At 61.2% G+C, this 57,671-nt stretch carries 44 protein-coding genes (1 of these 44 only partly in view); 16 read left to right on the top strand and 28 right to left on the bottom strand.

The genetic code is table 11. The annotated features are described in order from the left end of the window. Positions 1-108 precede the first annotated feature (108 nt). Positions 109-2,163, top strand: a complete 2,055-nt coding sequence (locus CAQU_RS08755; protein WP_075726977.1) for a TPM domain-containing protein — start codon at positions 109-111, stop codon at positions 2,161-2,163. Positions 2,164-2,352: 189 nt separating this feature from the next. On the opposite strand, the gene CAQU_RS08760 is transcribed toward CAQU_RS08755, so the two are convergent. Together CAQU_RS08760 and CAQU_RS08765 are read right to left on the bottom strand one after the other, a co-directional pair. Continuing rightward, positions 2,353-2,910 (bottom strand): hypothetical protein, encoded by a 558-nt coding sequence (locus CAQU_RS08760; protein ID WP_075726979.1) that lies wholly within the window; start codon positions 2,908-2,910, stop codon positions 2,353-2,355. 2 nt (positions 2,911-2,912) lie between these two features. After that, positions 2,913-4,298 (bottom strand): glycine--tRNA ligase, encoded by a 1,386-nt coding sequence (locus tag CAQU_RS08765; RefSeq protein ID WP_075726981.1) that lies wholly within the window; start codon positions 4,296-4,298, stop codon positions 2,913-2,915. Positions 4,299-5,515: 1,217 nt separating this feature from the next. Here CAQU_RS08765 and CAQU_RS08770 point away from each other — a divergent pair. Then, positions 5,516-5,863, top strand: a complete 348-nt coding sequence (locus CAQU_RS08770) for an ArsR/SmtB family transcription factor (RefSeq protein ID WP_084563231.1) — start codon at positions 5,516-5,518, stop codon at positions 5,861-5,863. 1,406 nt (positions 5,864-7,269) lie between these two features. Beyond that, the gene (locus CAQU_RS08775) at positions 7,270-7,692 is read left to right on the top strand and encodes a Fur family transcriptional regulator (RefSeq protein ID WP_075726983.1); all 423 of its coding nucleotides are present in this window, start codon (positions 7,270-7,272) and stop codon (positions 7,690-7,692) included. Between the two features lie 120 nt (positions 7,693-7,812). Here CAQU_RS08775 and CAQU_RS08780 read toward each other — a convergent pair whose 3' ends face one another. The 13 genes from CAQU_RS08780 to CAQU_RS08840 form a co-directional block, all read right to left on the bottom strand. Further along, on the bottom strand, positions 7,813-8,916 hold the full coding sequence (locus tag CAQU_RS08780; RefSeq protein ID WP_075726985.1) for a VIT1/CCC1 transporter family protein: 1,104 nt from the start codon (positions 8,914-8,916) through the stop codon (positions 7,813-7,815). Between the two features lies 1 nt (position 8,917). Next, on the bottom strand, positions 8,918-9,652 hold the full coding sequence (locus CAQU_RS08785) for an isoprenyl transferase (RefSeq protein ID WP_075726987.1): 735 nt from the start codon (positions 9,650-9,652) through the stop codon (positions 8,918-8,920). A 77-nt stretch (positions 9,653-9,729) separates the two neighbouring features. Next, complete coding sequence (recO, locus tag CAQU_RS08790) at positions 9,730-10,470, bottom strand: DNA repair protein RecO (RefSeq protein WP_075726989.1); 741 nt, start codon at positions 10,468-10,470, stop codon at positions 9,730-9,732. A gap of 103 nt (positions 10,471-10,573) precedes the next feature. Continuing rightward, on the bottom strand, positions 10,574-11,485 hold the full coding sequence (gene era, locus CAQU_RS08795) for a GTPase Era (protein ID WP_075726990.1): 912 nt from the start codon (positions 11,483-11,485) through the stop codon (positions 10,574-10,576). 248 nt (positions 11,486-11,733) lie between these two features. Next, a complete protein-coding gene (locus tag CAQU_RS08800) occupies positions 11,734-13,059 on the bottom strand; it encodes a hemolysin family protein (RefSeq protein ID WP_075726992.1) in 1,326 nt (441 codons plus the stop codon). Beyond that, entirely contained in the window at positions 13,059-13,739 is a 681-nt protein-coding gene (ybeY, locus tag CAQU_RS08805; RefSeq protein WP_084562962.1) for an rRNA maturation RNase YbeY, read from the bottom strand. Before ybeY ends, CAQU_RS08800 begins: the two co-directional genes overlap by 1 nt. A 97-nt stretch (positions 13,740-13,836) precedes the next feature. Beyond that, positions 13,837-14,874 carry a PhoH family protein gene (locus CAQU_RS08810; RefSeq protein ID WP_245797240.1) on the bottom strand — a complete coding sequence of 346 codons (1,038 nt, stop codon included), beginning with the start codon at positions 14,872-14,874 and terminating at the stop codon, positions 13,837-13,839. 121 nt (positions 14,875-14,995) lie between these two features. Next, a complete protein-coding gene (locus CAQU_RS08815; RefSeq protein ID WP_075726994.1) occupies positions 14,996-15,742 on the bottom strand; it encodes a 16S rRNA (uracil(1498)-N(3))-methyltransferase in 747 nt (248 codons plus the stop codon). 82 nt (positions 15,743-15,824) lie between these two features. Continuing rightward, positions 15,825-16,955 carry a molecular chaperone DnaJ gene (gene dnaJ, locus CAQU_RS08820; RefSeq protein WP_075726996.1) on the bottom strand — a complete coding sequence of 377 codons (1,131 nt, stop codon included), beginning with the start codon at positions 16,953-16,955 and terminating at the stop codon, positions 15,825-15,827. Between the two features lie 220 nt (positions 16,956-17,175). After that, a complete protein-coding gene (hrcA, locus tag CAQU_RS08825) occupies positions 17,176-18,198 on the bottom strand; it encodes a heat-inducible transcriptional repressor HrcA (protein ID WP_075726998.1) in 1,023 nt (340 codons plus the stop codon). Between the two features lie 122 nt (positions 18,199-18,320). Next, entirely contained in the window at positions 18,321-19,511 is a 1,191-nt protein-coding gene (hemW, locus tag CAQU_RS08830; protein ID WP_075727002.1) for a radical SAM family heme chaperone HemW, read from the bottom strand. An 83-nt stretch (positions 19,512-19,594) separates the two neighbouring features. Further along, entirely contained in the window at positions 19,595-20,290 is a 696-nt protein-coding gene (locus tag CAQU_RS08835) for a hypothetical protein (RefSeq protein ID WP_075727004.1), read from the bottom strand. A gap of 314 nt (positions 20,291-20,604) precedes the next feature. Continuing rightward, the gene (locus CAQU_RS08840; protein ID WP_157109052.1) at positions 20,605-22,377 is read right to left on the bottom strand and encodes an AMP-dependent synthetase/ligase; all 1,773 of its coding nucleotides are present in this window, start codon (positions 22,375-22,377) and stop codon (positions 20,605-20,607) included. A 426-nt stretch (positions 22,378-22,803) separates the two neighbouring features. Here CAQU_RS08840 and malQ point away from each other — a divergent pair, with 426 nt between their 5' ends. Next, positions 22,804-24,900 (top strand): 4-alpha-glucanotransferase, encoded by a 2,097-nt coding sequence (gene malQ / locus CAQU_RS08845; RefSeq protein ID WP_075727006.1) that lies wholly within the window; start codon positions 22,804-22,806, stop codon positions 24,898-24,900. 159 nt (positions 24,901-25,059) lie between these two features. Here malQ and CAQU_RS08850 read toward each other — a convergent pair whose 3' ends face one another. Beyond that, complete coding sequence (locus CAQU_RS08850) at positions 25,060-26,091, bottom strand: GIY-YIG nuclease family protein (protein WP_075727008.1); 1,032 nt, start codon at positions 26,089-26,091, stop codon at positions 25,060-25,062. A gap of 204 nt (positions 26,092-26,295) precedes the next feature. On the opposite strand from CAQU_RS08850, the gene CAQU_RS08855 reads away from it, so the two are divergent. Continuing rightward, on the top strand, positions 26,296-26,619 hold the full coding sequence (locus CAQU_RS08855) for a CoA-transferase (protein ID WP_245797241.1): 324 nt from the start codon (positions 26,296-26,298) through the stop codon (positions 26,617-26,619). Between the two features lie 212 nt (positions 26,620-26,831). On the opposite strand, the gene CAQU_RS08860 is transcribed toward CAQU_RS08855, so the two are convergent. Further along, positions 26,832-27,584: an ATP-binding protein gene (locus CAQU_RS08860; RefSeq protein WP_075727012.1), complete on the bottom strand. Its 753-nt coding sequence runs from the start codon at positions 27,582-27,584 to the stop codon at positions 26,832-26,834. After that, positions 27,577-29,205, bottom strand: coding sequence for an IS21 family transposase (gene istA, locus CAQU_RS08865; protein WP_075727014.1), 1,629 nt, complete (start codon positions 29,203-29,205; stop codon positions 27,577-27,579). Before istA ends, CAQU_RS08860 begins: the two co-directional genes overlap by 8 nt. Positions 29,206-29,814: 609 nt before the next feature. Between istA and CAQU_RS08870 the strand changes: the two genes are divergently transcribed. Both CAQU_RS08870 and CAQU_RS08875 read left to right on the top strand, forming a co-directional pair. Then, the gene (locus tag CAQU_RS08870; RefSeq protein WP_075727016.1) at positions 29,815-32,652 is read left to right on the top strand and encodes a DNA methyltransferase; all 2,838 of its coding nucleotides are present in this window, start codon (positions 29,815-29,817) and stop codon (positions 32,650-32,652) included. A gap of 551 nt (positions 32,653-33,203) precedes the next feature. Continuing rightward, complete coding sequence (locus tag CAQU_RS08875) at positions 33,204-34,802, top strand: MFS transporter (RefSeq protein WP_075727018.1); 1,599 nt, start codon at positions 33,204-33,206, stop codon at positions 34,800-34,802. Between the two features lie 86 nt (positions 34,803-34,888). On the opposite strand, the gene CAQU_RS08880 is transcribed toward CAQU_RS08875, so the two are convergent. From CAQU_RS08880 to CAQU_RS08900, 5 genes are all read right to left on the bottom strand, one after another. Continuing rightward, positions 34,889-35,260: a YccF domain-containing protein gene (locus tag CAQU_RS08880; protein ID WP_075727020.1), complete on the bottom strand. Its 372-nt coding sequence runs from the start codon at positions 35,258-35,260 to the stop codon at positions 34,889-34,891. A 308-nt stretch (positions 35,261-35,568) separates the two neighbouring features. Continuing rightward, positions 35,569-35,877 carry a hypothetical protein gene (locus tag CAQU_RS08885; protein ID WP_075727022.1) on the bottom strand — a complete coding sequence of 103 codons (309 nt, stop codon included), beginning with the start codon at positions 35,875-35,877 and terminating at the stop codon, positions 35,569-35,571. Positions 35,878-35,949: 72 nt separating this feature from the next. Continuing rightward, complete coding sequence (locus tag CAQU_RS08890; protein ID WP_075727024.1) at positions 35,950-36,672, bottom strand: hypothetical protein; 723 nt, start codon at positions 36,670-36,672, stop codon at positions 35,950-35,952. Positions 36,673-36,735: 63 nt separating this feature from the next. After that, the gene (locus CAQU_RS08895; RefSeq protein ID WP_075727026.1) at positions 36,736-37,401 is read right to left on the bottom strand and encodes a hypothetical protein; all 666 of its coding nucleotides are present in this window, start codon (positions 37,399-37,401) and stop codon (positions 36,736-36,738) included. 170 nt (positions 37,402-37,571) lie between these two features. Next, positions 37,572-39,605, bottom strand: coding sequence for a M3 family metallopeptidase (locus CAQU_RS08900; protein ID WP_075727028.1), 2,034 nt, complete (start codon positions 39,603-39,605; stop codon positions 37,572-37,574). A gap of 160 nt (positions 39,606-39,765) precedes the next feature. Here CAQU_RS08900 and CAQU_RS08905 point away from each other — a divergent pair, with 160 nt between their 5' ends. Together CAQU_RS08905 and CAQU_RS08910 are read left to right on the top strand one after the other, a co-directional pair. Beyond that, complete coding sequence (locus CAQU_RS08905; RefSeq protein ID WP_169836037.1) at positions 39,766-41,262, top strand: carboxylesterase family protein; 1,497 nt, start codon at positions 39,766-39,768, stop codon at positions 41,260-41,262. After that, a complete protein-coding gene (locus CAQU_RS08910; protein ID WP_075727032.1) occupies positions 41,262-42,587 on the top strand; it encodes a phosphotransferase in 1,326 nt (441 codons plus the stop codon). Before CAQU_RS08905 ends, CAQU_RS08910 begins: the two co-directional genes overlap by 1 nt. A gap of 263 nt (positions 42,588-42,850) precedes the next feature. On the opposite strand, the gene idi is transcribed toward CAQU_RS08910, so the two are convergent. Beyond that, positions 42,851-43,414, bottom strand: coding sequence for an isopentenyl-diphosphate Delta-isomerase (gene idi, locus CAQU_RS08915; protein ID WP_075728626.1), 564 nt, complete (start codon positions 43,412-43,414; stop codon positions 42,851-42,853). 79 nt (positions 43,415-43,493) lie between these two features. On the opposite strand from idi, the gene CAQU_RS08920 reads away from it, so the two are divergent. From CAQU_RS08920 to crtI, 3 genes are read left to right on the top strand one after another with little or no spacing between them, the layout of a single operon-like run. After that, entirely contained in the window at positions 43,494-44,576 is a 1,083-nt protein-coding gene (locus CAQU_RS08920; protein ID WP_075727034.1) for a polyprenyl synthetase family protein, read from the top strand. Positions 44,577-44,607: 31 nt separating this feature from the next. Next, a complete protein-coding gene (locus tag CAQU_RS08925; protein ID WP_075727036.1) occupies positions 44,608-45,534 on the top strand; it encodes a phytoene/squalene synthase family protein in 927 nt (308 codons plus the stop codon). A 47-nt stretch (positions 45,535-45,581) separates the two neighbouring features. Beyond that, entirely contained in the window at positions 45,582-47,141 is a 1,560-nt protein-coding gene (crtI, locus tag CAQU_RS08930; protein WP_211276115.1) for a phytoene desaturase family protein, read from the top strand. A gap of 70 nt (positions 47,142-47,211) precedes the next feature. Here crtI and CAQU_RS08935 read toward each other — a convergent pair whose 3' ends face one another. Both CAQU_RS08935 and CAQU_RS08940 read right to left on the bottom strand, forming a co-directional pair. Next, positions 47,212-48,732: a hypothetical protein gene (locus CAQU_RS08935; protein ID WP_075727038.1), complete on the bottom strand. Its 1,521-nt coding sequence runs from the start codon at positions 48,730-48,732 to the stop codon at positions 47,212-47,214. Positions 48,733-48,934: 202 nt separating this feature from the next. Continuing rightward, positions 48,935-49,480 (bottom strand): hypothetical protein, encoded by a 546-nt coding sequence (locus CAQU_RS08940; RefSeq protein ID WP_075727040.1) that lies wholly within the window; start codon positions 49,478-49,480, stop codon positions 48,935-48,937. Positions 49,481-49,682: 202 nt separating this feature from the next. Here CAQU_RS08940 and CAQU_RS08945 point away from each other — a divergent pair, with 202 nt between their 5' ends. Beyond that, complete coding sequence (locus tag CAQU_RS08945) at positions 49,683-50,828, top strand: MalY/PatB family protein (RefSeq protein WP_075727042.1); 1,146 nt, start codon at positions 49,683-49,685, stop codon at positions 50,826-50,828. 72 nt (positions 50,829-50,900) lie between these two features. Here the strand turns inward: CAQU_RS08945 and CAQU_RS08950 are convergent, their stop codons facing one another. After that, the gene (locus tag CAQU_RS08950) at positions 50,901-51,809 is read right to left on the bottom strand and encodes a D-isomer specific 2-hydroxyacid dehydrogenase family protein (protein ID WP_245797242.1); all 909 of its coding nucleotides are present in this window, start codon (positions 51,807-51,809) and stop codon (positions 50,901-50,903) included. A 219-nt stretch (positions 51,810-52,028) separates the two neighbouring features. Then, positions 52,029-53,882, bottom strand: coding sequence for a BCCT family transporter (locus CAQU_RS08955; RefSeq protein ID WP_084562974.1), 1,854 nt, complete (start codon positions 53,880-53,882; stop codon positions 52,029-52,031). An 864-nt stretch (positions 53,883-54,746) separates the two neighbouring features. Between CAQU_RS08955 and CAQU_RS08960 the strand changes: the two genes are divergently transcribed. From CAQU_RS08960 to CAQU_RS08970, 3 genes are all read left to right on the top strand, one after another. Further along, positions 54,747-56,366 carry an ABC transporter substrate-binding protein gene (locus CAQU_RS08960; RefSeq protein WP_245797243.1) on the top strand — a complete coding sequence of 540 codons (1,620 nt, stop codon included), beginning with the start codon at positions 54,747-54,749 and terminating at the stop codon, positions 56,364-56,366. Next, on the top strand, positions 56,367-57,311 hold the full coding sequence (locus CAQU_RS08965; RefSeq protein ID WP_075727044.1) for an ABC transporter permease: 945 nt from the start codon (positions 56,367-56,369) through the stop codon (positions 57,309-57,311). It begins immediately after the preceding gene. A 68-nt stretch (positions 57,312-57,379) separates the two neighbouring features. Next, positions 57,380-57,671: the start of an ABC transporter permease gene (locus CAQU_RS08970; RefSeq protein WP_075728636.1), read on the top strand. It continues 518 nt past the right edge of the window; the window shows 292 of its 810 coding nt (coding positions 1-292); it begins with the start codon at positions 57,380-57,382; the stop codon falls past the right edge of the window.

A 57,671-nucleotide genomic window follows, 5' to 3' on the forward strand; every position in this document is an offset into this window, starting at 1 on the left:
GGCGCCACGGGCGGTTGGTGGGTGTTTTGGTGCGGGTGTGGTGTAGGTGGTGGGTGGTGGTGGTTTTTGGCGGGGTAGATGGCTGTTTTTTCAGTATGCTTGGTGGTTATGAATGCAACTTTTGTTGGCCGTAGTTTTCTTCTCTCGGTAGCGTGCGCTGCTGCCCCGGCGCTGGCGTTGGGTATGGGTGTGGGCCCGTTGGCTGCGAGCGCCCAGGCAGCGGATGTCGCGGTGGTAGCTGCCGCGCCGACGTTGTTGACTGATGCGGTCAACGATGAGGCTGGCGTGTTGTCTGCTGATGAAAAGTCCCAGTTGGAGGACGTCATTAAGCAGGTGCAGCTGGAGAAGCATCTGAAGCTGTTTGTGGTGTTTGAGCCGTCGTTTGATGGGATGACGGGCGCGCAGTACGCGGATGCGGTCTTTGCGGCGAATAAGGGCGACAATGTGGCGGTGTTTGCGGTGTCGCCGGAGGAGCGCTTGTATGGCGTGGCAGTTGCCGAAAACGGTAAGACGCAGCCGTATAAGGATGCGATCGATGACGCGGTGTATCCGTATTTGGTGGATCGCCAGTGGTTTGATGCTGCGATGGCTGCGGCGAAAGCGATGGAGGGTTCCGGTTCTTCCGGCTCCGGTTCTGCCTCTACTTCCGGTGGTGGTTCTGATTCGGGCGCAGGCTGGTTAGCTGCTGCTGGTTTGGGTACGGCTGCCGCTATTGGCGGCGGGGTGGCGTATTCGAAGCGCAATAAGAAGAAGAACGAGCAGCGTCAGGTGGTGGCTGCCCGCGAGTTGGATCCGACGGATCCGGAGTCTTTGGATTTGGTGGAACTGCCGGTGTTGGAGCGTGCTGCCCACAATGAGATGGTGTCCACTGATGAGGCGATTCGTGGTGCCGAGGAGGAGTTGAGGCTGGCGCAGGGCGAGTTTGGTGCTGAGCGCACGGCGGCTTTTGCGCGTCGGATTAAGTCGGCTCGTTCTATGCACAACTCGTATTTGACTCAGCTCAATGAGTTGTCGCGCAAGCAGCATGTCACTGAGGTGGAGCAGCGTGCGTTGTATGCCGATATTGTGCAGCACTGTAATGCCACCGATAAGGAGCTTTTGGCGCAGGCGGAGGAGTTTACGCAGATGCGTAACCTGCTGATTAATGCCCCGGAGCGTTTGGATGAGTTGACGCGGTCCTCGGTTGGGTTGTTGAACCGTTTGGATGGCGCGCGCACCACGATGGAGCGCTTGGAGCAGACCTATGATTCCCGCCAGTTGACCTCTATTAAGGACAACACGGATTTGGCGAAGGCTCATTTGGAGCGCGCGGATCAGGCCATTGATCAGGGGCGTGCCTTGGCTGCCCGTCCGGCGGGTCAGCAGGCTGGTTTAGTGCCGGCGATTCGTACTGCGGAGAATGCGTTGAATCAGGCTGATTTGTTGCTCAGCGGTATTGAGCATGCCGATGACAATATTCGGACGGCTCAGGCGCAGTTGGCATCGTTGGCTGCTGAGGTGCGTGCGGAGTTGGATGAGGTTCCGCAGTGGTTGAATACCGGTGGCGAGCATGTGGATGCTTTGCGTGAGGCGCAGCAGGCTGGCCAGTCGGCGATGCAGGTTTTTGATGCCACGGGCGCTAGTGATCCTTTGGGCGCGTATACCGCGTTGATGGAGGCTGATGCCAAGTTGGATGCTGCCTTGGATTCGGTGAAGGCGCGTGCCAGTGAGTTGTCGCGTGAGCGTCAGGTGTGTGAGCGGCTGATGGAGAGCGCGGCGACGTTGCTGCGTTCGGCGGAGGATTTGATTTCGACGCGTGGCAATGTGATTGGTACGCGGGCGCGTACTGCGTTGGCGGCTGGTGATCAGGCGTTGGCGCAGGCGCGTGGTGCGTATAACGAGCAGAATTTCCGCCGTGGTTCGGCGTTTGCGGATCAGGCTCGTCAGCAGGCGGATCAAGCGATTAAGCTCGCGCAGCGCGACATTGATGAGCACAATGATCGGCAGCGTCGCCGTAATAGCGGCGGTAGTGGAGATTTCATCACCGGCATGATTGTGGGTGGTTTGCTCGACGGTGGCCGTGGTGGGTTCTCCGGCGGCTTCGGCGGCGGTGGTTTCGGCGGCGGCTTTGGTGGTGGCGGCGGCTGGACGGGCGGTAGCTCTTCGACCGGCGGCAGCTTCTAACAGCGGCTTCTGTGCTTCTTTCCCAACCCGCTTCGCACCTGTTTGTTGGTGCGGGGCGGGTTTTTGTGTGCGTGGGTTTTCTTCGACGGTCTCCGGGTGGGCTTTGGGTGGGATGCGGGTGGGTTTTGAAATGGTTCAACCCCCAACCGCGGTGGCGGTTGGGGGTTGTATCCGATGGCGGGGTGTTGTTTAGAACACGGGGCCGTAGAGGTAGATCAGGATGATGATCGGGGCGAGCACCAGCAAGGATGCGGTGAGTATCCAGGTGTTGCGCCAGAGTCGGGATTCCAGGGCGATGCGGGCGGCATAGCTGAGGAATGCCTGTTCTTCGCGGTTGAGGTGTTCGGTGGCGTCGTCTTCCCATTCGACCAGGCTGCTGCGGACTCCGCGGTTTCCGCCGCTGAATTGGCCGAGTTTGGTGCCGTCGGTGTCTTCGATGACCCAGTCTTGTTTGGCTTCGTTGATGCAGGCGACTGCGTGCCCGGCGAGGTCGACGTCGAGGCGTTTGGAGCCTCCGATGCGGCCTTTGTCGCCGGTGAGCGCGTAGGTGCGGCCGTCTTGCAGGGTGGCGGTGACGGCCATGTCGTCGCGGGTGACGTGCCAGGGCTGGTCGTAGACCACGGCTTCCACGGTGTGGCCCTTGTCGGTTTCGGTGAAGTGCCCGATGGTGGTTTCGCCTGCGAGCAGGTCGAGTTTTTGGGTGCTTCCTTCGATGGTGCGGGGCGTCCAGGAGGTGGTGGTCGACATGACTAGCAGCCGATCAGGCGCTGGGCGAGGTAGCCTTCGAGCTCGTCGAGGGGGACGCGCTGTTGCTCCATGGTGTCGCGCTCACGGACGGTGACGGCATTGTCTTCGAGGGTGTCGAAGTCGACGGTGACACAGAAGGGGGTGCCGATTTCGTCCTGGCGGCGGTAGCGACGGCCGATGGCGCCGGAGGTGTCGTAGTCGATGTTCCAGTGCTGGCGCAGCTGCTCGGCAACCTTTTCCGCGGTGGGGGTGAGGGTGTCTTTCTTGGACAGCGGCAGCACGGCGACCTTGACGGGAGCGAGGCGACGGTCGAGCTTGAGCACGACGCGCTTGTCGACTCCGCCCTTGGCGTTGGGGGCTTCGTCCTCGTGGTAGGCGTCGACGAGGAAGGCCATCATGGAGCGGCCAAGGCCGGCCGCGGGTTCGATGACGTAGGGCACCCAGCGTTCGCCGGTTTCCTGGTCGAAGTAGGACAGGTCTTCGCCGGAGCCTTTGGCGTGCACGGACAGGTCGTAGTCGGTACGGTTGGCCACGCCTTCGAGCTCACCCCACTTGGAGCCGGCGAAGTGGAAGGCGTATTCCACGTCGACGGTGCGCTTGGAGTAGTGGGAGAGCTTTTCCTGCGGGTGCTCATACAGGCGCAGGTTGTCGGGGTTGATGCCGAGGTCGACGTACCAGTTGTAGCGGTGGTCGATCCAGTACTGGTGCCACTGCTCGTCGGTGCCGGGCTTGACGAAGAATTCCATCTCCATCTGCTCGAACTCGCGGGTGCGGAAGATGAAGTTGCCGGGGGTGATCTCGTTGCGGAAGGACTTGCCGATCTGCGCGATGCCGAACGGGGGCTTCATGCGGGCGGAGGTCATCACGTTTTTGAAGTTGACGAAGATGCCCTGCGCGGTCTCCGGGCGGAGGTAGTGCAGGCCTTCCTCATCATCGACGGGGCCGAGGAAGGTTTTGAGCATGCCGGAGAATTCCTTGGGCTCGGTCCAGTTGCCGGGCTGGCCGGTTTCCGGGTCGGGAATGTCGGCCAGGCCGTTTGCCGGCGGGTGGCCGTGCTTTTCCTCGTAGGCTTCCAGCAGGTGATCTGCACGGTAGCGCTTGTGGGTGTGCAGGGACTCCACCAGCGGGTCGGTGAACACTTCGAGGTGCCCGGAGGACACCCAGGTTTGGCGGGGCAGGATCACGGAGGAGTCCAGGCCGACGATGTCGGGCCGGGAGGTGACCATGGAGCGCCACCACTGCTTCTTGATGTTTTCCTTCAGCTCGACGCCGAGCGGGCCGTAGTCCCATGCGGATCGGGTGCCGCCGTAGATTTCGCCACAGGGGTAGACGAGTCCACGACGTTTACACAGGTTAACGACGGTATCAATGATGGATTGCGGGGCCACTTTGGTGGTCTTCTCCTTGTGATATCAGTGGCGCCCGGCTGGCTGCCGGGCGCACAGAGTGCTTCAAGCCGGTGATTCTACCTGCTTTCACAATCGATGTGCCCTTTGACGGGGGCAGTGCGGCACTGTGGCGCGCCCGCTGTGACGCCTTGGAGGCTTGCCCTCCTTATGTGCTGCGCGGGTGACACGGGGTGCGTTTGGAGGGCGCCTGCGGGAAAGCCCCTCAGGCGCATTGCTGGGTGGGGCGTCGGGCAACCTTTGGCGTCGGTGGGAGAAAGAGCAGGTATGAACAGGTATGAACAGGTATGAAACAGCCCAGCAACCCATGCGGCACGGGTCATACACCGACGTAAGCGCCTTGTCTTGCGTTTGTCCAAAAAAGTTGCACCCGCCCCCATCCCACTTAGCCCTCAATTCACCCGTTCGTGTGAAAATTTGGCCACATTAGCGGCCGGCGAATTGACAACGACACACCGAAGTAAACATAAGATGTTTCTAATTTGGCGCGCTTTGGTCACATGATTGCATACAAACATAAAATGCCCTTTCATATGACCATTAAGGCCGCGTGGCCGGCCGCCCGAAAGCCCTTTTTCATAAGTGGAAAATTATATGTGTGCCTTTTTCGCGCAACCGCCGACCCCACCCATGTTTACTTTCGGCTAAAATCCCATCTTAAGGTAGCAATGCCACGTCTACCTGCAGATACTCCCCGCCCGAGCTGTCGAAAATGTCCCCAGGACACACTCCTGGCCAGAATTGACAAGGAGGAAAAGCGGTCGGGTTTTTGCACGCGACGGGGCCTGCCGAAAACCTTTTTCCACCTTCGGAAAACGGGTTTTTAATATGGGGTTTACCCCCTGGCAGTTTGCTACAGCACCTCCACCGAAGGTGCGAATCATGCGCGCGGAAGCACTCTTTTCGCACTCGCATGTAACTTGTGCAATATGTCATTTTCGCCTTTCGCGGGGCGATTTTAATAAATTTTAAGCAATACCACCCCCTTTAGGGGGTAAAAAAGGCACCTTTTTCAGTAAGCGAGCCGCAAGTCCGTGCGCGGGTTTCGGAACTCAGGTTTACTGAAAGTGCATCCCACGTCCGTTGTTGGGAGCTGGAAAGGAGCCGAACGTTCCAAGTTCGGTTTCGCCACACAGCCCCTCGTTGACATTTTGCTCAACATACAGCCCACGTACGAGCACCCGAAGAAGGGGTCCACAATGGCCACACCAACCAGAAATCGCCGGACGATAACAACGACCGCCCCCGATCGCTCGCGCCTCGATGACAGCGTGTACATCCAGGCCGCAGAGCTCATCCACGCTCTCCACAGCCCCCTGCGGCTGAAGATCGTCCACCTCCTCGCAGAGCAGGACATGTGCGTACACGAGATCGTGGAGATCTTGGGCGCCAACCAGCCTTTGGTGTCGCAACACCTCAAAGTTCTCAAAGACGCCGGTGTTGTCGACGCCGAGCGTCAAGGCCGGGAGCAGCTATATACGCTGACCTGCCCCGCCTCCCTGAAGATCATGCGCACTGCGCTGTCAGCGACGTGCAGTGATCGATAAGTAATTCTTCGGGGCACACGCTCAACGGGCTATTCGCCGGGGCCACCCACTGCTAGGCAGTGCGGTGGCCCCGGCTTTTTCATGCCTCCAGACACCACCCCACTGCCCCACGCCAGGGACCCACCCCAAGGACACCGCACCAACCGCAACCGGCGCCGGCGCACACCATCTTCACCCGGCAGCAGACCCCGGCCAGGTGGCTTAGCCAAGCCTGTCCTCTCCGCGCAAATTCGCCACTGGTGCTTTTAAAGACCACCGACACCTTCCGCCATTGATAACACCTGTGCTTCCACAAAACCGCCCAACACCACCCCAGGCACACCCCACGGCAACCCACGGCAACCCCTATCCCATCCATGCACGCACCCACCACCTTCCACAGCTTTAAAAAATCCCCCGAGAAACAACTGCCGTGGCAAAAGATTCCCACCCACCCCACACCCGATGAAAGGCCTTCTCCCCCGCCGTACCCAACACCCACCAACACTTCCGGATCCACACATTCAACACCGGCAAATGACTGCAGCAAGCCGCCGCAGGCAACATCAACACCCAAGCCCCAGCTAACCTCGCCCAAGCTTCGCCCCAGCCCGGCCCAGCCCTACCCAGCCCTGTGCAATAACTAACGCTCGCCGCGGCAAACCAAAAAAAGACTAAAAAAACATACTTTTGGAACTCTATCGCGCATTACCTGCGCATTACTGCTTGGCACCGCAGCATTAATGGCAGCGATTATAAAATTATGTAGCTCGATAGTTATTGCAGACATATAAGCACCCCCAGAAAATGTTGAGCTTTCGAAAACTAAATTCCACCGCACCACCCCAGCAAAGCCCCCAACTGACACTGCCAAGTTTCAATTACGCACAGCACAAAAACGCCACCCAGATAGGCGACAGGAAATCTGCTAACGAAACCGACCGTCATACAAAGGATTGATAAACGCCTACAACCTGCGCCTTTATCCACATGTTCCCGCATTCCCCACGGCGGTGCCCGCCCGTCCAATTGTCTTCACGGGGGCGAATCGAATAAACTTTTTTGCATGACTTAAATGAAGTATTTTCAACTTCACCAGTCGTGAGACCTAAAATACAGCGACCCCTCCGGAGACGCTCACCACACTATGGCCGGCCATCCAAACGGTCAAAACTCACATTTGAGCCGTGGTGAAAACAAACGAAACACCCCCGTTTCTCCCCCTAGGCGAGCTGTTTTCTTGTAGCGATACACCGTTCGGTTAGCGGTCACACCGCCACAATATTCTGAGATTTTCTCAGCACCTCGGGAAAAGTCTCACCAATAAAATTTGTGGTAACCGACGTTTCAGCTATCGTTATCTCATCAAATTCTTAACTGATTGGGTTTATCCCACTTCAGTGCCCTCTGAATGAAAGGTGCGATCCATGGCAGTCAAAACCGACGCCTCGATCCCGAAGCTAGGTGCACGCAGCACCCGTCAGCGCGCCGCAGTCGTCAACGTCCTGCGCGAACTGACCAACTTCTCCTCCGCGAAAACCATTCACCAGGAGATCACCGCCCGCAACTACAAGGTCGGCCTGACCACCGTCTACCGCACCCTGCAGTCCCTGGCCGACATCAACGCCGTCGACGTACTGCACATGTCCACCGGCGAAACCCTCTACCGCGCCTGCGAGTCCAACGATCACCACCACCACATCGTGTGCTCCAACTGCGGCAAGACCGTCGAAATCGACGGCGGCCCCGTCGAAGAATGGGCAGCCAACATGGCCAAAGCCAACGGCTTCGTCCTCACCGGCCACACCGCCGAAGTCTTCGGCACCTGCAGCTCCTGCCAGCACGCCTAAACGCGCGCCCGCACACAACCGGTCAACGGGCCGGCTCTTTGCTCCCACGAAAAGCAAAGAGCCGGCCCGTTTTCTCATCCCCAAAGCACACACCAATCCCCCACCACCGCAAAAAATCGCCTACAACACAGCCCCAAACGCCGAACCCAACCCATAGGTCACCGCACTCGCCCCCAAACCAATAGCCAACTGACGCAACGCCCGCGTCACCGGGGAGGTTCCCGACAAAATACCAACGATCCCGCCCGTAGCCATCAACGTCAACCCCACCAACACACACGCCACCGTGGCCGCCACCGCAGTCGAAACCCCAAACAAAAACGGAATCAACGGCACAAAAGCACCGGCGGCAAACAAACAAAACGACGCACCAGCAGCACCCAACGCGCTGCCCACCGCTTCCTCACCGGCAGCACTAAAACGCCCCCCAGTAATCGGCGCCTCCACCGAAGGATGATTAGCCCTAATCCCCGCCAACACCGCACGCGCATGCTGATCCGCTTCCTGCTCCCCCATACCGCGCGCACGATACACCAACGACAACTCATTAGCGTTCACATCCAACTGCGGCACCAAATTATCCGCATCCTCATGCGGAGTAGAAGCCGCCAACAACTCCCGCTGCGACGACACCGACACATACTCCCCCGCCGCCATCGACAACGCACCAGCCAACAGGCCCGAAAAACCAGTCAACACAATCGCGCCCTGGCTTGCACCGGACCCCACCACCGCCAACACCAGCGCCAGGTTCGACACCAAACCATCATTAAGACCAAACACCGCCGCGCGGAAAGACCCCGACATCTTCTCCCGCGAACGCGCAGCCAACCCACGCACCACCTCAGCGTGAATGCGCTCATCAGCCAACATCTGCGCCGAAGCATCCTCATCCTTGGCATAGGGCGAGCGGGCCTCCGCCGACTGCATCAACGCCAAGGTAAACACCGAACCAAAACGCTTAGCCAAAAACCCCATCAACAGCGTGGAATAATCCGGACGGCGCGGCATCCCCACATAATCGCCCAGCCGGGAACGCCAATACTCCTCATGGCGGGCCTCCGCGGCAGCAAGAGACAACAAAATCTCCCGCTCCTCACCATCCTTATTGTGAGCCAACTCGCGATACACGGCAGCCTCCGCCCGCTCATTAGCGAGATAACGCTGCCACCGCTTAATCTGGGCGCGCGTCGGCGTCGGCAACGCCCCCGGTGAGGTCGTCACGTTACTTCTTCACCCCACCGAAGCGACGATCGCGGCGCGCATACTCCTCCACCGCATCAAACAGATCCTGCGGGGTGAAATCCGGGAACAACTTATCCTGATACACCATCTCCGCATACACCGACTGCCACGGCAAAAAGTTACTCGTGCGCTTCTCCCCCGAAGGACGCAAGAACAAATCCACATCCGGCATCTCCGGATCGTACAAATAGCTCCCCAACGTCTTCTCCGTGATCGCCCCCGGAGCCAACTTGCCGGACTTAACATCCTCAGCCAGCCTGCGAGTCGCATCCACCAACTCCGCGCGGCCACCATAGTTCACGCACATCACCAACGTCATCGTGGTGTTGTCCTTCGTCAACTCCTCAGCGGCCTCCAACTCGCGAATCACACTGCGCCACAACCGCGGACGACGACCCGCCCACTTCACCCGCACACCCTTCTCGTGCAGCTCCTGACGCTGCCGAGCAAGCACATCGCGGTTAAAGCCCATCAAAAAACGCACCTCATCGGCACTACGACGCCAATTCTCCGTCGAAAAAGCATAAGCCGACAGGTACGGAACCCCCATCGCGATGCAGGCATCCACCACATCCAGCAGCACCGCCTCACCCCGCTTGTGGCCTTCGGTACGCTTCAGCCCACGCTCCTGGGCCCAACGCCCATTGCCATCCATCACGAGGGCAATATGCTTAGGAATGAACTCGGGGTCAATGTTTGGGGGGTTCAGCTTCACGAGAGGCTATTGTGCCATGATTTTGCGCTCCCGGGAAGACACAACATAGCCCCGCCTCACCCCGACTTTTCCCACCCCTACTGCCCCAACTGCAAAGCACGCAGCGGGCTACCCACCTGCACCGAAACACACTGGGACACCATCCGGTGCATCATCGCCGCCAACTGCTGCCCATTCGACCCCTCCAGCAGCTGCTGCGCCGCCTCACGATGCCCATGGGCTAACAACCACATCAACCGCAAAGCCTGCTCATCCACATTCACCATCCCCGGCGGACGACAATTGCCACACACCGCACCACCCAGCGCCGCCACAAAAGCATGATGCGGGCCGGGTTTGCCGCAGTTGGCGCAATCAAACAAACTCGGCGCCAACCCCTCATGCATCATCACCTGCAATAAAAACTCATCCACATCCACCAAGGGATCAGCACTATCCCGCATCCGGCGCAACGCCGCCAGCGTGCTATCGAACAAGAAGGGGTCATGATCATCGGCAACCGCATAGCGCCGAGCCGCCTGCAAAATCGCCGCCGCCGCGGTATAGCGCTCAAAGTCCTCAATCAGCCCGTGCGCTAAATACTCCACGGTGTCCGCCCCCGTTAAAGAACACAAATTCGTGCCCTCATACAACTGCACATCCAACAGCACAAAAGGCTGCAGCCGCGAACCAAAACGGCTATTGCTGCGGCGCACCCCCTTCGCCACCGCCCGCACCACTGACCGGGTGCGGGTCAGCAGCACAACAATCCGATCGGCCTCCCGAAAATCATGGGAGCCGACCACCAATGCCCGTTCACGAAAACTTGGTCGTGCCACAGCGAAAAAAGTCCACCACCTTCACACACCCTCACATCCCGTGGGATGTGAAGGCTGGTTTTCCAGCCACCACGAAAGCATCAAGCAGCAATGGTGGGGGCTTCTAGAACCCCAAACGCCCCAAAGCCTTGGGGTCAGACTGCCAATTCTTCAGCACCTTGATGCGCAAATCGAGATACACATTCGTGCCCAGCAGCTCCATAATCTCCAAGCGGGAACGGTGCACGATGCGCGAGAGTCGGCGACCATCCTTACCGATGATGATGGACTTCTGTCCGGGGCGCTCCACGTAGAGCACCGCGTGCACATCGGTCACCCCTTCACGCTCGGGGTTGGGCAGCACCTCATCGATTTCCACCGCCACGGAGTGCGGCAGCTCCTCTTTCAGCCCAGACAGTGCGGCTTCGCGGATAAGCTCCGACATCCGGGTATTGAGATCTTCGTCGGTGACGTGATCGTCGGGATAAAACTTCGGCCCCTCCGGCAGCAGGCCCGTGATGACGTCAATAAGGACATCGGTCTGCTCCCCCTTGGTGGCGGACACCGGAACGACCTCGCACTCGCCTCCAAGGAACTCGTGCACCGCCATTAGCTGGTGGGCGACCTGGTCGCGGGAAACCTTATCGACCTTGGTGACAATACCCACGATGGGGGTTTTCGGCGCGACGGTGCGAACCGCATCCAAAATCCACCGGTCACCGGGGCCGATCTTCTCATCGGCGGGAATCGTCAACCCAATGACGTCGACATCGGAATAGGTGTCTTTCACGATGTCGTTGAGGCGCTCACCCAGCAGGGTGCGCGGCCGGTGCAAACCCGGGGTGTCCACCAGGATGATCTGAGCGTTATCGCGGTGCACGATGCCGCGAATGGGGCGGCGGGTGGTTTCCGGCTGGTCTGCGGTGATCGCGATCTTCTGGCCAACGAGAGCGTTGATCAGGGTGGACTTGCCGGTGTTGGGTCGACCAACGAAGCTCAAAAATCCGGAGCGAAAGCCCTCGGGCGCATTCATCATGTAGGTGTACTTCCCTGCTGTTGTGTGAGGTGGTGGGTGTCAAACCTTAGCCCACTAGCAGCCGATAGCTGCGTTCGGGTTGCTAAGGCGTGAGTTTTTCTCCAGCCTAAAGCCTAGCCCAGAATCGCCCACAAGCTGCTTTTCTGCCACTGTGGATACCGCCAGGCATCGCAATGCACGAGCACACCACAGCCCACTTAAAGGCGCGTTATCCCCCGCAGGCCAGTAGCGCTGCGAAGGCAGTCGAACTACTCCTCGTCGTCCTCAGGCAGCTGCTCTGGCACATCCACGATGACGCTGGCTACCCGCAGCCGGCCCCGCCGATCGCGCCCGCCCTCACTGGTGAAGGTGATGCCGCGGGCTGTGACTTGCGCCCCCGGTAGAGGCACCTTGCCCAATTGCACCGCCATGAGACCACCGACGGTATCGACCTGGTCGGTGATGTCCTCCGGGAACTCGACATCCACATCGAGATCCTCGGCGATCAATTCCTGGAGATCCTCCAGCGTCAGGCGGGAAACCACCCGATAGCGGCGCTCCTCAAGCTTCTCGATCGGCGCGGTTTCCGCCTGGTCATACTCGTCGGCGATTTCACCGACGATCTCCTCCAGGATGTCCTCAATTGAGATCAAACCCGCGATGCCGCCATACTCATCCACCAGCATGGCGATGTGGTTGCGGTTGAGCTGCATTTCCTGCAGCAGGTCATCAAGCGGTTTAGAGTCCGGCACAAAAATGGGGGTGCGCATGATGTCGTCGACGGTGCGACTGCGGCCACCATCGGTGTCGTAATAAGACTTTTGCACCAGGTCTTTGAGGTAGACCACGCCGAGAATATCGTCGACATTGTCGCCAACGACGGGGATGCGGGAGTGACCGCTGCGCACGCACAGGGCGGTAGCTTGTCCCGCGGTTTTGCCCGATTCGATCCAGATCATTTCGGGTCGGGGCACCATCACCGAGCGGGCCGTGGTGGTCGCCAGGTCGAACACGTTTTGGATCATGCGCCGCTCTTCGACCTCCACGATGCCGCGCTCCTGGGCGATATCGACCATTTCGCGCAGTTCGATTTCGGTGGCGAAGGGGCCTTCCTTAAAGCCGGGGCCTGGGGCCAGGAAATTACCGAAGCGGATCAACAACGTGGAAATCGGCCCCAGCACGTAGGCGAGGGTGGACAGCACCATCGCCGTTTTCAGCGACACGCTGTAGGGGTTTTGCTTGCCCACCGTGCGGGAGAACACGCCGACGACGACGTAGGTGACGAAGGTGAGCACCGCGATGGCCACCACCATGGCGGTGGTGGTCTTGCTCAGCAGCGAAAAGCACAGGGCGGTGGTAAATACTGCGGCGGCGGAATCCAAAAAGGTGCGCAGCAGCACCAGCAGGTTGATGTGCTCGGCGCGGCGGCCGAGCACCCGCAATAGCGCCGGGGCGCCGGGTTTTTCATCCTTGACGAACTCTTCGACGCGGGCGCGGGAAATACTGCGGACAGCGGTCTCGATGGTTCCCAGCCCACCGGAAGCAACCAGGGTGGCGACGGCACCGAGACCGAGGAGTATGTCCGTGGTGGACACTAGGACTGCTCCCCCTGTGCGTTATGGCTGCCGTGTTCGCCGGTGATAGCCGGATCCCCTAGCGCGGGAATCGTAAACCCGTCGTTGCTGTCTGCCGTCATGCTGGCCGGGTCGCCAAAGGTTTCGGCGACGTCCTTGTCGAGTTGGATGCGGTCGGCGGCGGAAGGAAACGCCCCCGGGTTGGAGGGTTTGGGTTCGAACTCAATACCGCGGGCGTCGAGAGAGTCGTACCAGTCGGCCAGGATCTCATTTTGGGTGGCGAACATGACCTGTTCGTCATGCGGAGTGAGGTGGTCATAGCCCAGCAGGTGCAGGCAACCGTGGACGGTCAAAAGGGCCAGTTCGTGGGCCAGGGAATGCCCGGCGGTGGTGGCTTGTTTTTCGTCAAACTCGGGGCACAGCACAATATCGCCGAGCATGCTCGGGCCGAAGGGATCCTGGTCGGGTCGGCCGCCACCGGGGGTGAGCTCATCCATGGGGAAACTCATCACGTCGGTCGGTCCGGGGATGCCGAACCAGCGCACGTGCAAGTCGGAGGCGGTGTCCATGTCGACGAGTTGGATGGTCGCCTCGGCGTCGGGGTGCACATCCATGCGGCTCAGGGCGAACGACAGCACGTCGATCAGGGCTTCCTCATTGACGTCGCCGTAGCCGGACTCGTTGAAGACTTCGATGCTCACGGGGATCTCTTCGCGTCGGGAACTGGTATTTGGTGGTGATAGTAGTGCGCGACCGGGGCAAAACCTAGGCGTGGCCTAGATGTGGCCTAGGTGTGTCCTAGGTGTGGTCTGCACGTTCGTGGTGGGCCATCTCGGCGCGGGCCTTTTTCGCGGCGGCGAGGGATTCTTGGGCGTCGTCCCAGGCGTCGTAGGCGTTGACGATGGCGCCAACCAGTTGGTGGCGGACCACGTCTTCGCTGGTTAATTCCTGGAAGCTGATGCCGCGCACCCCTTTAAGAATGTCGCGAACGACCCGCAGCCCGGATTTTTGGCCGCCGGGAAGATCCACCTGGGTGATGTCACCGGTGACGACCATCTTGGAGCCAAATCCCAGGCGGGTGAGGAACATTTTCATCTGCGCCGGGGTGGTGTTTTGTGCCTCATCAAGGATGACGAAGGCATCGTTGAGGGTGCGGCCACGCATGTATGCCAAGGGGGCGACTTCCACGATGCCGGCCTCCATGAGCTTCGGAATCATTTCCGGCTCCACCATGTCGCGCAGCGCGTCGTGGAGGGGGCGCAGGTAGGGGTCGATTTTTTCGTTCAGGGTGCCGGGCAGAAAGCCGAGTTTTTCGCCGGCTTCCACCGCTGGGCGGGTCAGGATGATGCGGTTGACGTCTTTGGCGTGCAGCGCCTGCACGGCTTTTGCCATGGCGAGGTAGGTTTTACCGGATCCTGCCGGACCCAGCCCGAAGACGATGGTGTTGTCGTCGATGGCGTCGACGTATTCTTTTTGGCCGCGCGTTTTGGGGCGAACGACTTTGCCTTTGCGGGAGATGATTTCCTGGGAGAGCATCCCGGCGACCGATTCGCGTTTGGTCTCGGTGACCATGTTCAGGGTGTGTTTGACGGTGTCGCGGGTGACGACGTGCCCGCGGCGGGCCATGGCTTGCAGTTCGTCGAGGGTGCGCTTGACGCGGGTGAGTTCGTATTCCTCGCCGATGAGGGTGAGCTCGTCGCCGCGGGCGAAGATTTCAACGCCGGTCAGGGTGGTGAGCACCTTGGTGTTGTCGTCGTTGATGCCGAGCACCGTTTGGGCGTGGTCGGGGTTGATCCGGTAGAGGTGGGTCACCGAGCGGGACGCTGGGCGGTCCACGGTGTCGGTGGTGGGGGTCTCTGGGGTGCGGTGCTTAGGAATCTTTATCTCCGGGTCAGCGAAAGGATAAAAGGTTTTAGGTGGGCTTGTCCGCGGGTGCGGGGCCTTGTGGGGTGCGATTTTACCACCGTGTGGTGGTGGCGCCGATGGCTGCCAGGGCTACTAGCCCCGCGGTTGCGGTGCGCAGCACTTCCGGGCCGAGCAGCACGGCTTGGCCGCCGTGGGCGGAAAATTGGGCGACTTCCGCCTCCGTCAGCCCGCCTTCGGGCCCGATGACTAATCCGACGCGTTGGGCGTGGGAAAGGTCGATGTCGCGGAAGGGTTTGGCGGCGTCTTCGTCGAGGACCAGCAGGGCGTCGAGTTGGCCGGCGGCGACGAGTGCTTCGTCGATGCTGGTGGCGAGCTCCGCGATGGGCGGGATCGTGGTGCGGCGGGATTGTTTCGCCGCGGCGTGGGCTGCGGCTTGCCATTTGGCGCGGCCCTTGGTGGCTTTGTTGCCGACCCATTTGGCAATGCAGCGTTCGGCGGCCCAGGGCACGATGGCGTCGACTCCGCCTTGGGTGGCCAGGTCGATGGTCAGCTCGGAGCGTTCTGATTTGGGCAGTGCTTGGATGAGGACGACTTCTGGGGTGGGTCGGGTTACGGGTTGGGCGCTGTCGATGGTGGCTTGGAGGGTGTCTTTGCCGGCGGTGGCGGTGATGGTGGCTTCGTAGACGACTGCGCAGTCGGTGATGAGTTGGAGTCTTTCGCCGACGGTGAGTCGTTTGACGGTGACGGCGTGGCGGCCTTCGGCCCCGGATAGGGTGATGGTCTCGCCTGGCTTGTAGTCGGGCCGGGCGTTGTCGAGGATGAAGGCGGGCAGGCTCATGGGTGGGGTTTTCTTAAGGGGTTGGGGTGTGGGGTGGGTGTGTCAAAGGCCCACAGGGTGTTGCTGTGGGCCTTGGGGGCGACTAGCGGCGCTTGCGGTTTTTGAAGCGCCCGAAGAAGCCGCGGTGTTCTTCGTCGTGGGTTTCTACGCTTGCTTGGTCGCCGCGGTGGTGGCGGACTTTTTCGAGCAGTTTGCGGGATTGTCCGTCGAGTTCGGTGGGCACGTCGACTTGGAAGTGGACGATCATGTCGCCGTGGCCTTCGCGGCGCAGGCGGGGCATGCCGGCGGCTTCCAGGTGTGCGGTGCCGCCGGGTTGTGCGCCGGCGGGGATGGTGACGGTGTGGGTTTTTTCGTCGAGTCCGGTGATGTCGATGCTGGAGCCGAGGGCGGCTTCGACCATGGGGACGCGGACGGTGACGTGGAGGTCGTCGTGGTCGCGGGTGAAGATGTGGTGGCCGGTGACGGTGACTTCGACGTAGAGGTCGCCGGCGGGGCCGCCGCCGGGGCCGACTTCGCCTTGTCCGGCCATGCGGATGCGCATGCCGGTGTCGATGCCGGCGGGGATGTTGACGGTGAGGTCGCGGCGGGCTTTTTTGCGGCCGTCGCCGTGGCAGGTGGTGCAGGGGTCGGTGATGATTTCGCCGGTGCCTTGGCATTGGTGGCAGGCGCGGGTGGTCATGACGTTGCCGAGGAAGCTGCGTTGGACTTCTTGGATTTCACCCATGCCGTTGCAGGTGCCGCAGGTCACGGGCTTGGCGCCGGTTTCGGAGCCGGATCCTTGGCAGGTGTCGCACAGTACGGCGGTGTCGACGGTGACGGTGTGTTGGGCGCCGCGGTAGGCCTCTTCCAGGGTGATGGAGGTGCGCAGGAGGGCGTCGCTGCCGGGTTGGACGCGGGAGCGTGGGCCGCGGGATCCGCCGCCGCCGAAGAAGGCGTCGAAGATGTCGCCGAAGCCGCCCCCGAAGCCGCCGGCGCCGCCGGGCATGCCACCGCCTTGTTCCATGGGGTCGCCGCCCATGTCGACGATGCGTCGCTTTTGGGGGTCGGTGAGGACTTCTTGGGCGATGGATATTTCGCGGAACATTTCGGCGGCTTCCTCGGTGTCGTTGACATCGGGGTGGTATTTGCGCGCCAGCTTGCGGTAGGCCTTCTTGATCTCGTTGTCGGTTGCGTCCTTGTCTAGACCCAAGATGCCGTAGTAATCGCGTGCCACGTTGTTTCGCTGCCTCCTGCTGCGTTTCCCCAGTCCTGCGTGGGCTGCGGGAGGGGTTGGTGAGAAGTTGTGTAAAACTGTTGCTGCAGTTTAGTTGATGGGGTTCTCGCGCTTGGCGCGCGGGGTGCCCCAAAGTTGATTGCACCCGACTCAACGCGCGTGGGGGTCGTGTTGTTCCCCGCCGGTGGTGCGCCCTGGTGGGGCTGGGGTTTTGGGGTGGTTATTCCCCGGCGAGCACGCGGCTGACGTAGGTGGCGACGGCGTGGACTTTGCTCATGGTGCCGACGTAGTCCATGGCGGTGGGCCCGACGACGGCCATGGCCCCGAGCGAGGTGTCTTCTTGGGCTGGGCCGTAGCCGGTGGCGATGACGGAGGCTTTTTTGAAGTGTTCGTCGGCGTTTTCTTGGCCGATGCTGACGTGTACTTGTCCGGGCGCGGTGGCGGCGGAGAGCAGTTTGAGTAGGACGACTTGTTCTTCGAGGGCTGCCAGTACTTGTTGGTCGATCTGGAGGGTGTTGGCGGCGCCGGCGACAATGAGTTTGTCGGCGGGGTTTTCGACCAGGGTGGCGCGGAGCACGGTGACGCAGCGGGCGACGCTGTCACGGTGGGCGTGGTCCCATCCGCTGGCGGCGTTGATGACGGCGTCGAGGTTGTGGGCGGCGTTGGGAAGGGTGCGGCCGACGAGGGCTTTGTTCAGTTCGTCGCGGATGCGGCTGACGGTGTGCGCGGTGACGTCGTGGCTGAGTTCGATGTTGCGTTGGTCGACGCGCCCGGTGTCGGTGATGACGACCAGCAGGAGGCGGTTGGGGGTGAGTTGGACGACTTCGACGTGCCGAACGTGGCTGGTGGCCAGGGTGGGCATTTGGACAACAGCGGCGGTGCCGGTGAGTCCGGACAGTAGTTGCACGCTGCGGCGCAGGACGTCTTCGAGGTCGACGCCGTCTTCGAGGAAGCGCAGGATGGCTTGTTTTTCGGCGGCGCTGAGTGGTTTGACGGTGTGGACTTGGTCGACGAAGGCGCGGTAGGCCTTGGTGGTGGGGATGCGCCCGGAGGAGGCGTGTTGTTGTTTGATGTAGCCGTCGGCTTCTAGGGCGGCCATGTCGTTGCGGATGGTGGCTGGGGACACGCCGAGTTGGTGGCGTTGGACCAGTGCTTTGGAGCCGACGGGTTGGTTGGTGGAGATGTAGTCGGCGACGATGGCGGTGAGTACGGCTTGTCGTCGTTGCTGTGTTGCGTTGGTCATGACGTTGGCACCCACCTTTCGACGCCGCGTTGCTGTTGGTTGTTGCTGTTTTTCGCGCCTGGTGTGTGGCGCGGTGTGGCTGTGAAAAGAGTGTAGTACAGCGTTTGCTGGTGGTGTGGGGGCTAGTCTTCGGCGGCGAGGATGTCGGTGATGATGCCGTCGGCCAGCAGTCGTCCTTTGTCGGTCAGGGCGAGTCGGGTGGTGCCGTGATCTTGGGTGCGGTGGATGAGTCCGCCGGAGATGTGGCGGTCGATGATGGGGGCTGCTTGGGGTTTGATGTGGTGTTCTTCGATGCCTTCGCGCAGTCGCAGGCGCAGCATGATGTCTTCGGTGTGGCGGGCGGCTGTGTCGAGGGTTTCGTGCTCTTGGATGGGCAGGTGTCCTTGGGTGAGCATGTCGGTGTAGCGGCCGGGGTGTTTGACGTTGTAGAAGCGGCGGCCATCAAGGTGGGAGTGGGCGCCGGGGCCGATGCCCCACCAGTTGCCGCCGCGCCAGTAGCCGAGGTTGTGGCGGCATTCGCCGCCGGGGTGTGCCCAGTTGGAGACTTCGTACCACTCCATTCCTGCGCCGCGTAGTGCGTGGTCGATGAGGGTGTAGCGGTGGGCGAGGATGTCTTCGTCGGGGGCGGGTAGTTGGCCTTTGGCGACTTTTCGGGCCATGGCGGTGCCGTCTTCGACGATGAGGGAGTAGGCGCTGACGTGGTCGACGGGGGTGTTCAAGATGGTGTCGAGGGTCAGCTCTAAGTCGGCGTCGTCTTCGCCGGGGGTGCCGTAGATGATGTCGAGGTTGATGTGGTTAAAGCCGGCGGTGTGTGCTTCTTGGGCGGCGGCTGCGGCGCGGCCGGGGGTGTGGCGGCGTTCGAGGACTTTGAGCACGTGTGCGGCGGCGGATTGCATGCCAAGGGAGATGCGGCTAAAGCCCGCGTCGAGCAGGTGTGAGAAGAATTCCGGGCTGGTGGATTCGGGGTTGGATTCGGTGGTGATTTCTGCGCCGGGGGCGAGTTCGAAGTGCTCGCGCACACTATCGATGAGGGTGCTAAGACCTTGGGCACCGATCATGGACGGGGTGCCGCCGCCGATGAAGATGGTGTCGACTGTCGGCAGGTGGCCGAGCACACGGGTGGTTTCTTGGGCGGCGAGGGCGATTTCTCTGCGAGCTGCTGTGAGGTAGCTGTCGGGCCCGAGCCTGGAGCCGAGTTCGCCGGGGGTGTAGGTGTTGAAGTCGCAGTACCCGCACCGGGAGGCACAAAATGGCACGTGGAGGTACAGGCCGAAGGGAGTGTGGGTCTGCGGGTGCTGGTGTGTGGGGCTCATGGTGTTGTCATGGTGTCACAGGTGCCCGCGTGGCTGCTAATGGTGTGCGTAGGTGGGGCGCGGTGGTGGGGCGTGGTGGTGGGTTAGTCGCGGTGGTGGGCGGCGAGTTTGGCTTTGACGCGGGCGACGACTTGGTCGGTTTGGGCGCGTTCGAACAAGAAGCGCGGGGGGTTGCTGCCGCGTTTGGCGCGCGCGTAGGAGCGGTCGCGGGCGGCGACGGAGTGGAGCCAGGCGTTGGTGGCGTCGACGACTAGGCGTTGGGTTTTGCTCAGGCACAGGGGCAGGTTTTCGCTGTCGGTGTCGACGGCGACGGCCCCGGCGGTGGCGATGACCCATTCGGCGATGTGGTCGAGGAAGTCTAGGACTTTGTCGGTGCGCGCATCCAGGGCGTCTTGCAGGATTTCGACGGCGACGGTGCGCCCGAGGGGAAACTCGTTGACGAGGCTGACGGCGGTGACTGGCGGTGGGGGTGCGGGGATGGCTTCGGGGGCTTGGGGGCCAACAGACAGGGCCCCGGAGTGCAGCCCGCTGGTCAGTGCTTTGCGCACCCCGAATAGTTCCGCAATAACGGTGCGGGCGTCCGTGCGGGCTTCCTCGACGATGTCTTCGAATTCTTCGAGGCAGTCTTCGACGAGTTCGACATCCCAGTCGCCGGCTGCTTGGGCGAGGTGTTCGATGTATTCGGCGACTTCGTCGCCGATGTCGTAGACGGCTTGGGTCAGTTCGCGGTGGCGGGCTTTCGCCCCGGTGAGGTGCAGGCTGGCGTGAGGATGACTCATGGGCCTGCTCCTTTGCGGGGTGTGGGAAAACGACATGCTCATCGCGTGGCACCTCAATACACCACCCAAGCAACCCCTGCGACCGGCGCATTCGCGGTGGATGCGGCGGTGGGCTATCGGCGGGGTGGCCGGTGGTGTCTGTGCCAGACGCTTGCAAAGCTTAAAGCACTACTCCAACGTGGTGCGCGTGCCCCGCCGAGCGGCGAAGCAATTGCTTCGCCACGCACTGCCCCGCCCACACAAGGCGAACACCCCGCCGCCTGGCCGGCATAAGCCGGTGAGGCGTCGGGGTGTGGAAAACACCACGCGGGTGGTTACTTGCGCTTGTACAGGAAGCGGATTTCCTCGGCAAAGCGGGCCACCACGACGTTGCGTTTGATCTTCATCGTCGGGGTCAGCTCGTTTTCTTCTTCCTTCAAATCGCGGTCGAGAATGTAGAACTTCTTGATCGCCTCCGCATGCGACACAGTCGAGTTCGCGTCGTTGATCGCGTCCTGGATCTCCGCGCGCAACACCGGATCGACCGCCAAATCGGACACTGTTTTGTTCTCCGGGATGCCGCGGCCGGACTTCCAGCGCTCAAACGCCTCCTCATCCAGGGCAATCAACACGCCCACAAACGGCTTACCGTCGCCGACCACCAGCGCCTGAGAGATCAACGGGTGGGAGCGCAAACGGTCTTCCAGCGGGCCGGGGGACACATTCTTGCCGCCGGCGGTGACGATGAGGTCCTTCTTGCGGCCGGTGATCACCAGGTGACCCGACTCGCGGATCTCCCCCAAATCACCAGTGTTGAACCAGCCCTCATCATCGAAGGACTCCGCGGTGGCCTCCTCGTTGTTCCAATAACCCTCGAAAACAATGTCGCCCTTGAGGAGGATCTCCCCTTCCTCGTTGATGCGGGCGGCCACCCCACCCACCGGGCGGCCGACCGTGCCGATGATGTTGTCATCAAAATTCACCGCGGCCGCCGCGGTGGTCTCCGTCAGGCCATAGCCCTCATACACCGTCACCCCCAGGCCCCGGAAGAAGTGCAACAAATCCTGGCTCATCGCCGAACCACCAGAAATGCAGTACTGCACCTGGCCGCCCATCGCCGCCCGGATCTTGGAATAAATCAGCTTCTCAAAAGTGGAGTGCTTCAGCTTCAACGCGCGGCTGGGACCCTCCGGGGTGTCCAAGGCGCGGGAATACTCGCGCGCCACCTTCTCCGCCGCATCAAACATCGCACCCGCAACACCGGACTTTTCGTGCGCATTCGCAGCCGCCCCATTGCGGACCTTCTCAAACACGCGCGGCACACCCAGAATCAAATCCGGCTTCGCGCGCTGGAACTCCACCACCAGGGAGGAAAAATCCGACCAGTGCGACTGGGTCGCACCACCAATACACACCGCCAGCGACACCGCATGGCTAAACACGTGCGCCAACGGCAAAAACGTCAACACCCGGGTACCCGGAATCGCAATCGCACCAATCGGGTGGGTCAACAGGGCACGAACCTCAGCCACCCAATTGTGGTGAGTCAAACGACACCCCTTCGGCCGGCCCGTGGTGCCGGAGGTGTAAATCAAGGTGGCCAAATCCTTGGAAGACGTCGCAGCGATACGCTCCTGCACCTCACTGGTCGGCACCTCCCGGCCCTCAAACTTCAAGGTCGGAATCGCGGAAGCATTGATCTCCAGGATGCGGCGCAGCTGCGACGGGGAACCCGACAACGCCGGTTTGCCATCGGCACCAATTTCCAGGTGCTTCATCAAATCCGTGTGATCGCGGGTCTCCGTCACGGCGAACACCGCCCCGGAATCCTCAATGATCCACTGCACCTGCGACAGCGAGGAGGAGCCATAGATCGGCACCACCACAGCACCAGCAGCCCAAATCGCGAAATCCAAAAGCGTCCACTCATAACGAGTCTCCGACAGCAAAGCCACCCGATCGCCCTGCTGCACCCCGTTAGCAATCAGACCCTTAGCGACCTCAAAGACCTCATCCACGAACTCCTTAGCGGTGACATTGACCCACTCAAAGTTCGCAGGCCGGGTAAACATCACGCCATAGGGACGCGCCTGCGCCAGCGCCAGCATGGCGGTCAGACAGGTTTCCTTTTCACCCACCTCATAGGCGGCAGGGGTGGCATATTCCTGAATAGTTTCCGACACGAGGTTTTTACCTATTCCTTATCTTGCTCACACCCCCACCACGCAACACGCGCACACCACACACGCCAAAGCGCGCCGGCACCGGGGGCGAAAACCCTTTTGCAGGTTTATCTTTTCCTCATACACCCTAGCGCCCCCACCCACACGCGCGCCCACACCCCACACCTCTACCCCACACGCGCACCCCGCACACCTACCCCACCCATCTCCCCCACGCATCTACCTGAAGCACCCCACACACCCAACCCACACACCGCAGCCAAGCACACCAACACCACAACCCCATAGGTGGGCAAAAATGGGGGTAAAAAAATCGCACTTCACCGACCCCACGTGGCACACTATTGACTCGTGAGCCACAACAGTCAGCTACATGCCCTCGCCGACGCATACGGCGTCGCCACCTCCTACACCTCCGCCACCGGCGAACACATGGAGGTCTCCGACGACACGATCCGCTACGCGCTCGCCGCACTCGGCATCAACGTCGACGACAACGAGGAAGCGGCCGCCCAGGCCATCAAGGCAAAACACGACGCTGACTTCTCCCGACCACTGCCGCCCTGCGTGGTCGCCACCCACGGCTACCCCTACGTCGTCCACATCCACGTCCACGACGGCGAACCCGCCGAACTTCTCATCGCGCTAGAAGAAGGCGGCGAAGTCACCCCCACCCAGGTCGACAACTGGACACCGCCGCGCACCATCGCCGGCATCACCTGGGGCGAGGCCTCCTTCGAACTGCCCGCCGACCTGCCCATGGGCTGGCACCGCCTCTACCTGCACTCCACCGGCATCGACGAAGTGTGCGACCTCATCGTCACCCCCCGGGCACTGGACAAACCCACCAAGAAACGCACCGGAGTCATGGCGCAGCTGTACTCCACCCGCTCGCAGACCTCCTGGGGCATGGGCGACTTCCACGATCTGGCCACCCTCGGCACCATCTTCGGCCAGCACAAGCAGGACTTCATCCTGATCAACCCCCTGCACGCCGCCGAACCCTTCCCCCCGTGCGAAGACTCCCCCTACCTGCCCACCACCCGGCGCTTCATCAACCCCATCTATCTGCACATCGAAGACATCCCCGAGCTCACCCAGCTCGAGAAGAACCTGCAGGAAGACGTCAAGGAACTCGCCCAAGAATTCACCGCCCTCAACCACTCGGCCGACTACATCGAACGCGACCCCATCTACGAGGCAAAACTCCAAGTCCTGCGCGAACTGCACACCCTGCCGCGCACCGACGCCCGCGAGGCCGCCTACCAGGCATACCTGGTCGCCGAAGGTGAAGGCCTGCAAGAATTCGCCACCTGGTGCGCCCAACGCGACCTCGAACACCACGCCTCCTCCCACTCCCAAGACCCGGAGATGGAAGAACTCGTCGACTTCTACTGCTGGCTGCAATTCCTCTGCGACGAACAACTCCAAGCCGCCCAAAAAGCCGCCACCGATGCCGGCATGGACATCGGCATCATGGCCGACCTGGCCGTCGGCGTCCACCCCGGCGGCGCCGACGCGTTCACCATGGCCGAATACCTCGCCCCCGACGCCTCCGTCGGCGCCCCACCAGACGGCTACAACCAGCACGGCCAAGACTGGTCCCAGCCCCCATGGCACCCCATCAAACTCGCCGAAGCCGGCTACCGCCCCTGGCGCGACCTGCTGCGCACCGTCTTGCGCCACTCCGGCGGCATCCGCGTCGACCACGTGCTCGGCCTGTTCCGCCTGTGGTGGATCCCCCGCGGCGGTAAACCCACCGACGGCACCTACGTGCGCTACAACCACGACGCCATGGTCGGCATCCTCTGCCTGGAAGCCCACCGCGCCGGCGCCGTCGTCATCGGCGAAGACCTCGGCACCTTCGAACCCTGGATCCAGGACTACCTCGCCGACCGCGGCCTGATGGGCACCTCCATCATCTGGTTCGAAGGCGACCCCGAAATCCGCGGCCCCCGCCGCCAGGAAAAATACCGCGAACTGGCACTGACCTCCGTAACCACCCACGACCTGCCGCCCACCGCCGGCTATCTCGACGGCGAACACATCCGCCTGCGCGACCGGCTAGGCCTATTCACCACCAAAGTCGAAGACGAAGACGAAGTCGACCTGGTGTGGCAAAACGAAGTCCTCGACCGGGTACGCGAAGCCGGCTACTTCGGGGAGCACGAATCCTTCATCGGCAAGCCCCGCGACCAGCGTGGCAGCATCCACGAACTACTCACCGCGCTGCACCGCTTCATGGCGGGCACCAGCAGCCTGCTGGCCTGCACCGCACTGGTAGACCTCGTCGGTGATACCCGCGCCCAAAACCAGCCCGGCACCACCAAGGACCTCTACCCCAACTGGTGCGTGCCCCTGGCTGACGCCAACCAGTCCCCCATCCTCATTGAGGACATCACCTCCCTGCCGCTCGCGCAGGCGCTGCTCAAGGCGAGCCAGCGCTAATAGGTTCTGCCCCAGGACGATTTCCAGACCGGAAGATAGTTTTCGGAAAAGCTGGTTTCCACTAGTGAAGGGAACCAGCTTTTGCCATGTTTCGAAACAAAGCTTCCCTGTTCATACCGCCTTGAGAAGTCAACAGCGCAAGCTTTTTCGCATGGGTGCTTAATCTCGATCGAGGTATCCCTTTTCCATAGCCCTCTTAAAAGCTCTCGAAGCAAGTGGCTCACTGTGGTAGCGAGCGAAGAAACTGCGGGTGCTACTCCTCATTAGTTGCATGATGAGACTCCGGACGCCATAAGCAATTCCAGGAAGCTCTTCAAAGACGTCCTCCAAGATTCCTGCAGGTAGATAAACCTGCTCAACCTGATGGCCCCCGTAGTCCACCAATCCTCCGAACTGCAACGGTAAACGAATCTCAAGCCCTTCCAGAAGATCCATAGTTCCTTGCGCCATATTCAAGACACACAGCTGCTGAGTCTCAACATTTCCGTCTTCCGCTTCAAGTTCGACGACCCAACCACGCGGGGCGAAATACACCTCTAGGTGCCCCACATTGAGAGTGCACATGCGACCCCCAGCTGTGGACGGCAGATCAGTAAGGGTCCAGCGCATTTTCTCTTGCGTGACAGGCCTCGGAATAAAGAAGGCGACAAACAATGCGAGGTCGTCTAAGACCTTCGCCGCAAAATCCTTTTCTGCCCCGCTGAGCTTCAACATTTGTGGAAGACGCGTGCGCTTCGATGCTCGAGCCAGCGAGAGTTCTTTTTCGGTCCAGTCATTTCCAAGCTGAACATTTAGGTCACCTGCAGCCCAATGATCGAGGTCTTCCAAGCTAAGCACCTCATCCAATGCACATGGTTGGCGATGCGCGGGGTTGCCCACTCGATTGCGAAGAATGAATCCTTCATCCAAGAGTTTCTTGATATAGAACGTCTCAGCCTTACGCAGGGCCAGGCCATCAACATTCGGCATCGCCGCAAACGACAGCTTCACTGCATCGGCCCAAGGAGCGTGCTGCCCGCTTCTCTTAACGTGAGTAGCGAAGCGAGTGAGTATGTTTCGAGTCTGCCCAACATAGATCTCACCGTTTGCAAACTCAATAATGTAAATCCCCTGTCGACACGGCAAATCAGCTAACAAGGCGGGTACTGGATCGGCAGGGGCGACTTCCCACCGTACAAACTGGAGTTCCACCCCAGAAATTCTATTCCCCACCGCAATAAGCAGGATTGCCTCGCCCAGTGCCCTGTATGAAGGCCTGAATCATACAGACCGGCTCATTTTTGTTCAGACGCACAAAATTACGTCTGCAAATTTGTCATCAGGTTGATTGATTGCTCAAAAGTACAAATGTAACGTAGGTTACATGACCTCAGTCACATAATGAGGAGGATATTTTTGAGCACTCTCATCTCCCCAGCAGGGAAATACAACGACACGGAGACCGCAAACGCTCTCCGCAAAACACTTCGCGACGGAATGACAATTGCCATCGGAGGTTTTGGAACCTGCGGGGTCCCCCAAGATCTGGTCGAAATCGTCAAGGATTCCGGAGTCAAAGACCTCACAATCGTTTCTAACAACCTCGCGATCGACGGGCACAGCACAGCCGGATTACTGGAGAGCCATCAAATTTCCAAGATTCAAGCGAGCTATATCGGTGAAAACAAGCTCTTCATGGATCAGTATCTCAATGGCGACAGCGGGTGGTGCAGACTATAGCGACCTGCCAGTGTTCATGTAGGACACCCGCATGAATGACGCTGAAGACTGTTTCAGCTTATTGACCTGGGTCAGGTAAACGACGGTGCAGAGGCGCATGCCGGAGTAACGCGATTCGCACTATCTGGTAACACCGCATACGGACATGCATCACCCCCGCACCCGGTGAACTTTCACCGGTGGATGCGGGGGTGATGCATGGGGGTGGTGGGTTATTGCCTGCGTCGGTCCGTGCCGTTGATCGCGACAACGATCGGGGGCTTAAGCAACCTGCTGAGGATTGCTTCAGAAAAACCCGGGTTGTCGAACGCGCGGTACCAGTCCTGTGGCTGCAGTTGGCTGGCCAGCACGGTGGCGGAGCTTTCACGACGGTCGAGCACGTCAGCGATCGCGCGGGTGTGGGCATCGGCGTAGCTGCCCAACGCGAAGTCATCGATGATGAGGACATCAACGGTGCTGAGGTCGTCGATGAGCTGGTAGTAGGCGCCGGTGTCGTCGGTGACTTCTTCGATCGCCCTGATCAGCCCGTGGTGGGTGTAGTAGCGCACGTCGTAGCCGTTTTCGCAGGCAGCCAGGCCGAGAGCTTTGACGATGTAGGTTTTGCCCACACCGCAGGGGGCTTGGACAATGACGTTGGTGCCGTGGCGGACCCAGTCCAGTTGTGCCAGCCCATCGATGGTGGCTTTGTCCAGGTCACGATTCGAGTCGTAGTGAATGTTTTCCACGCATGCGGTCGAGGTGTCCAGGTGTGCGGCTTTGCGGCGTTTTGCCAGCCGGACGTTGTCGCGGTGGTGTTTGAGACTGTGCAGGCCGTAGCGGATGATTTGGGATCCGGTCAGACCTGCGGTGGCTGGGTCTTCCAGAAGGGTGCGGATCGCTTCGCCCATGGCGGTGATGCGGAACTGTTTAAACAGCTCGTAGTCGTCATCGCTCATGGCCGGGAACGCGGTGTTCGGGCTAGTCATCGTGGTTGTCCTTGGCTTGGTCGGCGGCGGGGTTGGTGTTTGCCGTCGGCTGTGTGGTGGGCAGTGTGAAGGCGTCGGCACCGCGCAGGCCATGGTGGAGGGTGCCGTGGCGGTTGGCTTTGCCAGCCTGGGGGCGTGGGCGCGCAGCCGGTGGTGGGGTGGTGCGTCGCATAAGTGCGTCGATGCGGGTAAACGACGCTGGGGTGTTGGTGGCGATGAGGTCTGCGCAGACGTCTTCAAGCCTGTGCAGCTTTTTGTTGCGGCCAAGCTTTAGGATGTTGTCGCAGGCGTGATACGCCTGTGCTTCGTGGTCGACACCATTGAGAAGTTGTGTGATCACAGCTTCGGTGTGGGGCCCGAAACGTCGTGCACGTCCGATAAGGCTTTTCCTAGACCAGTGGGAGCGAGTCTGTTGGTGAGCATCCGGCATGTGTGCGATGTCGGTGGTGAAGCTGCCTTGCCGGCCGGTGCAACGGCTGTGCCGGGCAACTTCACTGCCTTCGCAGTAGATGGTGATGGTGGTGTCGGTGGCTTGGATTTTCACCGTTTTGCCCACCAGTGCGTAGGGCACCGAGTAGTTCTGCTTGTCGTAGCGGATGTGATAGTTGTGTCCGACGATGGCTTTCGCCCAGGTGCAGTTGGTCCAGGCGATATCGGGTAGCCGGCCAAGGCTTTCGCGTTCGAAGTCGTCGAATAGTTCAGCCCTGCTGATGTTGTTGGTCATGGGCGTGGTGTTAAGGTCGTCGACTAGAATCCGCAGCCGGGTGTTGAGGTCGTCGAGGGTGGTAAACCACTGTTGTTGCAGGACGGCGATGATGCGTGTGGTGACGATTTTGACGGCGTTTTCCACGTGCCCTTTGTCGGTGGGGCGATGCGGCCTGGCGGGGGTAATGCCGAAGCCGTAGTGGGCGGCGAACGCTTGGTAGTTGGGGTTGATCACCCGTAGGCGTTTGTCCGCGGCCCACATCAAGGTGGCGGTGCTGGTGTTGTCTGGGGTGACGGTGGCAGGTACCCCGCCGATGTATTCCAGTGCTTGCCGGTGGCAGTCTAGCCAGGCGGGCAGTTTTTCGTCTTTCGTGGCGGTGGCGAAGATCAGGCCGGAGTGTGGGAGGCTGGCGACGAAGATGCTGGCTTTTGCAGGATCGTCGAGGTGTCCGTAGAGGATTTTCGTGCCGGCCCAGTCGACTTGGAGTTCAAACCCTGGTGCGTGGGTGAGGGTTTGGGTCAGTTTGTTGACGTCGACGAATGCGGTGACTTTGCGGCAGAACTGCGCGTAGCTATATGCCTTGCATCCTGCTTTTTCGGCTTGGTGGAGGTAGGTTTCCCACTCGTAGCGCAGGGTGAAGGTTTTGTCGTGCTTGGCCGCTTTGCGGTGGATGGCTTCGACGTCTGGGGGCAGGTAGCTGTCGTTGGTGCGGGTGCGGCGTTTGTCTGGCAGCAGCGCTGTGATTTCGGCGTCGCTGAGGGCGGCAATCTTGTCGGCGGTCAGGTTGTGATCGTCGATGAGTTGCTTGCAGTTTTGGATGGTGCGCGGCGAGCACTGGAATGCTTGTTGCATTTGCCTGTGGCTCATTGAGCCGTCGTAGACGGCGGTCAGTAGCCGCTTGATGTTGGATGCCATGATGAGCGTCCTTTGCGGTGTGCAAACGTGTCACCGGTGGCACAAGCCGCGCCACCGGCCGCTTGTCATTCAACCGGGTGCCGGACGTTTTGGCAGGGGGCTTGGCCTTTGATTCGGGCGTGATCCCACATCGCGGTGGATGCATTACCCCCGTTGTTGAGCGTTACCAGATAGTGCGAATCGCGTTATCCGATGATGCGATTTTGCAGACGGCATCATGTCGACGGACTGGGATTTAAATATTTCTCGGCCAGCACCCGGAGTGTCTGCTTATCGAGTTCGGTAACGATCTGCTCGGGTGTGCTTGTTGAATTTCTTGATGGCCCTTGATTGTTCCTTTTCTGTCCTGTCAGGAGGTATCAGGTGGCACTCAGGTTAACTGGACCGAAAATTCCGGGGCGCACCAATTAACATATGGGCACCCGTAGAACATTTGAAGGGTATTGTCTGGCCAGCAGTTTCCCAGAACGAGATTTGGCGGCGATCGAAACCCCTGGCTGAATTTGGTGGCTGATGCATACTCAAGTAAGCGGGACGCACTGGGGTGTTAGCCGGTACATTAATACGAGTAAATCCTCCCGTTGAAACAAAAGATCGTTGAAGGTCCCCATGGCTGAGAAACACGCAGCACATAAAAAGCGCCAAGCTGAACGCTTCGTCGAAAAATGGCACGGGCGAGGCTATGAGAAAGGTGAGGCTCAAGCCTTCTGGATGGATCTCTTAACCGATGTCGTCGGTATGGAAGATGTCTCCACTCGCTGCCTGTTTGAGCAGCGCACTGCCGCGGGTGGCTTTATCGACGCCAACATCCCCGATTCGAAGACCATCGTTGAGCAAAAGTCTTCCGGCGTCGACCTCGATAAGAAAGAAACCCGCCAAGGCCTCCTCGTCACCCCCTATGAGCAGGCAAAGCGGTATGCGGATACCCTGCCGAATACCCACAGGCCCGACTACATCATTGTCTGTAACTTCCACGAGTTTCGGATCCATGACCTCAACAAGGTCAACCCCGCTGAGGATTACGTTTCTTTCGTTCTCGATGAGTTGCCGAAACAGGCGTATCTGCTGGATTTCCTCATCGATCCGAAGCTGTCCCGCCAAGCCCGTGAGCTCGAGATTTCTTGGCAGGCCGGCCAGCTCATTGGTGAGCTCTACGACTTGCTCCGGAAGCAATACGTCGACCCGGATCTCCTGGTCAACCAGCACGCGCTCAACGTCCTGTGTGTCCGCCTCGTGTTCTGTCTCTTCGCGGAAGACGGTGGTGTGTTCAGGTCCAACGCATTCAGTGACTACCTGGCCGGGGTCCCGGCTAACCTCTGGAGGCGTACCCTGCAGGACCTCTTCGATGCGCTAGACACTCCCGAAAACGAGCGCGACCCGTACCTTGAAGAAGGGATTGCGCGGTTCCCCTATGTCAACGGTGGTCTGTTCCGGGAACGTACTGAGATCCCCCAATTCACCGAAGAGATCAAAGAACTCCTGATCAACAAGGTCGCACGCACGGACTGGTCGGAGATTTCTCCAACCATCTTCGGTGGCGTCTTCGAGTCCACCCTGAATCCGGAAACTCGCGCCAGTGGTGGGATGCACTACACCAGCCCGGAAAACATCCACAGGGTCATTGATCCACTGTTCCTGGACAACCTCACCGCAGAGCTCGACGACATCCTAACCCGTTACAAGAGCCAAGCCGCTCTCCGTCGCGAACTACGAAACTTCCATGACCGACTGTCCAAGCTCACCTTCTTCGACCCCGCCTGCGGTTCCGGCAACTTCCTCACCGAGACCTACCTTTCTTTGCGCCGACTGGAGAACAAAATCCTCTCCGTCCTTCTCGCAGATCAGGGTGCTTTCGACTTCGCGGACTTAGGCGAGGAAGCTTCCTTCCTCAAAATTCGCCTCGACCAGTTTGTCGGTATCGAGATCAACGAATTCGCCACCAATGTCGCCAACACCGCACTCTGGATCGCCCAGCTGCAATCCAACTTGGAGGCGGAAACCATCATCCAACGCACCGTCAAGGACCTCCCGCTTCGCGACAGCGCGCACATCATCCAGGGCAACGCACTCACCACTGATTGGAACCGCGCAGTAGAAGCCAGCGACTGCAACTACATCATCGGCAACCCGCCCTTCCTCGGGGCGCGGAACCAAAACGCGGACCAAAAAGCTGAAATCAAGGCCGTCTTCAACGGCGCCAAAAACTCCGGCAACATCGACTACGTCGCTGGCTGGTTCGCAAAAGCCTCTGACTACATCCAAGATTTCCCCATCGAGTGCGCTTTCGTTGCCACCAACTCCATTTGCCAAGGCGAACAGGTCGCCAACGTCTGGTACCCGCTGTACCAAAAAGGTGTCCGGATCGATTTCGCGCACGACACCTTCCGCTGGGCCAACGAATCCAACAACCAGGCTCACGTTTTCTGCGTCATTGTGGGGTTCTCTAAGCAGGGCGGCATGAAGTACTGGGATACGGAGCAGCGCAAGTTTGTGCGTGCGAAGGTCCTGTTCCACCACGATGGGCCCGATGGCCCCGTGGAGCGTCAACAGCTTGATAACCTGAACGCCTACCTAGTGGACGCGGCGGATGGCTTCGTCTGGAATCAAAGCAAGCCTCTTTCGCACGTCCCTCCCATTGGAATTGGCAACAAACCGATTGACGGTGGGAACTACTTGTTCACCCCAGAGGAAAAGGCAGAGTTTCTAGCAAAGGAACCCGGCGCTGAGTCCTATTTCCACCCGTGGCTTGGAGCCAAGGAGTTCCTGCAGGGCAAGAAGCGCGAGGTGCTCTGGCTCGGCGACGCCACCCCGGCGGAACTGAAGAAGCTGCCCTTGTGCAAGGAACGGATCAAGGCTGTTCAGCAATACCGCCAGGATAGCAAGAGTGCTGGGACTCGGAAGATTGCTGACAGGCCGACCCGGTTCCACGTGGAAAACATGCCGGAGGGGACCTCCATCGTGGTACCCAAGACTTCATCAGAGCGAAGAAAACTCGTACCTTTGGGTTTTGTCGACTCCGACACTCTCTGTGGAGATGCTGTTTTCCTCATTCCAGGTGCTGAATTGTGGCATTTCGGTGTTCTTCACTCTCGAGTCCATAACGCGTGGATGCGGACAGTGGCGGGGCGACTCAAGAGTGACTACCGATACTCAGGTGGTATGGTCTACAACACTTTCATCTGGCCCAACCTCACCGAGGCTCAAAAGGTTGAAATCGGCAACGCTGCGCAAGCGGTCCTCGATGCACGCAAGGTTTATACAGACTGTACCTTGGCGGACCTCTACGACCCTGACGATTCCTACCTGTACCCCGCTCTCTTGAAAGCCCACAACGCTCTCGACGTGGCAGTGGAAAAGGCCTACGGTTTCGCCCCTGGCATCGAGGAAAAAGACATCGTGGCAGCTCTGATGGAGCGCTACCTCGCCGCTACAGCGCAGCAGCAGTGATACGTCGAAGCCCCTAAAACACATTGCGACTGGTCGGCGGATCCGCCCAAGGGCGTATCCACGCCGCACTGTAACGCTCGCATCGCAGGTATGAGTAAATTGCCTGCAGCCGCCTTTACGACCGTATCACTGAACCCAGGGCTCGCTTCGAAGTGCCAGCAATCTACTGGAGCGCTCGGGGTGTTGGTGATGGATGGTTATTTTGACAGTACTGGAGCAATTATTTGGTTGTCTGCATTTTTTGCGGGGTTGTGGGTGTTTTTGTCGGTTTTTGGGGCCGCTGTGCGGGGTAGCAGATGTGAGGTGTTTTGGGAGTGTGTGGGGTTTGGGGTTGTGGTGGTTTTGGTCTGGGATTCTTTTTGCCTTTTGCTGCCCCCTAGTGCTGGTGGGTGGCGGTGTTGTTGGTAGTGTCAGCGGGGCTTTTGATAGCTGCTTTTGCGGCCGGAAAATCGTTGTGGTTTTTGGTTGCACGTAGTTGATTTTCCGCGCCCCACCCTTAGGTGCGGAAGGTTTTTCCTTGACCCCTACCCCTAGGCCAAGTTGTACTTCTTATGAGCACACCCACTCACTCCACGCCATTTGGCGAGTCAGATTCTGCTGCCCGTTTGTCTGCTCTTGAGCAGTTGAAGACGAAGCGTCGCCCGAAGATTTTTGCGGCGACTTTTGTGTCCGAGATTTCTGTTGGCGCCCATGTTGGTGGTGTTGGCGCGCTGATTGTGTTGTTGGCGCAGTCTTTTGGCACCAGCATTAATACGTTTACGATTCTGAGTTCTTTCCTCGGGATCGGCATGATTGTTTATTCGTTGATTTCGCCGTGGATTATGCGGGCGACGGCGGGTTTGGTGTTGAAGACCTCCTCGACGATGGTGATTCTTGGTGCGCTGGGTTTGGCTTTTGCCCCGTGGATTTGGTTGGTGATTGTTTCTGGCCTGTTGGTGGGCAGTGGTGCGTCGTTGGTGATTTTGATTGTGCCGGCGGTGTTGGCGGGTCCGCGGCGTGCGCGTGATATTGCTTTGGCTAATGGGGCGTCGTCGGCGGCGAGTATTGCGGCCCCGTTGTTGTATGGGTTTTTTGATTCGCTTCCTCATGTTCAGGGCCGGTGGGCGGCTTTGATGTTGGCTCTGCCTGCGGTGTATGTGTTGGCGACGATTCGTTCGATTGATTTTGTGGATACGCCGAGTGCTTTTGCGGAGCGTTTGCATAACAAGGTGGGGCGAAAGCGTGCGAAGGATTTAGCGGATGCTTTTGGCACGGTGTCGTCGGTGCGGGCTTTTGGTGGCGCGGAGAATGTCGCTGATGATGAGTTGGCGCGTGCTGCGGTGGCGCAAGCTGGTTCGCCGGTGCACGTGCCGGATTTGTATGCCAAGCATGAGGATCCGTCGTTTAATGAGCAGTCGACCCGGGCGGTGCGTGCGCGGTTTGGGTTGAAGTCTTCCAAGCGCAAGGCGCGTGGTGTGGCGGGCGATGCGCCGAAGAATCGGAAGGGTTTTAAGCCGCGTTTGTCGACTCCTGCGGTGGTGACGCGGACGAAGGAGCGGATTCAGTACCGCACGAAGCGGGAGCTGTTTTATATGGCTAGTTGCCTTGTGCGGGTGGCTTTGTCGTTGGTGACTGAGTTTGCGTTGTACACCTGGGGTGTGGCGCGGTTGATGGAGATTGGTGTGCAGACTTCGACGGCGGCGACGTTGGGGGCGGTGTTCCCGTTGGGTATGGCTGCCGGTCGTTTGAGCGCTGGTGTGCTTATTAAGTGGCGCTATATTTTCCCGGCGAGCGTCCTGGCGTCTTTGTCGGGTGGTTTGATTGTGGGGCTTGGGGTGAGCTTGCCGCAGTTGATTTTTGGCTTGTTGATTGCTGGTTTTGGTACGGCGTTGCTGTATCCGATCACGGTGGATGACATGGTGGCGTTGCCGAAGTTGTCGCCGAACCGGGCGGCGGCGTTGTGTTCTTTGGGCGGTGGCACGACGGTGTTTTTGCTGCCGCTGTTGCTGCCGTTGGTGCAGGACGTGTTGACGTTGGGTGAGTCGCTGTTGTTGTTGGCGCCGGTGACGATTGTGTTGTGGTTGTTGCCGACAGGCCGTAAGGCTTTTGCCAATAGTGATCAGGCGTGTGTGCCGGTCGCTGCGGACAAAGATGCTGACGTCGTGTCTTAGACCGCTAGAATCCGCCGCGTTTGTGGCGGATGTGAAAAACCCAGCACCAAAGCGGTGGTGCTGGGTTTTTCGTTGTTTTTGGTTTTTTAAGCGTCGATAATTTTCTTGCCGAAGGGGAAGCAGGAGACGGGGATCATCTTCAGGTTGGCTACGGCTAGCGGTAGGCCGATGATGGTTACTGCTTGGGCGGCTGCGGTGGTGATGTGGCCGATGGCGAGCCAGAGGCCTGCGACGAGGAACCAGATGATGTTGGCCAGCCCGCTCATGGTGCCGGCTTTGTTGGTTTCGACGACTTCGCGTCCGAAGGGCCACAGGGCGTAGGAGGCCATGCGGAAGCTGGCGACTCCGGCGGGGATGGTGATGATGAAGATGCAGGCCACCACCCCGGCGAGCAGGTACCCGGCGGCGAGCCAAATGCCACCGGTGATCAGCCACAGCAGGTTTAGAAGAGTTTTCATGTATCCCAAGATACCTGGGTTAATGGCTGTTGGTGGGGGCTTTGTGGCGCCGGGTCTGGCTGGTTGGCTGGTGGGTTTTAGCCGGTGGTGAAGGTGCGAATGAGCCACACGATGATCACCAGTGCGAGCAGCGCGTACAGGGCGAGCTTCACACGGGACTGTGGGTACTTGTTGCGTTTGGGTTGCTCACTCACGGTGGGTTTGGTTTCTCCTACGACTGCACGGAATGTGCACACATTGTTCCACCCGCCACGGGCGTGGCGGGAAATGACAGTGAGACTACTTTATCGCTTGCAGGTTGCGCACACCTATTGGGTGGGTTCTTCCGGCCCGACCGGCGGGGTGTTGATGACAACGCGGGTTTCTGCGGCTGGTTTGTGCCCCTTGGTGACTTTGCGGGCGGGGATGAGGCGGACGCGTTCGGCGGTGGTGTGTCCGGGGTTAAACCATTTATAAGTCAGGGCGCCGGCAACATCGATGGCTCTGAGGAGGACGATGGCGAGGATTGCGCACATGGGGATGGCGGTGAGGACTACGACGATGGTCTGCCACACCAGGGGCAGGCCGGTGAGCCATTGGGCGATGCCGTCGAGGATGGCGATGAATTGGTCTCTCACGGGGTTTTAGCCTACTTCACGCAAGTGTTCGGGCGTGACGGGGTGGGATTTTGACGGTGCGGGGTTGGGTGCTTAGTGCTCGTCGAAGGTGACGGTGTCCGGGCCGATGGTCATGCCGCCTGTGTGGTCGTGGATGCTGATTCCGGCGGGGGTGCTGGTGATGGTGAAGGTGTCTTCAGGCAGGTTGAGGCTTTTGCCGACGGGAAGCTTTTTTACTTGCTCGGGGTGCTCGTAGCCTTCGGCAGCCCAGGCGGTGATCCCCTGGCGCAGCGAGCCGCAAAACTTTCCCGTTTTTGGGTCTTGCCCGATTTGGGTGACGGCACTTTCGTCCTCGTAGTAGCCGCAGGTGTGGGCGTTGTCGATGGTGGTCCAGGCTGTGGCATCGGCGCGGTGGCAGGTGAGAAATTGTGCGCCTGGCTTGGCGCCGATGCGGCAAATCACCTGCCCTGTGGAATCGGCGACAACATAGACGTCATCGCCTGCCGCGTAGCCCAGCAGGGAGATATCGCCGTCGTATCCTAGGTCTGCGGTGGTGGGTATCCGCGGGCTTGAGGTGGTGGTCGCTACAGCATCTTCTGTTTTCGCACTGGTGGTGCTGGCTGGTGGTTGGGTTGTGGGCGCCAGCGACACAGTCGGGTCTTGTGGCGGCGTGCTGTGTGGTGGTGGGCTGTGGGTTACTGTCACCACGGTGGTGGTCGTGCTGTGTTCGGTGTGCGCTGGTGCAGCTTCCTGCTGCTGGCAGGCAGCAGTGAGCAGGGCTGCTGCCGCAACGATTGCCACGCTTGGCTGTTTCACCCAGATCTCCTTAAGCAGCCGAGAAACCACGCACTTTTTCACCGTGTTGTCTTGTCTTTGGGTTTACCCGCTGTAGTCGATGATGTCGACTTTTTCTGGCCCCACGGTCATGCCGATGGCTGCGGCATCAAAGACCAGTCCTTGCTCTGTGCTGGTCACAGTGAAAAAACTTTGGCCAAGGTCGAGTTTTTCACCGATGGGCAGTTTTACTTGCTCGGCCGAGGTGAACTCGGTGTCAAAGAGGGCCCCGTTGCCCTGCATTGAGGTGGCACAGAAGCGGTTTTCTCCCAGCATGAGCTTGGTTGTGTGGGTGGCTTCATCCGGGTAGATGCCGCACAGGTTTTTGGCGGGGATGTTTGTCCACGGGGAAAAGTCCGGGTGGTGGCAAAACAGGAAGTCGCCGGCGCCGGGCACGGTGCCACCCCGGCACACCACCGTGCCGGTGTGGTCGGCAAACACGAAGGTGCCATTGCCCACCTGGTAATCCACCGGCCCGGAGCTGTCGGGGGTTTCCTGCGGCGTGCTTGGCGTGGGGGCGGTCGCGTTGGGGGCCGGTGGTGGGGCGTCGTTGGGGGTGGGGTTATCCGGCTGCGGGGTGGGGTTTTCCCCTGCCGGGCGGGTCACGGTGACAACAGTGGTCGATTTCTCCCCGTTGCCGCCAACTCCGCCGGAGCACGCCACCAGGGGCATACAGCCTAGTAGTGCCAGTGCGATGAGTTCTCGTTTCATGGTGGGATTCCTGTCGACGGCGGGGTGCTGCAGTTCTACGGTATCCGTCTTAGGGCTTGCGGCTTTCAGGGTGCTACCCCCAGGTGGGTGATTGCCACCCCGGCATGCGAAAAGCTCCGCGATGAGAGGGTGGTCGCGGAGCTTTTGCGTTGCGGTTTTTTGGTGGGGCTTTAGACGGCGCCGCCGAGGCCGCGGCGGGCTAGCAGCGGGGCGACGTCTTTTTCGCGACCGCGCAGGGTGGTAAACGCCTCGTCGAAGTCGCGGGATCCGCCGGCGGAGAGCACCAGGTCGCGGAAGCGCTGGCCGGCCGCGCGGGCTGCTTCGTCGTTTTCTTGTTCACCCGCAGCGTGTTCTTGGGTGAACCAGTCGAATCCGTCGGCGTCGAGGGCTTCTGCCCACAGGTAGGAGTAGTAGCCGGCGGAGTAGCCACCGCTGAAGACGTGGTTGAAGAAGCGGGACTTGTAGCGGGCGTGGAGGTGTTCAACATCCAGGCCGGCGTCAAGCAGGGCTGCGCGTTCGAACTCGTCGATGTCGGTGACCGCGCGGGCTTGTTGTTCGCTGAGCTTGTGCCAGGCCATGTCGATGATTGCCGCCGCGAGGTATTCGCTGGTGGCAAAGCCCTGGCCGAAAAGTTGCGCCTTTTCGATGGCGTCGAGCATGTCCTGGCCGATGATCTCCCCGGTATCGACGTGGCGGGCGTAGTTGCGCACCACCACCGGGTCTAGGGCCCAGTTTTCGTTGATTTGGGAGGGGAATTCCACATAGTCGCGGGGCACGTTGGTGCCGGCAAAGGTGGGATAGCGCACCTTGGACAGCAGGCCGTGCAGGGCGTGGCCGAACTCGTGGAAGACGGTGGTAACCTGGCTGTAGCTGAGCAGCGGCTGGCTGCCGTCGGCCGGTTTGGTGAGGTTCATGACGTTGACGATGACCGGCTTGGTGCCCACCAGGTCGGACTGGTCGACGAAGCTGGACATCCACGCGCCGCCACGTTTGGTGGGGCGGGCGTAGTAGTCGGTGAGAAACAGCCCGATGGTGCTCCCATCGGCCTCTTTGACCTCGTAGACCCGCACATCCTCGTGGTAGCCCTCAAGATCCTCGCGGGGCACCACCTCAATGCCGTAGAGGCGTTTGGCGGCAAAAAAGACACCGTCTTCGACGACCTGGTTGAGCGGGAAGTAGTTTTTCAGCTCCGCCTCATCCAGGGCGAAGTCGCGCTTTTTCACCTTGGCTTCCCAATAGGGCCAGTCCGCGTCGGTGACTTTTTGGTGGGCGGACTCGGCTTCCTCAGCCAGCAGCTTGTACTCGCCGGCGGCGTTCGCACTGGCGGCGGGGGCAAGATCGCGCAGCAGCCGGTCGACAGCATCCACGGTGCGGGCGGTTTCCTCCGCGATGACATAGTCGGCATGAGAGTCATAGCCCAACAGCTTCGCCCGGCGCGCCCGCAGGGCGACGATGTTGAGGACGACGTCGGTGTTGGCTTCGCCGCGGGCGAGGGAGGCGTCCATGAGGGCGCGGCGGGTGGCGGGGTTGTTCAGGGTTGTTTGGTCCGGTTGGATGGCGGGCAGGCCCAGGGGGATGAGCAGCCCGTCGCGGTTGTAGGAGCGGGCGGCGTCTGCGGCGGCGTCGATGCGGGCTGGGGTCCATCCGTCGACGTCGTCGGCGGTGACGCTGAGGGCGTGGGCGGCGGTGGATTCGCGGAGGTTTTTGCCGAATTGTTCGCTCAAAGATGCCAGTTGGGCGTTGAGTTCGGACAGGGTTTTTTTGTCTTCGTCGTTGAGGCCGGCGCCTTTGCGGATGAAGGTGCGGATGAGTTTGTCTTTGAGGCGGGCGCCTTCTTCGTCACCGGCGGGTGCTTCGACGGCTTTGATGCGTTCGAAAAGTGCGGTGTTTTGGTAGATGCTATCGGCGTGTGCGGATAGTTTCGGCAGGATTTCTTCGGCGATGGTGTCGAAGTCGTCGGTGCCGTCGGTGAGGTGGAGGTTGAAGAAGACGTTTTCGACGCGGGTGAGGGCTGCGCCGGATTTTTCTAAGGCCTCGACGGTGTTTTCCCAGGTGGGTTCGGCGGGGTTGGTGGTGATGGCGTTGATTTCTGCGTCGTGGTCATCGAGTGCGACGTAGAAGGCTGGGAGGTAGTGTTCGGCGCGGATGTCGGCGAACGGGGGTAGCTGGTAGGGCAGTTCACTGGGTGCAATCAGGGGGTTCACACCACTACTATAACCCTTTATGACACAGGTCACGTGCAGTGCAGGTTTGGTGAGGGGCGTGGACAACCCGCCCAGTTTCATGGCGTCCGCGCCCGCCGCGGGGGTAGCGGCCAGAACACCACACACCCCGGCACCACACACCCCGGCACCACAGGCCCCTGTGTGCCCGCAGCCGGCGCAAGCAGTCGATGGGACGGCGGTGGGCCAGGCGATCGCAGCGGAGTTTGACCGCCAGCAGCGCACCCCGGCCACTACCGCACACCAGGCGCGCGACAACCGGGGTGGGGCACCGGTCGGTGGGGCACATTTCGCCGAGACGGTGTCGTTTTTCTCCATTCCTTTCCTGCAGGCAACCGATTTTGGTCCCTCCAGCCTGATTACCCGGTTTGCAGACCCGGTGGTCGATTGCACGGCGCCCAAGGCCCGCGCGGTCGCATTAACGGTGACCTGCCCAAAGCGCACCCTACCCAGCGGGCATACTCCCCCGGCGGATCTGCCGGTGGTGGTGTTTATTCATGGTGGCCGCTATGAGGAAGGCAGCCACGACGGTGGCTGGTATCAGGGAGTGCGCTTCGCGGAGTCCGGGTGCGTGTATGTGTCCGTGGGCTATCGCACGGGATTGGAGGGCTTTGCCACCTTCCACGATGACACCCCCGGCCAGTACCGGGGCATCGGTGATTGCCAGCTGGCGTTGGAGTGGGTGCAGAAAAACATTGAGGCCTTCGGTGGGGACCCCACCAATGTCACCTTGATGGGGCAGTCCGCCGGCGCAGGCATCGCACTGTGGCTGGCCAGAAAAGACCACTTCCGGGGCGGATTCCGCCGCATCGTGGCCGCCTCCCCGGGGTTTCCCCGCCAATCCTTCACCCAGCGCCTGCCCTGGCTGCGATTCTTCCTCGGCTCCCCGATCACCCGCCGCCACCTGATCAGCCTGGCCCGCAACAAACCACACAAGCTGGCCAAAGGCTACCGGGCGTTTCGCACCCGCTTCATCACCGATGCCGCCCTCGGCCCCTACCCCTGGCGCAACCAGGAACTCAGCCCGGTGGACATTTTGCTCACCCACACCCGCGACGAGTTTTATCTGGAGCCGGTCGCCGCGGCCGCCGACCGGCGCGGCATCGGCCGCGCCCTAGCACGCCTGATGGGCCGCAGCCTCGGGGTGCGTGGCAACGTCCGCGACTACCTGCGCCGCGCCGCCGCCATCGACCCCAACCGCATCGCCGGCCGCATGGTGGGTGATTCCACCATCCGGCGGTGGGTCGCCGACGTGGCAGAAGGCGCGCCGGGGCGGGTGTGGATGGCGGAGTTTGTGGGCTCGGCTTCCCGCCCGGCGGTGCATTGCGCGGATATTCCGCTGGTGTTTGGGTGCTTTGATCGGCATCCGCGCCGGGTGGAGAATTTTTTGTGCGGCCCTGTTGATGAGCATGTGGTGGCGTCGGCGGCGCTGATCCATGATGCGGTGGTGCGTTTTGCGCACGGGGAGGATCCGGCCTGGCGGCCGTATAAACAGGGGCGCAGCCAGGTGCAGGTCGATATTTTTTCCGCCCAGGTCTCCCGCACGCAGGACTCGTTGAAGGCGGTGCGCATGGCGTGGCCACCCTCGGAGCCGGCTGATGTGGAGGATCTGCCGGATATCTCGCCGGACGCTTCGTGATGGGCGATTTTTGCTGCCCAGATTCTGTGCTGGCAGGGTTGGCCGACACCTTGGGCGCTGCGCGTTTTGTCCCCGGTGATGCCGAACAGGTGGGGTCGGTTGAGGTGCTCGCCTGCCAGTGTTTTCTTTCTGAGGCTCAGGCGCACGATTTTGGGGGCAGTTCTTCGGTGTGGTGGGTGGTGGCGGGCTGTGCGGCCGGCCGGTTTCAGCTGTTTGTGGATGCCAGCGGCAAGGAGGTGTCGACCACGCCGGCGGTGGTGGCGGCTTTGGCCCGCGGCGTGGTGCCGGGCAGCTGGCGGGTTGTCGACCACGCCCACAAGCCGTGTAGTGCCGATGTGTTGTGGGGTGGGCGTGAGGTGTCGGGCCGGGCGTTGAGCGCGGAGCAGAGTAATACCACGCTGGTATTTGTCGATGCTGTTGCAAGCCGGCAGGTGGCGGTGAAGCTGCAGCGTGGTCTGTGGGCGGCCGCAGATCATGTGGCCGTGGAGATCACGGCGCTGACAGTGTTAAGCGCGGCGGGTAATGCACCGGTGGCCCCGCTGGTGGGCTTTGCCACCGCGGAGATTTCTGATGGGGCTGGTGGTTGTGAGGAGGTGGTGGTGGCAGTTGCCACGGGTTTTGTTGCCGGGGCGGTGGATGCGTTTGCGGTGGTCAGCGGCCAGCTGGATGTCGGTGCGGATGTGGCCACGGTGGCTTTTCGCCTAGGGGAGGCAACCGCCACCATGCATGCCGAGCTGCTGGCCGGCTGCGGGGGAAGTGTGGTTAAGGGCGCGCAGTGGGCAGCCCAATTGGCGGCGCGGCGGCAGGCGCTGGGCGATGGGGAGGGGATGCTGGGTGGGTTTGTCACGGTGGCCGCACGCCACTCGGAGCGGGTGTGTGCGCACAAGGTGGTTGGCCGGAAGGTTCCGGTGCAAAAGGTGCATGGGGATTTTCACTTGGGCCAGGTGTTGCTCAGTGACTGTGCCGGCGCTGATCCGCGGGTGACGATCCTTGATTTTGAGGGCGAGCCTGCCCGCGAGATGGCCCAGCGGCTGCTGCCGCTGCCGCGGGAGGCGGATGTGGCGGGGATGCTGCGCAGCTTTGATTATGCGGCGGCGGTGGCCACGGGGATGGACGCCACAGCAGCGGGTGAGCTTTCTGGGAGGTGGGGGCGGCAGTTTCTGCGGGGCTATGAGCAGCTGTTGCCGGTGGATCCGGTGGTGTTGTCGTTGTTGGTGGTCGACAAGGCGCTGTATGAGTTGCGCTATGAGTTGGCGCATCGCCCACAGTGGGTGGATATTCCGCGGGCCAAGCTCGTGGAGATCCTAGGGCAGCCGGAGAATTAGGCCGAGAAAAAATTGCATTGCTTAAAATGCATTAAAGGCTTGTGGTGAGGTTTTTCGCACGGGCGAAAAATGTCAGGAATTAATCCGGGTGGGTGAAAATGCGGCGGCATTTTTTCTTTTTTGTTTTCTATCCGTGGCTTATGGGCCATTAGTGCCTCACCCCCGCCTACTCCCCCGGGGTGGGGGGGTAGAAAAACCCAGGCCAGGATGGATTTTTGCGCCAAAACCCTTCCGCAGGGGCCGGGGCAGCTAAAGGGAAAATCCTAGGCGCCGATGGCGTGCTGGAGTTCCGGGTGGGCGAGTTGTTCCACCATCCACGGACTAAAGGCGAATGGTGTGCTCTTTACGGCGGCCACCAAATCGACCGGATCGACCCATGCGAAACTGTCGACTTCTTCCGGCAGGGGTGCGACGTCACCTGTGTTAAGGGTGGCGACATAGACGGGGCAGATCTCCCATTCGACGATCCCGCTGGAGTCGACCGCGCGGTAGGAGAAGTCCGGAAGAACACATTTGATATCACCAATGCGTTGTGGGGGTACACCCAGTTCCTCCGCCCCGCGTCGCACCAACGCCGCCGCCGGATCCTCCCCCACCCCGGGGTGCCCACACATCGAATTCGTCCACACCCCCGGCCAGGTCTTCTTCGACAACGCCCGCCGCGTCACCAATACTTTCCCCTGCTCATCGCGCACATAACAGGAAAAAGCGAAGTGCAACGGAGTGTTGTCATCGTGCACGGTTGCCTTCGGCGCAGTGCCGCAGGCACGCCCATTAGCGTCCGCCAACACAACCAACTCGACGGGGGTGGAAGAAAGCTCAGTCATGCCCCCACAGTACAAGAAAAGAAAACACCCAATGTGGGCGCGGAAGCACATTTTTCCTATTCATGGAAAAATAGGGCGCATGCAGTTGCCGGATTCCCCTTTCCATGCGCGTGTGGAACAATCCTGTGATTTTCTCCGCACCACATTTGACGACACCGCGCGCCAGCTCGCCGAGCTTAGCCCCGACGCCGCCGCGGCCTGCCAACACGTCAAAGACCTCGCCCTGGGCGGCAAACACATCCGCTCCCTGCTCACCCACGTCGCCGCCGACCGGCCAGCCGACCAACCCACCCCAGGCGCCGACATCAGCGTCGCCGCAGCCTTCGACCTGCTCCACAGCGCCTTCCTCCTCGTCGACGACATCATCGACGACGACGACATCCGCCGCGGGCGCACCACCCTGCACGCCTACTCCCGCAAGCGCGCCCTCGAGCACCACGGCATCAACCCCGCCAACGGCAGCGCCGCCACCCACTACGGCCGCAGCGTCGCCGTACTCGCGGGCATGGCCGCCCAAAACGTCACCATGCGCGTCGTCCTAGAATCCGGCGCCCCCACCGAAGTCACCGCGCACCTGCTCAAACTGTTTAGCCACGCCACCGGCTCCAGCATCGCCGGGGAATTCATGGACATCCACCACTCCCTGCCCGACGTCCACCCCACCGCACACGACATCGCCACCACCAACCGGCTCAAAACCTCCATCTACAGCTTCGAAGCCCCCCTGATCGCCGGGCGCCTACTGGCCGGTGGAGGCATGGACGACGTCGCACACGCCACCACCCTCGGACGCGACCTGGGGGCCGCCTACCAACTCGCCGACGACATCCGCGACGTCTACGCCTCCGGCGAAGAAACCGGCAAAGCCACCGGCGGCAGCGACCTAAGCCAAAAACGCGCCACCGCACTGATCAGCTTCGCCACCACCACCGACGCCTGGCCAACAATCGAAAAAGCACTCGACCAACACCCCGTCGACACCACCACCATCGCCACCATGCTGCGCGACTGCGGCGCCCTACACAGCGCCCAACAGGCCATCGACCAACACCTCCACGACGCCCACACCACCATCGAAAAGCTCCAACTCTCAACCGCCGCCACCGACCTTTTGCACCACCTCGCCGACAACGTTGGCCGCTCCCACACCACCGTCGTCTAAACCCCCACCACCCCACCGACGCACACAGCCGATGAACACACCCCGCCCCGCCACCAGCCACCCCGAACAGCCCCTGATCACCTACGGCCGCATGAGCCGCAAATCCGCCCGACCCGTCATCGGCGAATACTCCACCAGCTTCTCACTGGCCACCCGGCTGCTCGACAAACGCACCCGCAGCGACATCGCCAACCTCTACGCCATGGTGCGCATCGCCGACGAAATCGTCGACGGCACCGCCGCCGCCGCAGGCCTCGACAACAACGCCATCCTCGACTGCCTCAACACCTTCGAACACGACACCTTCACCGCCATCAACACCGGGTTCTCCCCCAACCCCGTCCTGCACGCCTTCGGCACCACCGCCCGACGCTGCAACATCGACCCCGCACACATCACCGCCTTTTTCACCTCCATGCGGCGCGACGTCCATGAAACCACCCACACCAAAGACACCCTCGAGGAATACATCTACGGCTCCGCGGAAGTCATCGGACTGATGTGCCTAGCCATCTTCACCGCCAACAACCCCCTCGACCCCGCAGCCCACGCCCGCGCCACCACCGGCGCCAAACACCTCGGCGCAGCCTTCCAAAAAATCAACTTCCTCCGCGACCTCGCCGAAGACAGCCAAGAACTCGGCCGCGCCTACCTGCCCGGCGCCTCCAACACCACCGAACACACCTTCAGCGAAACCAATAAACGCGACATCATCGCAGACATCGACCACGACCTCAACGAGGCATACGCCACCATCGGATACCTCCCCTACCCCTGCCGCGTCGGCGTGCTCACCGCCTACAAACTCTTCGAAGCACTCACCCGCGCCATCGACAACACCCCCGCCGCCACCCTGGCACACACCCGCATCAGCGTATCCAACCTGCACAAAACCACCCTCGCCGCCCAAGCCGCCATCGAAGCCCGCCGACTAACACCCGAAAAACGCCCCCACTAACCCACCCCGCCCGCACCCACTAACCCACAAGAAGAAAGACGAAATCCTTGGTCACCGCACACACCCACCACCGCATCACCGTCATCGGCGGCGGCATCGCCGGACTTGCCACCGCAGGCCTGCTCGCCAAAAACGGCCACCACGTCACCCTGATCGAAAAAAACGACACCGTCGGCGGACGCGCCGGCTCCTTCAGCGCCGACGGCTTCCGCTGGGACGCCGGCCCCTCCTGGTACCTCATGCCCGAAGCCTTCGACCACTTCTTCGCCATGATGGGCACCAGCACCGCCGCAGAACTCAACCTCACCCGCCTCGACCCCGCCTACCGGGTCTTCTCCGGCACCCACCACCCCATCGACGTCGAAACCGGCCCCGACAACGTCGCCCGCCTCTTCGAATCAATCGAACCCGGCGCCGGTAAAAAAGTACGCGACTACCTCGCCACCGCCACCCACACCTACCACGTCGCCTGCCAATACTTCCTCTACACCACCTTCGCCTCCCTACTGCCCTGGCTCAACAAGGAAGTCCTCGGCAACCTCACCCTGCTCGTCAAACTGCTGACCACCAGCCTGCAAGACTGGGTGAGCAAAGACTTCCAGGACGAAAGGCTGCGCCAAATCCTGGAATACCCCGCCGTGTTCCTCTCCTCCGAACCGGCCCACACCCCCGCGATGTACCACCTGCTCTCCCACACCGACCTCGTCGAAGGCGTGTGCTACCCGCAAGGCGGCTTCATCACGATTACCCAAGCCCTTGAGCGGCTCGCGCTTGCCCACGGCGTCACCATCCGCACCGGGGTGCTGGCCACCGACATCCTGGTCGACAACAAAAACCACGCCACCGGCGTCCGGGTGAAAAACGAACAAGGTGTTTTCGAAACCATCAGCGCCGACATCGTCGTCGGCGCCGGCGACATGCACCACACCCAAACCCACCTGCTGCCCAAGCGGCTGCAAACCCTGCCGGAATCCAAGTGGAAAAAGAAAGACCCCGGCATTGGTGCTGTGCTGGCTTTTGTGGGCGTGGATGGAGAACTTCCCGAACTGCTGCACCACCAGCTGCTGCTCTCCGAAGACTGGGATCCGGACTTCCAGGCCATCTTCCACTCCGACAAACCCACCCGCTCCCGCTCTATCTATGTGTGTAAGCCCTCTGCCACCGACCCCACCGTCGCCCCGGACGGCGCCGAAAACCTCTTCGTGTTGATCCCGGTCCCCGCCACCGAAACCATCGGCGGTGGCAGCGCCTACGGGGAAGAATCACCCCACGTCGCCCGCATCGTGGACGACGCACTTGAGCAGATCTCCCAGCAGGCTGGGATCCCGGATCTCAACGAACGCATCGTGGCGCGCTACACGGTCGGGCCGAAAGACTTCGCCGAGAGGTACTTCTCCTGGCGCGGTAATGCCATCGGCCTGGCGCACACGCTGACCCAGTCCGCTTTCTTGCGGGGCACGAACTCTTCGACCAAGGTGCACAACCTCCTGTTCGCCGGCGGTACCACTGTGCCGGGCGTCGGTGTGCCGATGTGCTTGATTAGTGCGGAAAATGTGCTCAAGCGCATCAATGGGGATACCTCCGTGACCCCCACCCCGGTGCAATAGTCACCCACCCACGCACCACTAAAGCGCTACCGCGCTGGGACTCTCATAGCCCCAGCCGCGGTAGCGCTTTCTAATTGTCATTGTGCTGAGTGTTGTGGCGTGCCTTTCCGATCCAGCCCAAGGAAGTCGCCATCGGCGGCGTCATAGCTACACCAGTGGCGGTGACTTCCGCCTGCCCGGTGCCAACTGCAGTACTCGAGGAGGCGGACACCACGCGGGCTTGTCCCAGCACGCTGCCCGGCGCACTGGTGTGCTCTCGATCAAGGCCCGATACTGCCTGTTGACCTTGGGAAGAACGAAAGACCTCCAGCACACGAGTCAGCGTCGATTGTTTCCGGCTGGGCTTGTCGCGCCGCTTGTCGGCTCTGGCGTGGAGAGCATAGGGCGCCATGGTGGCGTGTTTCGCCGAAAGCCGGGAGGTGTCAGTCAGCATGGCGGTAACGCGGTGGGGGCTGCTTGAGCGTGGTGTTGCAGCTGGTGGGGTGTTGTGGGTCGCGCGGTGGGCAGCTGGTCGGGTGGCGGGTTGGCGGGTTGTACTCATCGGCGGTGCGGCCGCAGCTGTGGAAGCTGAGGCTGGTGCCGTGGGGGTGACAGTTGGCGCTGTGGTGGCTTGTGCTGTTGGCGCATAGGTGGTGGCGCTTGCAGCATGGGTGCTCATCCCGGCTAGCCCTGCGGCTTCAGGCGGGGTGGATACTCCCCCGCTGTGGCTGATGGCGATGCGGGCGGCGTCCGCCGCGGCGGGATCCATGGGGGTGTACAGGCTGGAAAGTGTGGGCACTGCGTGTTCGATGGCATCGGCCCATGGCCCCACCAACCAGTCGTTGATGAGTTGTTGTTCCATTTCTGCGCGCGCCGCGGGGTCTTTGATCTCGGCTGTTTGCGCGGAGATCGCCGCGATCGCTTGGGCGCCTTCCTTGTGCAGTACGGGCAGCAGGTCGAGGTAGTCGGCCATCACGGCCGCATTGTCGGCGAGTATTTCCACTTCCGTAGCACACGTTGTGATGGTGGCGCGCGCCCGCGAAAACACTTCCCCTTCGCATCCGGCAAGCACCCCGGCCTGGGTGAGGTCTCGTTGTGCGGTGCGAAGCAGGCGGGCGATGTTGCGCCAGGCAGCTGCGGCGGCTTGTGGCTGGGTGCTGTCGGTTAAGGCAAATCCGAGGGACAGGCTGACCATGCTGTCGCCACCGCTTAAGGCTGGCGTCGTGAGGCTAAGCGTTCGGGTGGGGGTGGCGGGGCGGGCCGGAAAAATCACCGCGTCGCTGGGTACAAATCCCCCGTCATCGGCGATGTCGATGCCGCGGGCGCTTAAGCGTTCCTGCCCGGTCAGGGCTTGTCCGGTTGCTCGCAGCCCCGCCCGGATCCACTGCATTTTGGCCACCACATCGCCTAGCACCTGGTGTGCGGATCCGGCATCGCCGACAAGTAGGCCTTGGTGCATGCCGGCAAGTTCGGCCAGCCCGGGGACGGTGGAATAGCTGCCGTTGATGGGGGCGCTGTGCGCGCAGGCCTGGGCTTGTTCGCAGGCGGTGACAGCGTTTTCGGCGGCAGTTATCGCCTCGGCGATTGCTGCTGGGTCACAGGTAAAGGTCATGGAATGCTCCTCGCGGTTTGTTCGCCGACCCGCCCCACGGTGGGTGGGGCAAAGGCCAACGAAGGCAGTGTTCACGCCAGTTGGACGCAAAAACTGCCGCGCGTGGTTCCGCAACCACCAATCACGACCCTATGCAGCACAAACGCCCGGCTGCCTCGCGGGGGCGAGGGCCGGGCGTAAAAGAGTCTTTAGGCGCTGTGGGCTACACGTTCAGGTTGCCCTTGAAGATGACGTTTCCGACGTGCAATTCGGCTTGATAGAGGTTGCCGATGGTGGTGTTGAAGGCGTAGTCCACCGTGGTGGTCGCGCCGGCACCCAGCGGGAGGTCCAGCCCGGATTTCACTCCGGAGTTGTCTTCGTCGAGGGGGTCGATTTCGGTGAGGTTTCCTACCCCGTTGACGCTGTAGAGTTTGGCCTGTCCGAGGGCATCCGGCGGGATGGGGATCTCGCCGAGGTTTTTGAGGTTCAGGTGGATGACCACGCCGCCGTAGGGGGCCGGTTCGGAGCCCATGACCTCCCAGGAGACATCGAGGCCGGGGTCGACGGTGGGTTCTTTGAAGGTTTCGGCCACGACCGGTTCGACTTGCTTGGGTTGGAACACCGGGGTTGGGGTGGGGGTGGCGGACAGGTCGGCTGCGCCTTGGGGCTCATCGGGGTTTTCCTCGAAGAGGGATTTCACGTGTCCGCAACCAGTGGTGGTCAGCAGCGTGGCGCACAGCGCGGTCGCGAGGAAAGCTCGAGCCTTCATGCCTGGGGTTCCTTTGATCAAGGGCCTAAAAACAACGGCTTCCAGTCTAGCGTGTGGAGGCTGCGACGGTGATACCCAGGGGGATTGCCGGCCCGCCTGGCAGGGGTAGTTCGTGCGGGTGAGGGCGGGCGGGTCAGCCGCCGGCTCACAATAGGTGTCGCGTTTCACACATTTCGGGGGTTGGCGTACTTATAGTGGTGTCATGCGTTTTCCTGATCTGAGCACCCTGAAACAACGCGGCACGGAGAAATGGTCGTGTGACAATCCGGACACTGTGCCCATGTTCGTGGCGGAAAGCGACTTCGCCACCAATGATGAGGTGATGGCGGCGATTAGAGACGCCGTGGATCGGGAGCAGTTGGGGTATCCCTGCCAGGGCGATACTCGTTTGGCTGAGGCGTTGTCGGATTTTTGTGCGTCGCGCTATGGGTGGCGCCCGCGCGCGGAGTGGGTGTTTCCCATTGCTGATGTGGTGCGTGGGTTGTGGATGGCGATTGAGACCTTTACCCGCCCGGGCAGCGCGATTGTGTTCGCTACTCCCGCCTACCCGCCGTTTTTCGAGTTGGGTACATTGGCCGGCCGGGAGAGCGTCACGGTTGGTGTCACGGTGGATGGGGGGATGGATTTAGCTGCGGTGGAGCGCGCTTTTCAGCAGGGGGCGGGCTGTTTTGTGTTGTGCAATCCGCATAATCCTTTGGGACTTGCTTTCGATCGGGAGACGTTGGTGCGGTTGGCTGATCTGGCGGCGGCCTATGATGCGCGCATTATTAGCGATGAGATTCATGCCCCGCTGGTGTTTGGCAGGCGGCATATTCCGGCGGCCAGTGTCAGTGAGGCTGCAGCCTCGGTGACGGTGACGTTGATGGCGGCGTCGAAGGCGTGGAATGTGGCTGGGTTGAAGTGTGCGCAGCTGATTGTGTCCAATGAGCGGGATGCGCAAGTGTGGGCCGAGCGCCCGCCGTTGTATTGGCAGGGTTTTTCGATTCTGGGTTATGAGGCCTCAGTGGCGTGTTACCGGGCGGATCAGTCTTTTGTGGATGAGCAGTTGGAGTATGTGGGCCGCAATATTGAGTATGCGGTTTCTCGTTTGCGGCAGGTGGTTCCGGGCATTGGGGTGTATGCCCCGGAGGCGACGTATTTGTTGTGGCTGGATTTCCGGAACACGGTGCTGGGCGAGGCAGCCTGGGAGGTGTTGGCCACTGAGGCGTCGGTGGTGTGCTCTGATGGGCGGGCGTTTGCCGGCGAGTCAGAGGGCGCGGGTTGGGTGCGGATGAATCTGGCCTGCCAGGATTCCACCTTGCGTTTGGCACTTGATCGGATTGAGCAGGTGGTTGCTGCCCGCTCTTAAACAACTGCTAGTGGATTGCACAAAGGCTGGCCACCGGGTGGGTGGCCAGCCTCTTTCGTATTGGGGTGGGCTTTAGTAGCCGCGGTCGGGGTCGACTTCGGTGAGCATTTTTTCGCCGTTGATCAGCCGGGTGTAGTTTTCTGCAACCACGGGAGCTAGGAGCGCGTCCATGGAGGCGTAGGTGTTGGCGGTGTGGGGGGTGATGATGACGTTGTTGCGTCCCCACAGAGCGTGTCCGTCGGGTAGGGGTTCGGGATCGGTGACGTCGATGCCTGCGCCGGCGATTTCGCCGTTGTCGAGGGCATTAACCAGGGCGTCGGTGTCGACGACTTCGCCGCGGGCGACGTTGATGAGCAGGGCGTCGTTTTTCATGGCGGCGAATTCTTCTGCGCCCATGAGTTTGTTGGTTTTTTCGGTCAGCGGGCAGGCAAGTACCACGATGTCGGCGGCGGCGAGGGCGTCGTGGAGGGTGTCGTATCCGCCGTCGATGCCTTGGGAGCGCATGCGGATGAGGTTGACGTTGAAGGGTTCGAGGTAGCGTTCCAGGTCGCGTCCGATGCCGCCATATCCGATGATGAACACGGTGCGTCCGCGCAGCCAGCGGGTGTTGGTGTCGAGTTCGGGGCGAACTGACCAGCTATCGGCGCGGGTGACGGTGGGGTGCTGGTGGTAGAGCCCGAGGATCATGGCTAGGGCTGCTTCGGCGACTTGTTCGCCGTACACCCCGGAGGCGTTGGAGTAGCGGCGGCCGGGGGTGATAATTCCTTGGTCGAGGAAGCTGTTGATGCCGGCCATGGGGAACTGCACCCAGGTGATGTTGTCGGTGAGTTCCGGGAAGGGGTCGGTGGGAGTTTGGGTGAACAGGAAGCCTTCGGCTTGTTCCATGGTGTCCACGATGTCGGCGCCGGCCTCACGCAAGGCGGTGGCGCACTGGGGGTATTCTCCGGGTCCGATGTAGATACGCATGTGTCCATTATGCATAAACCCCGCCTTTTATGTGGCGGGAGACACATTCTTGGTGGGTGTGCTGGGCTGCAGGTTTTCGGCGAGGGCTATGCCGAGGCCTGGGTGCGTGGGTGCATGGGTGTGTGGGGCGTGGATGCGTGGGTGTGTGGTGTGGTGGGTGTAAAAAAGCGCTCAGCGCCCGCTGTTGTGCGGGCGCTGAGCGCGTGATGGGTTTTTGGTTTGTCGCGGGGCGGGTTACTTGGGGTCCTGCTCTGCGACGACGTTGACGGTGGGTTGTCCGTCTTCGTCCAGGGTGGCATCCTCATCGACTTCGCCGACGACGCCGAGGTCACCGTCGACGATGACGTTGCCGGGGATGATGATGTTTCCGTCGTCGTCGGTGTCGAAGGTGAGCACCGGCAGCGGGTTGCCTTCGTCGTCGTAGCCGGGGGCGGGACGGTTTTCGTGCTCTTCGAGCTTTTCGGCGGAGTCCGTCTTGTCCCACTGGCGGGTTTGGATGGCCGGGGCCGCGGCGGCGTCATCGTGCATGCCCTTGATCAGCGAGTACATCATGATGAACTGCATGAGGAAGAAGGGGAATGCGACGATGATGACGACTTGCTGCAGGGTGGAAATACCGGTCTCCGGGGAGATGATCAGCAGGGACGCGGCCACGGCGCCAATCATGACGGCCCACAGGATGCGGTAGGAGGTCGGGGACTGGTTTTCTTCACCGGTGGCGATCATGTCGTTGATCATGGCGGCGGAGTCGATGGAGGTCACGAAGAAGATGATGACCACGAGCAGCGCGATGAAGCTGACAATACCGGTGGCGGGGTAGGCCTCCAGGAACTTGAACAGGGCGGCAGAGACGTCGCCTTCTTCCACCACGGGCACGGTGAGGTAGCCGGGGTTTTTGAATTCCAGGTCAATGCCGGCGTGGCCGAACACGGCGAACCAGATGACGGAGAAACCTGCGGGCAGGGCCAGCACGCCGCCGATGAATTCGCGGACGGTGCGGCCGCGGGAGATGCGGGCGACGAACATGCCCACAAACGGCGACCAACAGATGGTCCATGCCCAGTAGAACACGGTCCACTTACCCTGCCAGCCTGGGTTGTTGGAGAAGGAGTCAGACCAGAAGGACAGCTTCGGCAGCCATTCGGCGTAGATGCCGAAGGCTTCCACGGAGCCGCGCAGCAGCGTCAGGGTGGGGCCGGTGATGATGACGAAGATCATCAGCACCACGGCGGCTGCGATGTTGACGTTGGACAGGATCTTGATGCCCTTGTCCAGGCCACTGGCCACGGACACACAAGCCACGGCGGTGATCAGCAGCAGAATGAGCAGCTGCACCCAGCCGATCTCCGGAACCCCGTACAGCTTGTGCAGGCCGGAGTTGATCTGCAGGGTACCCAGGCCGACGGAGACGGCGATACCGAACACGGTGCCGACGATGGCGAAAGCATCGATGATCTTGCCGGGGGTTTCGTAGATCTTTGCGCCAAGCAGCGGGGCGAAGATGGAGGACAAACGCGGCGGCAGCTTGCGCTTGTAGATGAAGTAGCCCAGTGCCAGGCCGGGCAGGGCCATAATCACCCACATGTGGACGCCGAAGTGGTAGAAGGTGAAGGCGAGGGCCTCCACGGCGGCGTCCTGGGTGAGCGGCTCACGATCGCCCATGGGCACGTTGTAGATGTGGTTGATCGGTTCGGCCACACCCCAGAACATCAGCACCGCGCCGACGCCGCCGGCGAACAGCATGGAAAACCATGCCGGCAGGGAGTGCTCGGGCTCGCCGTCGTCGTCGCCGAGCTTCACTCGGCCGTAGCGGGAGGCAAAAATACCGATAAGGAAGATCAGCGTGAAGCTGACGCCGCCGATGTACATCCAGCCCAGGTTCTTCAACAGCCAGTTGGCGACCGTTTCGAAAGAGGACTTTGCCTGATCGCCAAAGGCGATGGTCATGATGACGAAGGCGATGATGAAACCTGCGCCAGAAAGGAAGATGAACGGGTCGGTTTTCAACCCGAACAGGGGCTTGGCGGATCCCCCGGGAGTGACAGGCTCTTTGTCCGTGTCAGTCTGAGTTGTACTGGTTGAACTCATGAGAGTAAGTCACAGCTCCTTGGAAGCTTTGATCCGGTGCGCAAAAGCCTTTTCACCACCATGGTGTCCCCTGCGAAGATGAGCTCTCCATCAGAAGTACCCCCCACTACCGCGTGGGCTGCGCTGTGCAGCGGGCACGGCGTCGGGGAAACCCGCCTTTAACCTTGTGTCGTCGCTGACCGCAGCGTCGCACCTCGCCAAAGATCCGCCGCGACGAAACCCCACCGCACCGCACCTTTTGGCGGTTCTCCCATCAAAACCCTCAGCGCGCCCGGCGGATTTTTTGGCTAAAAATCCTGCACGGGTGCGGGCGGTTGTGACACGATACTGTCAAAGAAATGCTTGCCGTTGCGGGCGTGGTGTGTGACGCTTCGTCACGTCACTGTCGGCGCGGCCCCAGCCGGGGTGCGCGCCTGGGCGAAGTTATGCGGGTTTGGCTCCTCGGTCGTGCCCCACCACTGACAGCGATTCCACATCCAAAGCGTTGCTTCGGCGGAAAGCGCGTGGGGTGGGGTGGTGCCTGACTGTCGGTTGACGGTAGGTCAAAAAGTGGGATGCTTTTGCCTCGGCGCTGGTGCGCCAACGGCCCTACCCTATCGAAGGTTTTCTGCAGGTTCAAAGGCAAATGTGGCAAATATAACCCTGGTGGGGCTAAGAAAACTTCTCCCCCACTGATGGTTTTTGCCACCTCCGAAGGTGGGGCCAGCCTGCAAAGTTGCGGGTTATCACAGCAAAAACACAGTGTTTTCTATAGCAAAAGTAGGTGTGAGTTGGTATGCCACCTCCCCCACATCCCACCCTACCCCTGTCGGGGGTAAAAGCAGTTGTGACCGACTCCACTCAGGGAAGTATTCTCCCTTGTTTATGGGAGAAACCATTCAACCAAACACCTACATGCGGGGCCAAGACCCTGTGCCAGGTGCACACACAACTCGGGGGAGTTCCTCCCACCGACGCGACACAGCAACCGTCCGATTCCCCGTCCGCATCGCCGCGGCCGTGCTCGCCGGGGCAACCCTGTTTACCGCAGGCTGCTCCGCCGGGTCCACCGCCACGCAGCTCGGGCGCATCGCGGACGCCAACGCCATCGTGGTCGCCCTCGCCGCCGCCCCGGCCAGCTTGGACTTCACCACCACGGCGGGCGCCGCAGTGCCCCAAGCCATGATGGGCAATATTTATGAAGGGCTCGTCCGCATCGACGACGACGCCAACATCCAGCCACTGCTGGCCGAACGATGGGACATTTCCCCCGACGGGCGCGTCTACACCTTCCACCTGCGGCAGGGAGTGACCTTCTCCAACGGCGACCCCTTCAACGCACAGGCCGCAAAATTCAGCATTGACCGGGTGCAATCCGACGCCTGGACCAACGGGCTAAAAAAGCAGATGGAGCCCGTCGAATCCACCCGCGTGATCGACGAACACACCCTCGAGGTCACCCTCAAGGAGAAAAACACCGCCTGGTTGTGGAACATGGGCACCCTGATTGGCGCCATGTTCAGCCCCACCGGCATCGATGATCTCGCCAACACTCCCATCGGCACCGGCCCCTACGTCGTCGACTCCTGGGCCGTCGGACAATCACTGATTTTCACCGCCCGCGAAGACTACTGGGGCGAAAAGCCGAAAAACTCCGCCGCAGCGCTGCGCTACTTCGCCGACCCCGTCGGCGCCTCCAACGCGCTGCAATCCGGCGACGTCGATGTCATCTACTCCCTCCAGTCGCCTCAGCTGATGGACGAATTGAAAGCCACCGGCAAGTACACCATTGAGGTCGGCACCACCAACGGCGAGGTGATTTTGTCGATGAACCCCCGCCGCGCCCCCTTTAATGACATCCGCGTCCGCCAGGCCGTCATGTACGCCATCAACCGCCAGGACGTCATCGACACCGCCTGGGACGGCTACGGCACCGACACCGGCGGCGCGCCGGTTCCCCCCACCGACCCCTGGTACGAGGAATCAACACGCTACCCCTACGACCCGGACAAAGCCCGCGAGCTGCTCAAGCAGGCCGGCATCCCGGAAGGCTATGAGGTCACTATCTCCGTGCCCTCCCTGGCCTACGCCCAAGCCGCCAGCGAAATGATCGTCTCCCAGCTCAACGACGTCGGGCTGAAAGTCTCCATCGAGTCCACCGAATTCCCCGCGGTGTGGCTGTCCAAGGTGTACAAAGGCCACGACTTCGACATGTCCATCGTCGCCCACGTCGAGGCCCGCGACATCCCCGCCATGTTCGGCAACCCCGAGTACTACATCGGCTATGACAACCCCAAGGTCCAACAGCTGTTGAAGCAAGCCGGCGAAAGCGACGAAGTCGGCAACATGAAAGCCGCCGTCGACCAGATCATGGAAGACGCCGCCGCCGACACCCTGTTCAACCTGCCCAACATCGTGGTCACCGATCCCGGCATCACCGGCGTCGACGCCAACAGCGTGGTGCAGGAACTCAAACTGGCCACCATGGAAAAGAAGGACAAGTAAATGGCTGCACGAATCCTTCGCCACATCCTGCGCTACGCCATCACCATTTTCCTGGCCAGCGTGGCCATCTTCTTCATGCTGCGCATCGTCCCCGGTGATCCCGCAGAAATCGCCCTCGGGGTGAACGCGACCGAAGAAACCCTGGCTGCCAAACGCGCAGAGCTCGGCACCGACCGGCCCCTGCTGGCCCAATACGCCGACTGGATCAAAGGCCTATTCACCGGTGACTTCGGTATCTCCCTGACCAGCGGGGCCGACATTTCCCCGCTGGTTATCGACCGCATGCAAGTCTCGCTGATCCTGGTGGGATGCGGCATGCTGCTCTCCCTGGCGATCGCGATCCCCCTGGGTACCTGGGCCGCCTACCGCGCCAAGAAGACCGACGGCCACCTCATCACCGCCGCCAGCCAGGTCGGCATCGCAATCCCCAGCTTCCTGGCAGGTATTTTGCTGGTCACCGTGTTCGCGGTGAAACTGGGCTGGCTGCCCGCCAACGGCTGGGTCCCCTTCAGCCACTCCCCCAGCGAATTTATCGCCCGCCTGATCCTGCCCGTACTGGCACTGTCGGCGGTGCAAGGCGCCATCATGACCCGCTACGTGCGCTCCGCCGTGCTGGACATCCTGAGCGAAAACTTCATGCGCACCGCGCGCGCCAAAGGCATGTCCGTAGCCCAAGCACTCCGCGTGCACGGCCTGCGCAACGCGGCACTGCCCGTGGTGACCGTCGTCGGTGTCCAACTGGCCACCGTCATCGTCGGCGCCGTCGTCATCGAGCGCGTCTTCGTGCTGCCCGGCCTGGGCACCATGCTGCTCGACGCCGTCACCAACCGCGACCTGCCCACCGTCCAAACCATCGTGATGGTGCTGGTCCTATTCACCCTGATCGTCAACCTCATCGTTGACCTGGCCTATGTAGTGCTCGACCCAAGGATGCGTGCCCGATGAGCCACAACACCCCCACCCCAGCTGAAACCACCAGCACCGACACCACGGCTCGCAGCAGTACGCGACGCATGCCACTATCCGGCATCATCGGCGCCATCATCGTGGCGTGCGTCATCCTTATCGCCCTGGTCAGCTTCATCTGGACCCCCTACGATCCGCTGCACGCTATCGCTGCCGACCGCCTGCAAGGCTCCAGCCTGCACCACCTTCTCGGCACCGACCGCTATGGCCGCGATGTTGCCAGCCAGCTCATGGTCGGCGCCCGTATCTCCCTCTTTGTCGGCCTGGTCAGCGTCGGCATCGGCATGGGGATTGGTACCCCGCTCGGGGTCATTGCCGCGATGCGCCGCGGCTGGGCCG

Origin of the sequence: Corynebacterium aquilae DSM 44791, assembly GCF_001941445.1 — a bacterium.
Taxonomy (GTDB): Bacteria; Actinomycetota; Actinomycetes; order Mycobacteriales; family Mycobacteriaceae; genus Corynebacterium; species Corynebacterium aquilae.

Coding starts and splice junctions, on each gene's coding strand:
- CAQU_RS08755 (WP_075726977.1), top strand. CDS start 109: ATGAATGCAACTTTTGTTGGCCGTAGTTTTCTTCTCTCGGTAGCGTGC.
- CAQU_RS08760 (WP_075726979.1), bottom strand. CDS start 2,910: ATGTCGACCACCACCTCCTGGACGCCCCGCACCATCGAAGGAAGCACC.
- CAQU_RS08770 (WP_084563231.1), top strand. CDS start 5,516: ATGGCCACACCAACCAGAAATCGCCGGACGATAACAACGACCGCCCCC.
- CAQU_RS08775 (WP_075726983.1), top strand. CDS start 7,270: ATGGCAGTCAAAACCGACGCCTCGATCCCGAAGCTAGGTGCACGCAGC.
- era (WP_075726990.1), bottom strand. CDS start 11,485: ATGATGAATGCGCCCGAGGGCTTTCGCTCCGGATTTTTGAGCTTCGTT.
- CAQU_RS08815 (WP_075726994.1), bottom strand. CDS start 15,742: ATGAGCCTGCCCGCCTTCATCCTCGACAACGCCCGGCCCGACTACAAG.
- hrcA (WP_075726998.1), bottom strand. CDS start 18,198: ATGACCAACGCAACACAGCAACGACGACAAGCCGTACTCACCGCCATC.
- hemW (WP_075727002.1), bottom strand. CDS start 19,511: ATGAGCCCCACACACCAGCACCCGCAGACCCACACTCCCTTCGGCCTG.
- CAQU_RS08835 (WP_075727004.1), bottom strand. CDS start 20,290: ATGAGTCATCCTCACGCCAGCCTGCACCTCACCGGGGCGAAAGCCCGC.
- CAQU_RS08840 (WP_157109052.1), bottom strand. CDS start 22,377: ATGCTGGCGCTGGCGCAGGCGCGTCCCTATGGCGTGATGTTTACCCGG.
- CAQU_RS08860 (WP_075727012.1), bottom strand. CDS start 27,584: ATGACTAGCCCGAACACCGCGTTCCCGGCCATGAGCGATGACGACTAC.
- istA (WP_075727014.1), bottom strand. CDS start 29,205: ATGGCATCCAACATCAAGCGGCTACTGACCGCCGTCTACGACGGCTCA.
- CAQU_RS08870 (WP_075727016.1), top strand. CDS start 29,815: ATGGCTGAGAAACACGCAGCACATAAAAAGCGCCAAGCTGAACGCTTC.
- CAQU_RS08875 (WP_075727018.1), top strand. CDS start 33,204: ATGAGCACACCCACTCACTCCACGCCATTTGGCGAGTCAGATTCTGCT.
- CAQU_RS08880 (WP_075727020.1), bottom strand. CDS start 35,260: ATGAAAACTCTTCTAAACCTGCTGTGGCTGATCACCGGTGGCATTTGG.
- CAQU_RS08895 (WP_075727026.1), bottom strand. CDS start 37,401: ATGAAACGAGAACTCATCGCACTGGCACTACTAGGCTGTATGCCCCTG.
- CAQU_RS08910 (WP_075727032.1), top strand. CDS start 41,262: ATGGGCGATTTTTGCTGCCCAGATTCTGTGCTGGCAGGGTTGGCCGAC.
- idi (WP_075728626.1), bottom strand. CDS start 43,414: ATGACTGAGCTTTCTTCCACCCCCGTCGAGTTGGTTGTGTTGGCGGAC.
- CAQU_RS08920 (WP_075727034.1), top strand. CDS start 43,494: ATGCAGTTGCCGGATTCCCCTTTCCATGCGCGTGTGGAACAATCCTGT.
- CAQU_RS08925 (WP_075727036.1), top strand. CDS start 44,608: ATGAACACACCCCGCCCCGCCACCAGCCACCCCGAACAGCCCCTGATC.
- CAQU_RS08935 (WP_075727038.1), bottom strand. CDS start 48,732: ATGACCTTTACCTGTGACCCAGCAGCAATCGCCGAGGCGATAACTGCC.
- CAQU_RS08940 (WP_075727040.1), bottom strand. CDS start 49,480: ATGAAGGCTCGAGCTTTCCTCGCGACCGCGCTGTGCGCCACGCTGCTG.
- CAQU_RS08945 (WP_075727042.1), top strand. CDS start 49,683: ATGCGTTTTCCTGATCTGAGCACCCTGAAACAACGCGGCACGGAGAAA.
- CAQU_RS08950 (WP_245797242.1), bottom strand. CDS start 51,809: ATGCATAATGGACACATGCGTATCTACATCGGACCCGGAGAATACCCC.
- CAQU_RS08955 (WP_084562974.1), bottom strand. CDS start 53,882: ATGAGTTCAACCAGTACAACTCAGACTGACACGGACAAAGAGCCTGTC.
- CAQU_RS08960 (WP_245797243.1), top strand. CDS start 54,747: ATGGGAGAAACCATTCAACCAAACACCTACATGCGGGGCCAAGACCCT.
- CAQU_RS08965 (WP_075727044.1), top strand. CDS start 56,367: ATGGCTGCACGAATCCTTCGCCACATCCTGCGCTACGCCATCACCATT.